We start from the raw sequence: 57671 nt of genomic DNA, 5'->3' as shown, positions 1-57671 counted from the left end.
ATCGCGGCCTGCAGGTAATCTTGGCCATAGTTAAACTCATGGTTGCCTAAAATACCGCAATCATAGTCAATTTGATTGTAAATGGACATCAACGGCCGGGGATCGCGGTCGGGTTTGACCCGGGCCACGTAATAGGCCAGTGGCGAGCCCTCCAAAAAATCACCGTTTTCAATGGTCACGACCGGCCCCTGAGTCTTGGCAGCGGCCTGTTCTTGAGCGATGACGGTGGCTGCTCGGGCCAATCCGAAGCCCAGGTGACTGCCCTTCTTCACGTAATTCGTGGGGAAGACGTACCCGTGGGTATCGCTTGTGGATAAAATTGTCAGCTTCATTAGATCTCACCCTCCAATAACGTCTAACAGATTATTAGCGAACAGCCGCCAAATCTATAACGTGTTAAAGAAATTATAAGCTAGTTTGTACCGAGTGTAAATTTACGATGGCAAATTATCTGCAATTATGAGGAGTTTTCTCACAATTTAGGGGGTAAAAGGTTGGGGTAACCGTTTTCTTTTTGGGAAGTGGTGGTTAAGGCTTTGGTTGGTTTGGGACGTTGGATTTGTTCCCGCCAATCCTCTCCGGAGATTTGCGGCCTCCGAAACGTGCTCGCCCCGGCAGGTCCCTGCGCTTAGAAAGCTAAGTGACTCCTGCCCGGTGTAGCCGAACAGAAGCCCCTTAGCTCCCTAATGCTCAGGACCTAAGCGCCGGGGGTCGCACTCTTACACAAAAAAACAGCAACCGAACCACATTGTCCGCGTTGCTGCTGAAAAACGTTTATTACGTTTGGAGTTGGCCGGTACCATAGCGGGCCGACCGTAATTTTTACTTTGGAGGAGTAAAATTATCAACTTATTCGTTCGTAAATTCGTAAGTTATGTGGCTAACTATAACAGGTAATTGTGAAGAAAATATGACGGTGGCGGAAAAATTAGTCGGCTCCAGCGATTTCTTGGGTGTATAACATCTGGTCGGTCAAGACCTGTTGATAGAGCTCATCGGCCAGTGCCGCGGGGATTGTGCCGGCCGTCTTCTGTTGGCGAATATAAGTATATTCGTACTGGAAGGCCTGAATAAATAATTCGTTTTGATGATCATTGGTCATCGATTTTTCGAAACGCCGGTGCCGAGCATTATAGTAGTTTCGCACGGAATTGACCTCCGCTTGGTTGTCGACCGTGGAGATGCGCGTTAGAAAATCAATGACGTTGGTGTAAATGTCCTGTTCAATCTTCAAGAAGTTTTGCCGACGACGGTCGTTGGCCCGGGGATCTCGGCGCGGAGATCGCTGTATCCGTTGGGTCTCCTGCTGAATCCGTTGCGCCTGTAGCCGTTCCTGTTCCGGCGTATGCGGGCTGGCTTGCAGCCGCTGTTGTTGCCGGGCAATCCGTTGTTTACGGCGCCACTTGCGGCTGAGCATGAACTTCGCGCGGTGCCAAATGAAGCGGAACCACAGGGACAGGTTGACGAAGGGATTGTGGCTACTCATTTGCGACTTCAAGACCAGTAGTCGGACGTAGCGGTTGGCGTAGCTGTTAGGGATGACCCCGGCATCCGCCAAATGTTGGACGGTCTGGACCTCGATGTGCGTGGCCTGATTGAGCAGGTCGCGCGTCTTCTTCTTGTCCGGTCGCGCCCCGGTCGCCTGGCTGTTGAGAACCTCAATCACCGATTGCGTGGCCGCGGGATTGTCCGGATTTTCCTGAACCAATCGCTCGGAGGCATACGCCACAAGGGCTTTGCGTTCCTGCGCGATGGTTGCGGGGTCCACGGCGACCTGTTTCTTCGGTAAAATGAAGGGCAGAATCAGCGTCGGCACTAGGAGACTCAGGATAATCACGATAGCAGCGATAAAAATCATGGTATTACGGAAGGGAAAGGCCGCGCCGCGAAGGGTGAGGGGCAGTGAGAACGCCATGGCGAGGGTGATGGTTCCGTGAACGCCAGAGAGTGCGCCAATCAAGGCATTGTGCGGCCGCTCTGACTTTTCGGAACGAATCAGGGCCCAGTCGAGGCGAATCCAGAGGTACCGAAGGGCCAACATGACCAGATATAAGATAACGGCCAGAAGAATATAACGCGTTAATGATTTATCATGATCCTGTTGAATATTTACCCACACGGTGGGGAGCGAGACCCCCAGCAAGACGAAGACGAATCCGTTTAAAATATTGGTGAAAATCCCCCAAGTAGATCGCGATACCAACTGTAATTGCGTGCTGGAGAGCCGCAGCTGGTTGGTCGAGGCGCTGTAGATGAGGCCCGCGGCAACGACCGCCAGGATTCCCGATAGTTCAAGGTGTTCGGCGGCCAGGTAGATGAGAAAAGGCACCATGATGTCGAAGGGGACGATGACACTCGTGGAGTCTTTGCCACTCTGGACCAGGTAAACGCGGACCATGACGGCGGCAATCCCTAGAACCAGACCGATGAGGAGTCCCCCCAAGAAGACCACAAAGAAGTGCTTGATCCCATCGCCCACCGAGAACTGACCGGTGGTAAACGCGGCGAGGGCGAGATTGAAGGCGACCAAGCCGGAGGCATCGTTGAAGAGGGATTCGCGCTCCAACATGCCCATGACTCGCTCGGGAACGGCCATGTTGCTGGTGATTGAGGAGACGGCCACGGCATCCGTCGGGGTGACGATGGCGGCGAGCGCGAAGGCCAGAGCCAGCGGGATCCCAGCGAGTAGGGCGTGGCTGAGATAGCCCATGCCAATGACGGTCAGTACCGCCAGAACGACGGCCATGGAAACGATGGACCCCACGTTTCTGCGGAGCTCATGGGCGTTGGCGTTTTGCCCGTCGTAGAACATTAACGGGGCAATGATGATGAGCATGAACATCTCGGGCTCTAGGATAAAGTGGTGGTACATCGGGACCAACGAGAGCAAGGCGCCCATGAAGATTTGGTAAAAGGCTTTCGGAATCACCGGAAAATAAGGGTAGATGGTGTTGGCGACGATGGTTGCTAAAATCAGTAAGATGACGGCGTAAAAGGCTATCACGACAAACTCCTCCCACAAAATAACGTTAGTGTTGCCCTTATTCTACGCTCCTCGGTCCGAAAAGCACGGGAAAATTAAACGGAAAAAGATAAAATTAGCCATTTTGGTTGGTTTGGGTAAGCGCTTTTATAAACCGAGTCAAAATCCATAATGAATAATAAAACACAATAAATGAATATTAATACATTAGAGCCGAAAAGAGACGCCTGGCACGTTCTTTTTGGGCTGATTGGGTGATAATTGGAGATAGTTACGTCACTTAGATAACTTTGTGGAGACCTTAGCGGCGGTATTGACGGCCCTAATTGCCATTTATCACAAACTTATTTTACTCATGGAAAATAGTTGGCAAACCCAACCAACCCGCTAAGAAATGTCGGGTGCTATTTAGAAAGTTTCCAAAAAGGGTTGATTATTCATTCAATTGTGGTAACATATAAGTTGGTTCTACTAGATAGTTCAGTGAAATATTCGGGGGGAACCAGAACAAGTCAGTTGTTTTTTCTATTGTTACTCAATCCAACGATAAGGAAGTGCTTAGATATGATCAATTTATATATTGCGCCAAGTAGCGCATCTAGTCGGAAGGCACGGGCATGGCTGAAGGCACATGACATTGCGTTTAACGAACGGAATATCAAGTCCAAGCCATTGAACGCCGCCGAAGTTAAGCAGATTCTCCGCTTGACTGAAAATGGTAGCGAAGACATCATTTCTACCCGGTCAAACGTCTTTAAGGAATTACACGTTGACCTTGATAGTCTTTCCGTTAGCCAACTTGTCGACTTAGTTGTTAAGTATCCTGACCTCATCAAGCGGCCAATCATCTTTGATGATAAGCGCTTGGAAGTCGGCTACAACGAAGAGAAAATTCGCCGGTTCTTACCACGTGAAGTTCGGACAGCCGAATTACACCATTTGGAATCACAATTAAGCTCGTAGGCCGAATCGATCAGTTCTCGGGGGAGTGCTGGTCGGTTTTTTGTGGGCAGAGCAAGCTAAACCTATAAATAAGCAAAGCGATTATCAACAGCCGAAGTGACTGTGGGTAATCGCTTTTTTCGTGAGTGAAGAACTGAAAGGCGTGGGACAAGCGACTACCGTTTGGCGCACGCTGTGATTATTTAAATTAGACGCACAAGAGCCCGGGCGGTTTCGTCCCAGGCTCTTGAATGAATTTTATCAGAAAGTAACTATGCGTGTTGTTGCTTACGATAGCTCCGGGCCATATTGGTGTAGCCGAGCTGCTCCAAGGTGTCTACCACGGTCGCTTCGATGGTCCCGGTAGCAACGACGTCGAAACCCGCCAATTGGGCGACAATGAGGCTTTCGACTCGGTGCACGACCGTGGGATCGTTGGTCAATGCCGTGAGCGCCGCATGAATTTGCCGGGGATTAAACGGAACGTGCTCCCCAGCTAAATTTTCCACGGTGAGGCCACCCGGATACATGGTAGTCTGTGATCTTCTTAAAACGTCCATCGTCTCTAGCCCTCCTAGGTTTGCCGAACCCGTTAAGCGCATGTGCTAACGTACGGTCAAAATTAACTATAGGTCTATGGTACGATGAATTTCAGGAAAATACAACTAGATATAGTACAAAAGTGTGAGACTTTTCTACATATGGTAGTGAAACCACAGAGCGTGGTGTACCAATTTCTGCGTTACTTGATACCCTTCAGGCTTTCTTGACTGTGAATTAACTGGGCGAGCAAGGCATTGGTCGGCGCGGGCACATTGAGTTTAGCACCGAGCCGGGCCACGTAGCCGTTGAGAAAGTCGATTTCGGTTGGCCGCTTCTTGGCCATATCCTGATGCATAGAAGGGTAGTGCCCGCCGTTCTTGCTGGGGTCGAATTGTGCGGCGATTAACGCCGTGACGTCGGCCGCGCTGAACTGAATCTTTGCCGCGGTGGCCACGGCCTCAAATTCGTTGAGCACGGCATCGTTGAGGGTCCGCCAGTTGGGTAATCCGCCAAATTCGGCGATGTTGCAGTCAAACAACGTGCAGTAGGTATTGAGAACGCTGTTCAGACCGGCCTTTTTCCAGATGGCGGCCAGAACATTTTCGGCGGGGCTGGCGTTTAAGCCGGCGCCATTGAGCGTGGCAATCAAGCCGGGCAGGTCGGGAAACTTTTCCGGGACGATGGCCTGTAGCGAGATACTCCCGGTCCCGGTTACCGTGATGTGGCCCGGCCCGGTCAGACTGGATGACCAGACGGTGGTTCCGGCAACCACGTGGTCCTTAGAGACGTGTCGTTCAATAGTTTCGATATTGCCAATGCCGTTGGCTAAGGTTAACACGGCTGGTTGATTGTCTAAGACCCCGCTGAGTTGTTGGAGCATCTGGTCCATCTGCATGGCTTTCGTGAAGAGAATGACCAGATCAAAGTGTTCGGTAACGTCCTGCGGCGCCTTGGCCGTCATGTGGTAGACGTGGTTGGTTCCGTCATCGGTGGTCACGGTCAGGCCTTGTTGGTTGATGGTGGCGACGTGGTCGGCCCAGTTGTCGATCAACGTGACCTGGTTACCAGCTGATTGAAGTTTTACGCCAAAACGACTACCCATGGCACCCGCGCCGGCAATTGCAATTTTCATTTTAAGCTCACTCCTTCTGAATTAGTTACTTCCAGTGTAGCAGGTTTCCTCGCGTCGTGGGTTGGCAATCCTCGGGATGATGAATTGACATCCGGTCGGTGCTGGCTTAATATTGGACACAACTGTTTGATGAGAAAACAATGAGAAAAATTATAAAAGCAAGGAGCGCTAGATATGACACAAGGTGTACAGGCACAAGATTTGTTTGACTTAAAGTCGGTGTCGCAAGCGTTAGCGGCTGATGACCAGGTCTATTTCGTCGAGAATAGCATCGATGCCGCCAGCAACAGCTACCAGTCCCGACTCAAGCGGGCGAATCCGGCGGGAAACGTTCAGGACGTGGCGACTAATGGTCGGCTGAACGTTCAACCCGCGGTGGCCGGGAAACAACTCTACTACGCAGCAACGGTGGGCGACGCTAAGCCTCAACTCTTCACGGTGGAAACTAACGGGGGTGAGTCGACCCAGTTGACTACTAATACGCCCGATGAAGCAGTGACGGCGGTAATGGCGACGGCAGATGGTACGAGTATTTACTTCACCACGACCGAAACGACCGAGTTACCGAAGCTCCCCAATCAGGAAAAATTTCCTCAAACGCGTCACGTGACGCGGCTAATCAATAAGGCCGATGGGTATGGCTGGCTTCCACAACGCGTGACGTATCGTTTACGACGCTACGTTCCTGCGACCGGTGTCGTGGAGGAGGTGGCCCAGCACGGTTTTGCCTTCGACTTAACCTCGGTCAGCGCCGATGGTCGGTACGTCACGCTCCTTCACGATGCGCAACCCGCCAACGACCGTGACTTTACCCACCACGCCTATCGCTTGGATACGCAAACCGGTGTGGAAGTTGACCTGACGGCAAGCTTTAGCCACGGCCATTTCGAAGACGCCACGCTCTCACCGGATGGCCGGCGAGTTGCCTTGGTCGGCGATAACGGCGCGGCTGGGCGGCACACGGTGGCCAACGTTTACGTGGTGCCGGCAACCGGCGGCGAGTTGGTCAGCTTGACCGATGAGTTAGACGCGGACCCGGCTCCGGAATTTGCCGGCGACTTCGTCCAGCAACCCGGAACAAAATTGGTTCGCTGGTTGGATGCGCAGCGGGTGGTCTTCGTCACGGCCTTTCACGGCCACAGTCAACTTTACGTGGGCAACGAGGCGGGAATTCAGTTGGTCGATGATACGGCCCGTCAGATTGTTGACTTTGACGTGATTGATGGGGAAACGCTGGCGCTCAGCGTGTCCTATCAGGACTGCCCTAGTCAATTGGTCACCTTCCCACTGGCCGGGGGCGAGGAGACCGTGCGTTACGATCCCAACGCCGCCTACGAGGATACCCATGAGTTCGCGCACCCACAGCGCTTCGATTACACTGCTGCGGACGGACAAGCGTTGGAGGGGTGGTATTTACCCGCTCTGACGACGGCGGGTAAGACGCCCGTGCTCCTGTACGTTCACGGCGGCCCGCACGCCAACTACGGCGAGGCCTTCTTCTATGAATTTCAGGTCCATGCCAGCCGGGGCTACGGTGTGGTCTTCTTCAATCCACGAGGGTCGACCAGCTACGGCCAAGCCTTCGAGAGCCACGTCAATGGGCATTACGGTGAAGATGATTATACCGATGTCATGACGGGGCTGGACGTGGCCTTGAAGACCTTCCCCGAATTGGATGCGGACCGGCAGTACATTGCTGGGGGCTCATACGGGGGCTTTATGACCACGTGGGCGGTGGGGCACACCCAGCGCTTTGCGGCGGCCGTGGCCCAACGTTCGGTGACGAATTGGATTAGTTTGTTTGGCATCAGCGACATTGGTTTTTACTTTAATCCGGAGGAACTGGGCGTCGATCTCTTTGCGGATGGTGGGTTTACGGCCTACTGGCAACAGTCGCCGTTGGCTTACGCCCAGCATGTGACGACGCCGATTCGCCTGCTTCACGGGGAATGGGATATGCGTTGTCCTATCAGTCAGTCCGAGGAATTTTTCACCGCGGTCAAACGTAACGGGGTCGATGCGGACTTCATTCGCTATCCCCAGAGTTTCCACGGGGTCTCCCGCAACGGCTTGCCTAGCCTGCGGATTCAACGGATTGATGACATGACGAGTTGGTTTACGGCCCATCCGGCGGTTAAACGGGACTAACACCCGTGGTTGCCAAAACTAGTGTTATTCTGCAATTCATGGCGTTAATCTTAGTCGTTTACAGTTTCGCAGTGGAAAGTGGTCGCCTTATCGTTCGCCAAATAGGGGGTGGATCGCGTTGGGCGGACGGGCCTGATAAGCGGTCTTGCTTTGCTCCAATCCGTATTTGATGAACTCTTGGTTATAAGGGCGATGGTCAATTACCCCAGAGAACCCCTAATTGTTGACAATTTCCGGCGTGGGGCGACTTGGGAGACTTGCGGGTTTGGCAAGGCTTCCAAGCGAACCGGAAGCCCGCCTCTCAGGCTGAAGGTGTCCCCCATAGCAGACGGAACCTCTGGCAGGCGCAGGCTCCTGGTTTTACTAGTTTTAGTGCCAATGCCTTAAGTCTGTTTTCAACCGTTTCAGATAATTTAAAACGAGAACGAAGAGGTCAGGACCCAGCGCCCTGGCCTCTTCGTTTGTCTAAATTATCTCTAAATTCCCCGGTGTCGGTGCATTGGTCATGTACAGCGGCGGCTGAGAGGCGTATCCTTGCGAGTGGTGCTTTGACGCTAGACAGAATTGGTGTGTGCAAATCTAATGGATAAAAAAATTATTTCAGGTTCATTTTGGCTCTCGTTCGGGAGTATTTTTTCGCGGATTTTAGGGGTGGTTTACCTCATTCCGTGGTTAGCGATGATTGGGTCTCCCCAACATCAAACCGTGGCCCAGGCGCTGTTCAATACGGCCTATACGCCGTACGCCTTGTTTATTGCCTTGGGGACGGCCGGTTTTCCATCCGCGATTGCGCGGCGGGTGGCCTTTTTTAATGGGGAAGATAGCTTTATTAATTCTAAACACATTGCGGTCGCCGGTTTTGGTTTCATGGTGGTGTCGGGCCTCATCTGCGGGGCACTCCTCTACGGGCTGGCGCCGGTGTTGGCCGCTAATAGTCCGGTGAGTTCGGTGGCCAATGCGACCATTGCCATTCGCTGCTTGGTGCCGGCCATCGTGATTTTACCGTCGATGAGCATCCTGCGCGGCTGGTTCCAGGGAAATGGGGACTTGAAGCCGTTTGGGATTTCCCAGCTGTGGGAACAGTTTATTCGGATTATTGTGATTCTGCTGGGGACTTACTGGCTGATCGAGGTGAGCCATCAGGGATATGTCGCGGCGGTATTTGTCAGCGTGGCGGCGGCCTTTGTGGGGGCCGTGGCGAGTTACCTGTACTTGCTGGGTCATCTGTGGCGTCAGCGCGGCACTTATCGGCGATTAACGGCGACTAGCCAGACTGATAAGCAGCACGCGGCGCGAAAATTATTGAAGATGATTGGCTACGAGTCGATTCCGTTCGTGATTGTCGGCTCCGGGATTACCCTTAGTCAATTGGTGGATCAGTTGTTCTTTAAGCAAATTATGCAGGGCCTGCTGCATCAGTCGGTGGCCATGACGCAGTATGTCTTCACCATCTTCTCGGCCAATCCCAACAAGATTACCACGGTGATTGTGTCGTTGGCCATGGCGGTAGCGGAAACGTCCTTGCCACTACTGGCGGGGAAGCTGGCCGACATTAAGAAGAATCGCCAGCAGATTGGCGCCTTACTCACGAATAATTTTCAGCTGTTGACGTTCGTCCTGTTGCCACTAGTGATTCTGGTCAGCGTCTTTGCCTTCCCAACGTACGGTATCTTCTTTAATTTCGATGGCGCTGGGGCAACATACCTGATTGCCAACGTCTGGCAGAGCCTGATTCTCGGCTTGGCGTTGGACCTCTTGACGGTGCTCCAGGCCTTGCGGATGAGCAAGAAAGCCACGACCTACTTGCTGACAGGGCTGGGAGTCAAAATTGTCTTACAATTACCGCTGGTCTACTGTTTCCAAGGTTATGGGGCGCTTTTGACCACGGGGATTGCCTTCGGCTGGATTACCGTGGTCAGCTGGCGGTTAATTCGGCGGAGCTATGCCGTGGAACTCACGGCGATTCGGCCGATTGTCCGGTTAAATCTGGTCTTTGCCGTTCTGGCAACCGTGTTGGTCGATGGCTGTCAGTGGTTAATCGGGAGTACCTTCTTTACCGGCAAATTACTGACGATGGGCTACGTGGCCGTACTGGGGTTGATCACGGTGGGGCTCTACGTTTGGTTGGCCAACCGCTTGGGCGTGGCGGAACTCATCTTCAAACGGCCCTTAAAATTAGAATTACGACGTTAGTTAATGAAAGTCCGGACCGCGTGTCTGGGCTTTTTGATTAGAGGTAGAATGCGATGAAATCAACGTTCGCAACCCATTGTGCAACGGACACGGGCGCAACCAGCCCGGGCAAAGTGCAGGATGTTCGGTGTTGCTCGCTGGTTTGCCCGCGGTGTTTTGGGTATGATTAGGCCAAGTTAAGGGGGATGAGAACGATGGAAAATGTCTTTAAACAACAGCTGGTTAAATTACGGCGTCAAAAGCAGCTGTCACAGGAACAGTTGGCCCACGAACTTTTCGTGTCCCGGCAGTCCATTTCCAAATGGGAGCGGGGTGAAACCACGCCGGATTTGGATACGGTGGTCAAGTTGGCCAACCTCTTGCAGGTGGATCTTAACGAGCTAATCGCCGGCCAAACGAGTGATCAGCAACCGACGGACCGTGCCGCCAGAAGTGTCTTGCCGGAAGGCCAACGTCCCATGAACGGCTGGGAGTTTTTCTCTAAGAACTGGTGGATGATTTTTCCGCTATTGGCCGCCGTGGCGTGGGTGGTGGCGATGTTTCGATAGACGTGGAGGCGTCGTTAGCTAGAAAATGGCTGGCGATGTCTTTTTTTGCCGGCTCAGTCGATCAAAAAAAACCCCATCGCGACGCACGATGGGGGAACAGTTTGGTTCATTTATGAAGTTTTTCGTGAAGCTAAAATTTATTTAACGGTTGCGACCCGGGCGTAACCAACAGCGTGCCACCAAGGGGCGTGAACGGCTTCGGTAACGACACCACGGTTTTGGGAATCAATCATCTTACCGTGACCCACGTACATCCCCACGTGAGAGATGGAACGCTTGGACCCACCGAAGAAGACCAGGTCACCCTTCTTGATGTTCTTGTAGCTGACGTGCTTGTACTTGTTGTATTGCGCTTGAGCGGTCCGAGGGATCTTCTTGGAAGCCCCCTTCTTGTAGACGTAGCTGGTAAAGCCAGAGCAGTCAAAACGGGAAGGGCCAGTAGCACCCCAGCCGTAAGGTTTGCCGAGTTGGGCTTTGGCAACCTTATGTAACTTGCTGTAAGAAACGGTCTTAGCGGAAGCATTAACAGGTTGGTTAACGGCGATGCCGGCAACCGTAAAGGCCACCATAGCGATTAAGGATAATACAATTTTAGTTAGCGTCTTCTTCATAAATGTAAACAAACTCCTTTAATTTCAATTGATTTTTAGTATTAAATGTTCTTTCGTTCGATTCAACATGCTTAATACTATCAGGGAGTTGTTACAGAAATGTCTCAAACGAATATCAATCGGATTAAAGGTAAACTTAAGGTTTGCAACAATTGCGGCTATTCTGCAGGATAGGCGTGCGGGTAATGCCGGTGGACCGCCATTTCAGGCGTTAATGTCATTTGTTGCAAGCGGCCAGATTTTCGTGAAATAAACGTGTAAGTAGCCGTGGAAATATCGATGATCGCCCGGTAATGGGTGTAATTGTGGTTGGGTTGGTCCCGGCGGTCGGGGTCGTAAGGCAGACTAACTTCGGCTAACCAGTGGAAAATCTGATGTAAACTGGCGGCGGTCGTCGTCATCGGTGGGGTACCCCACCGGCGTAAGGCCGTGTGGATGAACCGCTTGGTCGGCACGGACCCCGTTGGCAGGGGCGCGCCGCTCGCCAGATAAGCTTTGGCGGCCGTGACCGTTTGGCCGGTAAACTCGTTACCCGGGACTTTCAGAAAGGCATTGAGGTTTTGCAAATGCGTGGCGAGGATGGGCGTGTTGGTGAGTACGCCCGCCGGATTGAGCTGGGCTTTCAAGGGGCCGCCGGTGGGCTCGATGACCAACGTTTGGCCACTGCGGTCGCTTAGAATCCAGTGGAAGGGGTAGACGTAGGCGTCCGTACCCCAGCGCCGTGCTACCAGGGTGACGCGCGGTAAATCGGCCACCACGGCGGCCAAGCTGGAATGTTCGCCCAAGACCCAGTTGATGAAGTCTTGGGGCGTCAGATTGATGCGGCCGGCTTGCGGCTCGGCGGCGTATTCGGCGGCACCGGGTAAATAAAGTTCGGCACAAGTGATACCGCTTTCATTTATGCCATCGGCCATAAGATACGTTGAGAAGTCAGCAGCGGCTCGACCGCCACCCAGGAAAGCATACTGGGTCGTCCGGGACTCGTGAAGTGCCGTTTGCCAGTGATAGCGACGGGGGATAAAGACCGGTCGCCAAGGCGTGGTGGTCGGGAAGTCCATGGTGCGGGCGAAAAAGTGGTGGTCGGCAGCTGAAGTATAGGTTAAACTCGTACACACGGGGCAGTCCTCCTTAGTAGGGTGTAAGTAATTTAAGTATAGCCCACGCTGTGTTAGAGTTAAAGGTCATGAGGCCAGTCATCGGTGAGGATTTACACCGTAATCGATGAACTAGCGCTTGTATTCGTGGCGTTAATCTCGTAAGCTAATAGAGAACAGAAATACCCGTAAGAGGTTTGTTTCTTGGAAGGGAATTGGGAACTATGAAATCAGCATGGAACTTAGTGGGGATGGGCTTGTGGCTAATCGTCCTCGTGACACTCGTTTGGATGGTTCACGACATGCGGGTCCGGCGTATCCGATTAATCGTGAAGGAACACCGTAGCTTTTCTTGGCAGAACTTAACCATTTCGACCATTGAACTGGTCGTTTGGCTACTATTCTTCGGCGGAATGAGCTACACGACTTTCTTCCAAAACGTAAACCAACTGGGCGACCGGGTGAGTCAGACGACGCGCTACGAGCCCCTGGTGATTAATACGGGGTCCGCGTCCGGTTCGGCCTACTACGTTGAGGTCGATAATAGCAACGGCAAGAAGCCCGTGCAGCGGTACACGTATTTAACCGAGGGTGAGAAATATCAGGTCAGCAGTAATGATGCGACCGTTTCGGACGGCAAGAAGCCGATCAACCTGCCCGCTTCCGCTTACAAGTGGGATGAGAAAAAGGTGGCCAAGTATGACCAACGACACCAGAAGGCTTGGGTCGGGGTCATCGAAACCACCTATAAGAAGTCGTTCGTCAATGGGATTGGCTTGCATGCCGGTCGGCTGGCGAACCGCTTCACGTTGATTCGGATTCCAGATCATTCCTTTATGTTGAAGGATTCGGGATATACCAAGTAAATAGAGACCTTAAAAATTGGGATCGGCTCGCGATGAGCTGATCCCAATTTCTTTAGGCGTGTTCGGCGATTTGATAGTCATTCGGGTCGGCCGTTGCGGGGGGGTAGGCGTCCATCTGGGTGTCGCGATAGTCCCACCACTCGTTCTCGTAACCGAAGAAACCAGCATCGCGCATGGCTTGGTCGAGTATCTGATAGTGTTTTTCCTGAAGCGGGGTCCGGTTGAAGTCCCGGTGGGCCGCTACGGTGAAATCGTCGAATTCGGTTTGCATGGCCAGTTCGTTGCCGGCTTCGTCGCAGAGCGTGACGTCAAAGGTTACGCCCTTTTGATGGGAAAAATTCGGGTTGGGTTTGGCCACGAATGAGGGATCGGGATAGACCTCGTAGAGTCGTTCCTGAGCGGAAACGGGACGGTAGGCATCCCAGATCTTCAGGCGATAGCCCTGTTCTCTGAGTAAGGCGCTGGCCCGGGCTAATTTCTTAGCGGACCCCGTGCGCGCGATGGCGGTAGCGAAATCATAAATGACTTGATGAGTAAAATTATCCGTGGTGGCGTAGCGCAGGTCGACAATAATGCTGGGGTCCAGCGCTTGGACGTTGGTGAAACCAGTTTCAAGTTGTGACATGTGGGGCACCTCCCAATAATATTAAGCCTAGTATACCGGGTCTGCGGCAGAAAAGCTTGTGAAATGGCTTGGAGGATGCGGAAATGGTGTGGAGAAAACGGGGCGGGCGTTAATGCTGGGGTTAGCACTCGCATTCTCTCTGGACGAAATGCGTTCCAGCAAGCAGCCAGTTGCGCTTAACCCCAAATCGGTCAAAAGCCAAGTCCGGGCTTTCAACCTATTTGACGTTAATGCTCAGCGTGGCCCTCTAATTTTCTCTGGCCGAAACGTGTTCCGCCAGGCAGCCTCCTGCGCTTAACCCCACTAGGTAAACAATCCAAGCCCAGGATTCTTCACCTAGTGATGTTAATGCTCAGCATGGCCCCCGAACTCTCTCTAGTCGAAACGTGTTCCAGCAAGCAGCCAGTTGTGCTTAACCCCAAATAGGTCAAAAGCCAAGTTCGGGCTTTCAACCTATTTGACGTTAATGCTCGCTGGCTAGGCGCTTGCTTCCACACTCTTTTTACAAAAAACAACCAGCACCTCAGGAGGGGATGCTGGTTGCAGTCAAGAAACACGAAAGTCACTCTAGCTTTCGTGCCCCTAGTTTACGCTTGAATGCTCATTAACCTGCAGAAAATCAGGATAGTTGGTTGAGTCACCGGCCTTAACGGGCGTGTTCCAAATGGTCTTGGGCATAAATGCCAATGTCGGCCACGTGGATGGTGCCGCTGTGTTGCTTGCCTGTAATGGTCAACAGACCAATCTTGTTGTAGGCCATCGTGGTGGTGCTGTCGGCAACGACCGCGACGCCCATGACCTCGCCGGTGTCGGCGTTAATGCCGGAAGGGACGTCGATCGACACCGTCTTGGCGTCCGCCGCGTTAATGGCGTTGATGGCATCGGCGAATTTACCCGTGATGTTGCGGGACAGGCCCACGCCGAAGATGGCGTCGACAATCAGCGTGGCGTTGACCACGTGGTTGAGGTCGTTGGTGAATGGAATGTGATAGTAGTTGGCAATTTTAAGTTGTTGGGCCGTTTGTGGCGTTGCCTTGCCGGGGTCACCCAAGAGGTAGACCTCCACGTCGATTCCCCGAATGTGCAGTAGGCGGGCAACCGCAATACCGTCGCCACCATTGTTACCGGTGGCCGCAACCACCACGACCCGAGTTAAGTCGAAGTCATCATTTAACAGATTATTAAAACTTGCCAGGGCGGCACGCTCCATGAGGACCAATGCAGGAATACCAATTTCATTGATCGTGTGGGCGTCATAGCTCTGGGCTTCAGCAATAGTAATGGCCTTACTCATCATGAATCCCCTCCTCGAATAGGAAAAGTAAAAATTCTACGAATGTGCGTGTTCTGTTTGTTGGTCTTTGAGGACCCGGCTGGATAAGAGTTGTAATTGCGTGGTAATGCCAGCGTAATCAAAGTTGCTATCGGTAGGGGTTACCTGTTCCCACCAATCGTGAAGGACTTCAATAGCTTGTTTTACCAAACGTTTACCGTCAGGGGTGAGTTTTAAACGGCGGTTGCGTCGATCGTGCGGGTCAGTTTCCTTCTGGAGTAGGGAAAGCTTAACCAGGTGTTGGACCATTCTGGCCATCAAGCCCTCATCGACCGCCATGGTCCAAGCCGCTTTCCGTTGATTCAGATGACTGGTTTCAGAGACCAGCACCAACAGATAAAATTCGGTAATGTTGACCGGCATCTCATCGGCCTCTAGAATCTGATTCATCGCACGCTGAAATTGCCGATGGAGAATGGCCAGGTTCGTAGTAAAGTCTAATATCGAGTCTTCCATGAGCCACCTCCTAGGTAGTTACCAGTTGTCTTAACGATTGCTTACTCCTAGTTTACACCAGATTTGAATAGAGGATAACATTCGCACTCGTTTCTTTGCCAGGAAGTGCTAGAATAGCAGTAAAACTAATTATGGGAGGCAATCCAGTGTTTATTCAGATACCAACCGATATGGACGAGGTGCAGTTGCGTCAGCTCCAACTCAAACAGCACGGTGAAGACCGTACGGAAGATGACATTATTAACCAGGCCGTCCTCGATATTTTTCAGGGCTTCTTAGACCGGGTCGAAGATGGCCATTACGATACGGCCAGTTGGCAGGGAGAAACGTTGGTGGTGACGGATATCGATGGTGAGCAGACTGCCACGGTGAAGCCCAAGGGGACCACGTTTAATGCCGACTTTCGTGAGAACGCGGACCAACTAGAGCTATATTTGGAACAAGAAGCGGTTCGGGCTTCGGGTGCGCGTTAAATTATTTGGCGTTAAAACTAATTTTGGATTACACTAGGGGTGTTAGGCGTCCTTAGTGTAACGGATAGCACGAGAGATTTCGGTCCTTTCGATCGGGGTTCGATTCCCCGGGGACGCAATAGATAGAGCCACTAGGCGGGGGTATTCTCGGTCTGGTGGCTTTTTTTGAAAGATAGTAAGTTGCGCGACGTGAGTTACCTTCAGGAGATGCTATACTGATTTTAGGAACTATCTTTATGGAAGAAGTGACTTTAATTGCCAACGAATAAAGAAGTTTGCCAGGCACTGAAAGCAACGAAAGTGGGATTATCATTACCGGATGAAAATGGCGAACAACAACCGTTGTATTTGTCGGACTGTGGTTCAATCTTGACGTTCATTAAATTACCAGATAATGCGGACATTAAGGCTAAGCTTAAAGAAAAGTCGGCTAAGATAACGCCAAATAATATTGATAGACTTATGGAAATTAATTTAAGTGTTGATGCATCGGTGTTTACTGATCCGAAAAAGCAAAATCTACCGTTTAAATCAGATTATATTTTTTTAGCGTTAAATGTTGCTGAACGGAAGGCGGACCAGAGAGTGACTAGTGAGTGGGGACAGTTTCACGATACGTCGATCAAGACGCCAATGTATAAATTGGCGTTCATGACGAATCATGAACGTTTTCGTGGTAGTTATATCACCGATATTCTGAAAAATACTGTGAATAGCCGATCAGCAAACATTGAAGCTGACTATTTTGTGGAAAAGGACAGTCGGTTTCCTGGTCTATTTCTTGATGAGAGTGAGACCAACGTACGAAGCTTGGCGAAACAGGCCTATCCTAGTTATGTGAATCGATATAAGAAGGGCTCGATAACACACAGCACTGATAAATTTGTAGAGAACGCTCATGAGTATGAACAAGTTGTTCGACGTAATCAGGAAAAGTACCGACAAAGTGCCAAGTTATTTATAAAAGAGTGCCAGATTATTCAACCTAAGCAGTTGATTGTTTTGGGACGTAAAGCACAAAAAGTCGTTCGTAATATGCGTGCGGATGGCTTATTCGATGAAAGACCAGGAGTCATTGGGTTAGTCGATAACTTAATTGAAGCGCAACATTACAGCAATCAAGGTAGGGGAACCTCTACAGAAGACTTCATGAATTATCTTCAAGAGTTACTGAAGAAAACAGAGTAGGTTTTAAGTAAAAAATCTCATTTATTTTTAATTTACCCATTGATTTTTAATAATAGACGGCCTATAATACATCACAATACTTATAAAACGTTGAAGAAAGTAGTAGCGGATCCGTTGGTGCCTAGGGAGTCACGTGAAGTGGAAAGTGACCACCGCGCGTTCGTGAAGGTTAATTCTGAGTTCGGCAGTTGCTAAGGCTGTCGTGGTTGCCACCATTATTTGGCTAGCGGATGATTGTCCGCGATGAGTGCGGTAGGTGACTGCCGCAAAAAGGTGGTACCGTTCTACTTGTAGAGCCCTTTTCCCGGATGGGAAAGGGCTCTTTTTCACGTTTACGGGTAAAATATTAAGTTTAGGAGGAATTGAAGATGGATGAATTACAAGCAGCACCAGATAAACGTTGGGGTCAGTTATTAGTCGTCAGTTCCTTGATCTTTGGTATGTTCTTTGGTTCCGGCAACTTAATTTTTCCCGTTCACTTGGGTCAAATGGCCGGTTCTCACTGGTTCTTGGCCGCGTTGGGCTTTGCCATTTCGGGATCGCTCTTTCCCTTACTGGCGATTCTGGCCGTGGTGGTCACCAAAAGCGATGGCCTGTTGGATTTTGCCCGGCCGATGGGGCCTCACTTTGCGGCCTTGTTCCTGATCCTGGTGCATTTAACGATTGGCCCGTTTTTCGCGACGCCGCGGACCGCAGCGACGGCCTATCAGATGGCGGTGGCACCGTTCATGCCGAAGCAATTCTCAACGGTGGGGATGTTCCTGTTTACCGGCCTCTTCTTTGCGGTGACCTACCTGGCGGCGACCCATCAGAATAGCCTACTCAAGATTGTGGGCAAGTACCTAAACGTGGGCTTCCTTGCCTTACTGGCCGTGGTGTTTCTGGTGGCCTTTATCAAACCGATGGGCAATCTCAACCAGACGCCGACCGCAACGTATCAGACGAATGCGACGATTGGGGGTCTACTGGAAGGCTACAACACGTTGGATGCCGTGGCACTGTTAGCGCTGAGCGTCACGTTGATCCATGCAATTCGCGGGCTGGGCTACCGGGGGAAAGCGTTGACCCGGTTAACCGCCAAGGCCGGATTGATCAGCATCTCCCTGGAAGTTTTGATCTACTTCGGGTTGGTTCTCCTTGGTGCGTTGAGCATGAATCAATTTAAATTATCGGCCAATGGCGGGATTGCACTGTCGCAGATTGTGGGCCATTATTTCAGCAGTGTGGGCACGCTATTATTAGGCGCACTGGTGACGTTGGGTGTGTTAACCACGGCGATTGGTCTGGTCTGCTCCTTCGCTCAGGATTTCCATAAATTATTTCCCAAGGTTAGTTATCGTGCTTGGTTACGCACGACCACGCTATTATCCTTTCTGGTGGCGAACGCCGGGCTGAATACCATTATTTCTTGGTCCTTACCGGTCTTAATGCTGATGTATCCGCTGGCCCTGGCATTAATTGGGTTGTCACTGACGGTTTCACAGCGGCCCTATGCCGGAACGGTATACAAAGTCACGATTGCCTTCACAGCACTGCCGGCGATTCTCGACATGTTGGCCAATACACCAGCCATCATTTCGAGATTGGCCCCCATTCAGCGCCTATTAGGCCTGTACCACACCGTGATTCCGTTTGCCAATCTGGGCTTGGGCTGGCTTCTACCAGCGCTAATTGGGTTTACCATTGGGATCATTTGGGGGCGGCTACGCTGGGTCGGTCAACAGGGGACGTTACCCGAGCGCAATCGCTAAGTCTGAAGGCATGAGGCGTCAGTTACCGTCTAATTCACCTTTTGACCATTTAAAGTTGGGACATCAAAGTTTGGGCATTTGGGCCCAAACTTTTTTATTGGGCAATCGCTTTGAGAAAGTCGGATTCATCGATAATGGTGATGACCGGGAAGACGCGGTTGATCTCCTCGGCCTTGCGAATTTTCGGAGACTTGCCATCGGCGCCCACGACTTGCGGATTGGTGTGGCCCACCACGAGAAAATTAGTGGTCTCCGTGAGAGTATCCTGGGGTGTGCCGCCCACTTCGATGATTTTCTTGAAGGCCGTGGCTCGGGTCATGAGTTGTAAATTACCGGTTAGGACCACGTTTCGCCGGTAGAACAGGGCGGCTGGCGTGAATTTTTTAAAGTCGGCCGTCTTAACCGCGGGAGCGATGTCGATCAAATCTAGCGCGCTGGTTCGTTGAAATTTCTTCTGTTCCAATTGCGAGGAGACGCCTAGTTGGTGAAAGCCGGCCTTGTTCAGAAGACTGTTGAGGGAGGGAGCTTGGCGGTGGGCGACGAGCGCCGCGACAATCCGGCCACACGTCTGCGCATCGTGGAGTGCGTGGTGTTCGTGTGGGTTAAGGATTCCAAAGTAGGCGGCCATGTCGGCTAGCCGGTGATGGGGATAGTCGACGAGCTGTTGGCAGATGACGTAACTGTCGAAGTATTTGAAGGTAAACTGGGGCCGGTTGTATTTAGCCAAGGCCTGCCGTAATGCCGAGATGTCGAAGTTGGTGTGCGAGACGATGAGTTGATGATCCAACCAGCGGTGTAGGAGCGGCAGAAGTTCGGTAAACGTGGGAGCCTGGGCCACACTGGCGGCGCTAATCCCATGGCTAGCCGTGTTGCGCTCGGCAAAGGGTTCGTGCGGGTTGACGAGGCTGTAGAGGCTGTTGGTCAGCTCGCCGTTTTTGAATTGGGCGAGGCCAATGGCACAGATTGCGGCGCGCGAGGAGTTGGCGGTTTTGATGTCGAGGGCAACGTAGTCTTCCATGAGGTATGAGGCTCCTTTGTAAGTGGGTTTAGTTTTGTATCCAGCTATTTGCAGATTAAGCTTATTGGATTCTTTTATCATACGGGATATGATTTCAAAATACTAGAAAAATAAGTGTATCCTGATGGGATAATATGGTTACCCGGTAAGTCGGTCATGGGCGACAGTTAATACAAAAGTAAGGGCCATGGGTCATCAGTTATAGGGCTGATGAAATGCGTCTAATCAAATACCGAAGGATTTCTGAATTATTTTGAATGATGCTTAAAATAGGCTGCAACAATTTTGAAGAGTTTTACATTTAGTAGTAAGTAGCGCCACTTTTGGGAATTGACAGAGATTGCTATACTGATATAACAAGTAAAATTATGATGGATTTCCCTCGTGAGGCTAATAATTCCTTGAAAATCTCGCACTGGTGGTCATTATCTTATATACTTGAAAGCATAGTGAGGACAAGCATTTCGATGATAGAAAGCTGGAATAAGTAATGGCTCGATATAGCGCTTCAATGATCACACACTCGTTTTGGTTTAATGAATTTTCTCAGTATCTAGAGCTTCGTGAACGGGGAATCAGTGATCGTGATATTTATTCGATGGGTGTCGAAGAGAACTACTTTCAACAACGATCGACAGCCAGAGCACAGGACGTGGTCAGAACCATCAAACGACGAGTGAACGCCTTAGATGAAGATTACTTTGACCTGTTTCCATCATTGGACCTTGCGAATCAAAAGTTAATCAATCTTATTTCCGTTCTGAAGATTAATGCGTTGTTCGATGATTTTATGTACGAGATTTATCGAAGTGAGTTGTTGCTGGGGGATGCAAAATTACATAGTTATGAAGTTGAAGCCTTCTTTAATCAGAAACAGGTCGCTAACGCACAAGTTGCGGCGTGGACGGGACAAACTATTCGACGCCTCGCGGGAACATTTAAAACTTTCCTGAGAGAGGCAGACTTGCTAGAGGATCAAGGGGACTTTGATCTTGTGAAGCGACCGTTATTAGATCCACGGTTAGAAATCTTATTGAAGTCAAAAGGGGCGACGCGACAACTAGCGGCCCTGTTAGGGAGATAGCATGGCAAATACAATTGAAAAGTTAAGGCACTTGCGTGAAAAGATTGCAGACCCCGGTTTTCAGCAAAATCGGGGATTGTCGAATGAAGTCTCATACTACATTTTAGCGTTTGACCCCCAGGACCAGCCGTTAGTTACCGAAGAGATTAAGAGCATGGAACAGCAATTGAATCGAGAAACCGTTGGCATGGATATTGTGGAGTTTAATTTGTATGACATCATGTGGACGTTACTTGATGACATGGGAATTCGGGAGGATGTCCTGGCCATGGAAGAAACGGACGGCATGGACTACCTAATTGAACAGCTGAATAACGCTTTAGAGATGACGAGTTCAGAGAATCTATTTGTACAGTACATGCAGCGCCACTTACTTAAGGAGCCTGTCACAGTATTTGTTACGGGAATTGGGGAAATCTTTCCGCTGATTCGTGCGCACAAGGTTTTGAATACGATGCACCAGGTTATTGATGATATTCCAGTGGTTTTCTTTTATCCGGGAACGTATGACAGTCTAAGCCTCAGTATGTTTGGCGAATCCAAAGAGGATAACTACTACCGAGCATTTCAAATTAATTAGGGGGACCGGGCAATGAAAATTAAAGATATTTTTGCCAAGTCAATCGATCGTAACATTAAAGGGGTTATTACGATTGGTGATGAGCAAGATGCAAACGTTAAACAGGAATTGGAAGAATATGTTGTTACAAAGGAACTAGACAACCATTTTAAAGACTTTTTTGCGGCCTACGCCGAAGGAATTCGACATGATACGACCAATATGGGGGTCTGGATTTCGGGATTCTTTGGCTCCGGGAAATCACACTTCTTGAAGATTTTAGCGTATTTGTTGGAGAACCGCGAAGTTGCCGGTAAGCACGCGCTGGACTACTTCACGGACGATCAAAAGATTCATGATCCGGAAACATTGGCGAACATGAAGTTGGCAACAACGGTGCCTAATGAAGTCATGCTGTTTAATATCGATTCTAAGGCTAAAAATGGAAATAAATCACAAAAAGATGCCATTTTGAATGTCTTCCTACAGGTCTTTAACGAGCAATTAGGGTTGTTTGGGGCGGATTTCTGGATTGCGGACCTCGAACGTGACTTGATAGCTCAGGGGAAGTACGCTGACTTTCAAGCAAAGTTCCAAGAACTCGACCGACAACATCGGGAATGGAAGGATGCTCGCAATGCCTATGCCTTCCTCAAGGGAACGATTAAAGAGACGTTGGTAGCGATTGGATTCATGTCGGTAGACGATGCTAATGGATTTATTGATCAGTTAAAGAAAGAATATCCAGTTAGCGTTGAAAGTTTTGCAAAATTGGTTAATCAATATATCGCAACCCAAGGTCCTAACTATCACATGGTCTTTCTGGTCGATGAAGTGGGTCAGTACATCGGGTCTAGTCAGCAACGGATGCTTAATCTGCAGAGTATTGTGGAAGACTTGGGGACCTATACGCATGGTAAGGCCTGGGTCATTGTTACGAGTCAACAGGCGATTGATAAGGTGACGACGAACATTAACGGTCAGGATTTTTCTAAAATCCAGGGTCGTTTTAAAACACGGATCGCTATGTCCTCAGCTAACGTAGATGAGGTTATTCAGAAACGGCTGTTGGCGAAAACGGATAGTAGTGAACATCTGCTAGAAGCCAGCTTTGAAGATAACCAACACGTTATTAATAATCTGATCAGTTTTGACGGTAAAGAGGAACGTAAACGGTATGATAATGCCAAGATGTTTGCGGATCTGTATCCCTTTGTCCCGTACCAAATCTTCTTACTGCAAGATACCTTAACGGCTATTCGCGAAAACGGCTCGGATGGGAAGCATTTGGCTAATGGTGAACGCTCTATGCTGGCGGTGTTCCAAGAGTCTGCTCGGCGGCTAGAGGATCAGGATACGACGTCATTGGTACCGTTTAGTATCTTCTTCCAGGGCTTAAGTCATTTCCTCGATCATACGCATATGATTGTTATTCAACGGGCACAAAATAACGAGTTGATTAATCCGACTGGTGAGGACAATCCCTTCGCAGTTCAGGTCTTGGAAACATTATTTATGGTGAAGTACGTTCCCGATTTCGATGCAACGCTGAATAATTTGGTCACACTGATGATTGATTCGATTGATACGGATCGAATCGAATTAGAAGCCAAGGTTAAGCGAGCGTTACAGGTCCTTCAAGAACAAAACGTGGTTGAGAAGACGAGTAAGGGCTATGAATTCTTGACGGATGCTGAACAAGATATTAGTAAGCAGATTCAGCGCCAGAATGTGGATTCGGGTGATGTCTCTCAAGCGATTGGGGAGTATCTTTTCAGTAATCAGGCAATTTCAAGACGCTACACGTATCCCCAATTGAAACAGCAGTATACGTTTGTCTTTAACCAGTGGATAGATGACCGTCCGGTGGGACAAGTAAATCAGGACATTAATCTGAAGATTGTGACCATTGAAAGTGAACTTAATCATGAAGACATGGAGTTGCGGCGACAATCCAGTTCACCGGACCAGCCGCAGATCATCATTGACCTCCCGCACGAACTACAGTATGCGGATGATCAGCGACAGATTTTGCGAATTAAGAAGTTTATTTTAAATCCACGAGAACAGTCACAGGATGCCCGTTCGCAGCGAATTATTGACTTAAAGAAAACAGAGCTAAATTCGCTGGGAGAGCAGTTAACTGAAGAATTAAAAGATGTTTTGCAACGTGCCAATATTTACGTACAGGGTGAGCGGATTGATGCGGATAAGAAGGACTTCTTTACGCGGCTGGCGCAAGCACAGGAGCAATTAATCGATGAAATTTATCGTAATCTAAGCTATATTGATGTGCCTAAACAAGAAAACGATGTTGTTGGCTTATTCAAAGAAACGAATGAGTTAGTCGAAACGGATGAGAACGGGCGCGCACTTCAAGCTGTTTTGGAACGGGTTAATCATGAGTATACGGGCCACAATAAGATCTCCTATAAGTCCGTCTTAGAACGCTTTGCTAAGATTCCTTATGGGTATCGGGAAATGGACATTAAATGGCTAGTCGCTAAACTTTTCGCTGATTCTAAGCTAAAAGTTTATGTTAATGGCGAGCCGGTTAGTTTACATGGAAAACTGGCGGCCGATGAATTAGCCAAGTACTTCTTAAAGCGTCAGTTTACCGACTCTGTTCAGGTGGAACCACGGCAGGCCATTAGCGAGTCAAAGAAGAAGGACTTACGGACGGTTGCGCTTGAAGTCTTCGGTAAGCAGTCATTTAGTGATAGTGAAGATGACACGTTAATGGACGAACTCAAGAATACGATGTCTAATGAACGGCAAACCTTGGCCATCTATTCAAGTAAAGATGATTATTTCCCAGGCCACGATATTTTGCAAAAGGGCTGTGAGCTAATCGACCAATTGCTACGTCAGGATGATACGGATAAGTTCTACGATTTGGTTAGTCAAAAACGTGATGATCTGTTGGACTGGCGCGATGATATGGAAGATTACGGGATCAGTGAATTCTACAAGAGTCAAACACAACAGGAAATTTGGCGAGCTGGGCATCAGCAACAGCGTGTGTTTGAACATTCCAAGGAGTTCGTGACTAGCCCGCAAGTTAAAGAGTTGATTACGGAAATAGAAAAGATTATGCGTAATCGACCGCAAGGCAAATTGAAGCAATTGAGCGATCTGGTGGAATCCTTTAAGCAGGCCTTTAGTGCTGAATTTGACGCCGGTTTAGGAGAAACGCAGCAAAAGATTGAGGATGAGCAGTCAGCCACTGAGAGTTATGCCGAGGAACGTCAGTTAACGCGCGAATTTGATGAACAGATTAAGCGCTCGTTCACCCACCTATTGGAAAACGCCCGAGATGCACGGACACTGAACGAATTGTTCGTCGTTCCCAGTCAGGCACAACAGTATCGTTTGTCTTTGACCAAGGCCATGGATAAGATGCTTCAGGACCAAGCGGAAAAAGAACGACGAGAGAATAAAAAGAAAAATGATCGGGACAAGGGACGGTCAGGCGATGGGGAACCATCGACTGGTTCCGGTTCCCCCGATGATTCGGCAAATAACACCATTCCAGCAAAGAAACTTGAGCCTAAAGTCGTTAATGCCCGGACGTTACCAATGAACCAAACTTGGCATTTGAACAATTCGCAGGATGTAGATCTCCAGATTGAACAACTTAGAAAATTATTGAAACAGCAACTAAGAGAAAACGGTCAGATTAACTTTGAACTGTAAATTCTATTAGAGTGAAGGAAGAATATATGGATAAAACAGCAATTAAAAAGTTTGCGGTTGAGGCACGTCGTTCGCTCATTGAAGGTATTCGTCTTAAAGCTGCAACTTTGGGCATTACCAAGGATGGTATTCAAGATAAATTGCCAATTTCGACAAGTGATGTTGAGTATTACGTCGATGAGCAGGGCGAGATTACGGGTCATGACATTGTAAAGCGTCAGAAGCTGGTTGCTGAATTAAAACAACGGACCCGTAAGAATGACTTCACAACGGCCTTTAATGATTTGGTAGAAGAAGTGGCTTATACCTGGTTTAATCGAATCATTGCGATCCGATTTATGGAAGTTAATGACTACTTACCAAGCCGGATTCGGGTTCTATCAAGTACCGAGAATCGAAATGTGCCTGACATTTTGGTAAACGCAATGGATGCCGAAAATGCTCTCGGTGGGTTCACGTCGACCGAAAAGGCAATTATTGCACGGGCCGAGGATACGGAAGCGCCAAGTGATATGGATGCGGAGTATCAGATGCTCTTTATCAAGCAGGCCAATGCGTTGAACAAGAATCTGCCTTATTTATTCGAAACAACGAATGATTATGCAGAATTATTGTTCACTCCAAGCTATCATGACGGCGTGATTCAGCACTTGATTACGGATGTTAGTGAAGATGATTTCAACGTGGCCGTGGGTGGTCAGGTGGAGATTATTGGGTGGTTGTATCAGTACTATAATACGGAACCGAAAGATACTGTCATCGGTATGCCCAAATCGCATAAATTTAGAGATACCGAAATTGCATCCGCCACTCAAATATTTACACCTGATTGGATTGTTAAGTATATGGTGCAAAATTCACTAGGAAAATATTGGATTAAACATTTATTGGCTCTCGGAAGCACTCAAACTGAACAGAATATTGCCGCCACTTTCAATTGGCAGTATTACATGTCAGATGCTCACCAGCCTTCTAATGTTCAAGACAAGATGGAATTGATGGACAGTTCTCTAAAAAGCCTAGACATTAAGCAGCTAAAATTGCTTGATCCTTCAATGGGGTCAGGGCATATTTTAGTTTATGCTTTTGACGTCCTCATGCAGATCTATGAATCGGAAGGTTACTCGCGCAGAGAAGCCTCTGAGAGCATCATTGAATACAATTTAAATGGCCTAGATATTGATACGCGAGCATTCCAACTAGCGTATTTTGCAGTCATGATGAAGGCAAGACAGTACAATCGACGAGCCTTAACCAAAATTACCCACATGAATATTTACGATATTCCTGGAACAGATGATCTTAAGCTGGAAGACTTTGAGATCTTGCTAAATCAACTATCCGATAATAGTCACGAAATTCTAAAACAGTATCTACAGGACTTTACATTTGGAAATGAACTGGGATCGCTTATTTCTGAGGATGCCTCTCCTCTGCAGTCATTACGTAAAGAATTAGATACTTTAAACCATAATCAACTATCCTTTGAGTTAATTCCCTTGTTAGATAAGGTGACAGATATTCTAAATTCTGTTGAATTGTTTGGGCAAAAATATCAGGTAATTGTAACTAATCCACCTTACATGGGATCCTCCCGAATGGGATCTAATCTTTTGAAATTTGCCAAAAAGAACTATCCAAATTCTAAATCTGATCTTTTTGCAATGTTTATGGAACGTTGGAATAAGGCATTGGTACCAGGAGGTTACAATGCTATGGTTACGATGCAATCTTGGATGTTTCTTTCAAGTTTTGAAAAAATGCGGGTTAACTTATTAAAGAACTATACCATTTCTAACTTAATGCACATGGAAAATAACGTGATGGGCATTGCTTTTGGCACAGCCGTTACGATTGTAAGAAACTATCAACTGCCTAATTTTGTTGGTACGTATCATCAAATAAAGACAGTTGATGCATCTAGAAAGATTCCGCAGCACTTACCCATTGCTGGCAACCGATTTAATCGAACTAATCAAGCGAATTTTGCGAAGATTCCGGGGATGCCGATTGCTTATTGGGCTAGTGAAAATTTGATTCATGATTTTGAAGTCGGGACACGGATGGAGCAATTAGTTGACGCACGACAGGGAATAGCAACAACGGACAACAAAAGGTTCTTACGTTTATGGTTTGAAGTTCAAAAATCAACAATAAACTTTAACGCATCATCAACGAGAAGTGCACAGAATTCAGGAATGAAATGGTTTCCTTGCAATAAAGGCGGGGCTTACAGAAAATGGTATGGAAACTATGATTACATCATCAATTACCAAAATGATGGAAAGGAAATTAAAGAGAATGTTCTAAGAAAATATCTATACCTAAAGACTCCTGATTTTGTAGTTAAGAATACGGGTTATTACTTTCGTGAAGCGATAACTTGGCCGAAGATTACTTCTGGTCAGTTTAGTGCGCTGTACCGGCAGGTTGGATCTATACCAGAGACGGCGGGCAATGAAGCCTTTGCCTCTGACAGAGAACAGTTACTGTATATACTAGCGCTACTAGGCACTAATGTAACAAACAAGATTATGGGTACACTAAACCCAACAATTAACTCTCAGGTTGGTGATTTCAATAATATTCCTGTTATTTTAAGCAACAATGAACTTCCTCAAATTATTGTTCAATTACTTATTAAAATATCGCGGTCAGATTGGAACAGTTTTGAGACCTCCTGGGACTTTACCCGTCATCCACTCCTCACTCACATCGCTGACGATAAGCAAAATGAAGTTGGTGGCAAGCTAAAGAATGCGTTTGGTTTATGGCAGGAAGAGGCTCAAAATCGGTTTGACCAGCTTAAAGCAAATGAAGAGAAGCTGAATAAGATTTTCATTGATTTATATGGTCTTAACGATGAATTGACACCGGAAGTGGCAGATAAGGATGTTTCTGTACGATTAGCGGATGAAGAGCGCGACATTAAGTCATTCTTGTCATACTTCGTTGGCGTTGTGTTCGGACGTTATTCATTAGATACAGAAGGGCTAGCTTTTGCCGGTGGTGATTGGGATCAGAGTAAGTATCGGTCGTTTGTGCCAAACGCGGACAACCTGCTAATGCTAAATGATGCAGATTATTTTGGTGATTCACGCGATATCATTAATCGCTTAAAGGCCTTTTTAACAGCCACATTTGGCTCAGAGACGGTTGATGAAAATATTGCATACATTGCTTCGGTGGTTGGTAAAAAGGCTGATACAAACGAGATGGCTATTCGGCGATACTTCGTTGAGGACTTCTTCAAAGATCATAAGAAGATTTATCAAAAGCGACCTATTTACTGGGAATTTAACAGCGGCCGCCATAACGGGTTTAAAGCATTAATGTATCTCCATCGTTATGACAGCAACGAATTGGCTATGTTGCGGACAAACTATTTGCATCCACTGCAGAGTAAATATGAGCAAAAAATTAATCAATTATCACAGCTGGAGACTGGCGAAACGGTAGCTAGTCAGAAGAAGCGTTATGAAAAAGAACTGAAGCACTTAAATCAGCAATTAGTTGAAATTAAGAAGTATGACCCATTAATTCAACACATTGCAAACCAACAAATTGAACTTGATTTAGATGATGGGGTGGTCGTAAATTACGATAAACTCCAGGACGGAAATACCATTTTAACTAAACTTAAATAACCCAAAGGGGACCTCTCAAGTCAATGAGAAGCCCCCTTTGTGCCAAGTTATGTGCCAATTATTTTGAGATATTATTCAGAATAGAAATAATCTTATCTTGGTCTTGAGATTCTAGTTCTTTGATGATGTGTAAATAGGTGGACTGTGTCGTTGTGATATTGCTATGGCCTAATCTTCGAGATACTGAAAGTACACTAACGCCTTTGTAGAGTAGGATTGAGGCGTGGGTGTGTCGCAGACCATGAAAGGTGATACGTGGGATGTTTAATGATTCTAGCTTCTCGGTGAGAACTTTATTAATCTCGGCGCTGACCAAGATATGACCTGCAGAATCCATAAAGATTGGTCGACTAGGACTAGTAGAATGAATTGTGAGAAATTCTTGGAGTAGGCGAGTGGTTTGTTCATCAATCGCAATGTCTCTAATAGATGAGCGGGTTTTGGTTTTCATGAAGCCAGTCTTATATTTATAATCCCACGCCTTATTAACGCTGATTAGGTGGCTTTGTAGATCAATGTCATTAGCTGTAAGACCGACGATTTCGCCGTACCGCATGCCGGTAACAGCGGCAAGGTAAATACTCATCTCACCAATTTTAGAAGTGTCTAGGTGGCGAAGCAACTTTGACCAATCATCGTAATTTAAAGCCTTTGCTATTTTGGGTCGTTCGCGACCGGTAACAACGGCTTTTCTGGTTGGATCAGTCGTAATGATTTTCTCGTCTAAAGCTTCAAGAATGCAAGCACGTAACTGTTTGTGAAAGCATGAAACGGTTCTACGAGCGTGAGTTTCAGCAAATTTATTTAGTCGTTCTTGATACAGCAATTTGGTCAGATCCCTTAGTTTGAGATCGCCGAACAATTCCGCTGCATGTTTGGCAGTATTTTGATATTTATTGTAGGTAATTGGCGTCACGGCGCCTTGCTTGTAGACCTGAATCCAGCGCTTGTAGTAGGATACTAAGGATTCGCTACCAGACTGGACGGTCGATAGGTTAGGATGTTCAGTTTGGACCTTGCTAGCTGCTAGGATAGCCTCAGATTTCAGTAAAAAGCCGGATTTTCGAAGCTTCTTATACTTACCATTCTGGTCTTTATAGGAGATTTCATATTGCCAAGCATTGCCGCGCTTACGATAACTTACCATAAATTTCCCTCCAAAATTCTTCAATTGGCACAATTTTGTCACAGATTGTCGGGTTAGCCAACGGGGGAACGACAATGTGATAGGTTATCGTCAGCGATGTGTAATAAAAAAGGCTGGCGGACGAAGTTCCAAGAAGTTTCAAATGCATTCCAGTCTATACAAGATATGGTTATATTCTGCTGCGCTAAACTTAAATCAATATTCTTTGTCGTCAAGACTGGAAAATCGATAAAGTTACCTGTTTTTAAATGAATTGTTGGATTCAACACTTTAAAAATGTAATTTGCAATTTTGGAATTGAGCAACAATAATAAATAATACAAACTTTCTTGCTTATAGAATGCTGACATACCAGCGGTTTCAGGTATGAAACCTTGCTCAATGAACCTAACTGCAAATTCACCGCTGGTAATATCGGACCAAGTTATCGCTTCACGAAAGTAATAATTTGCATTTTGCGGCCTTGATCTAACTTTTCCGTTAGATCCTGTAAAGTTTCGAATTTCTTTGCCATCATTTTGCCAGTTAACGACGTAATCATAATTTCCTGACCACTTACGATAGGCGCCGCCTTTATTGCATGGAAACCACTTTTTTTGAGAAGTAATCGAATCTGCTATTGAAGACGAATTAAAGCTGATACTTGAATGGTTAACTTCATACCACAGGCGTAGAAATTTATTATTGTCGCCTGTTTGCAGTCCAACTTTGGCGTCCACCAGATCATCCATATATGTCCCGACTTCAAAATCATGAATCAAATTTTCACTTGCCCAATAAGCAATCGGCATCCCGGGAATCTTCGCAAAGTTCGCTTGATTAGTTCGATAAAGATAGTCAATATTTGGATCATCAATCGCTTCAAGAACCTTATCCTTTTGGACTGCCATGCCGCCTTTAAAGGCTGAAAGCTTCAGGTACGTTCCAATTGCTTCATTTGTCACATTTTTTAAAACGAAGGTATTTATTGGCACCGTTGCTTCCTCAAACGCAGAGTACTCCATTTGAATGAGACTATCTATTTTCTTGTCCTCAATCAAGAATTTTCGCAATTTCTCATAGGTTTTAATAAACATCCAGACAAAGGGGGTCATGAAGGCAGAATAACCACCCTGCTTGGACAAATTGCTATTGATGAAGATAAAGATTGAAAATAGGTCACCGGAGTAGTCAGCATAATTTTTCTTCACATACTTTTTTAAAGTAGCATCCATTTTATTCATATATGGCGGATTGGTAACTACCACGTCATAGCGACTGGTTAAAATTTCAGCAATAGTTAAAGTACGCAGAACCTTGCGCTTCATTTCTTGTAGGCCAAACACATCTAATTCATCGGTGGCTACACCGTCAACTGCCTGTCGCAACTCATCAAAATCATAATGAATTTGACTATCAAAGTGAATAATTGAACCCAGTTCCCGAGCATTTCTGAACCGCTCTAATATATCCTGTAATGCTTGCTTGTCATTTTCAGGAATGTCAGTCATAAACTCTTCAGAAATATCGTCTGTATCCTCAAAAGCAAACACATTAGGTTCAAAATTACCCGGGCGTAACGCACGCCGATTAAACTGTCTTGCCTTCATCATCAGCGCAAAGTAAGCGAGTTGATACGCTCGTTTGTCAATCTCTAAACCGAAGAGATTATTTTTAATGATGGACGTTGCCGCATCTCGGGAACTATACCCTTGCTCCAAATAAATCGTCATCAAGACATCAAATGCATAAATCAGGATATGACCTGATCCCATAGCATTGTCAATGATCTTTAGCTCTTCCACAGACTTAGCATCATTAATGATTTCAAGATCACTAGGCAACAAAAAAGCGAGCTTATCTTTTAGATCGCTTTGGGGATGACGCTCTAACCAGTACTTTCCAAGTGAATTATCAACCATGTACTTTACGACCCAGTCAGTCGTGAAGAGTTGGGTCGCAGCTGGAATATCACTCTTCTTAACGGGCCCGCCCGTAATGTTAACAACTTGGTTATGCGGCTCCGTATTATAGTACTGATACAACCACCCAATAATCTCCACCTGACCACCCACGGCCACGTTGAAATCATCTTTACTAACATCCGTAATCAAGTGCTGAATCACGCCGTCATGATAGCTTGGAGTGAACAATAAATTTCACAAATTATACTGCAGGGTGCAGTGGTTTAAGTTATGATTAAACTAGCTATTAAAACGGATGAAAAGGAGCAACCAGCATGGCAGACGTGGACGTTAAACAGATTATTACCACCTTAAAGAAAAGGTTCGCTGAGCAAAACCAATTTGTATTCTGGTATGACGATAATGGTGACTTTGCAGATAGTCTCACGGAGATCCGTGCAGGCCTATCTGGCGTTGCAGAGGTTGTTGTTATGCAGCCGGGGCATCAAGTGGCGACTAAGCAGTATTTATTAACCTTACAACGGCAACAAAAGGCTTTAATCTATTCACCGGCGTCCGAACCAGCATTGGATGAAGATCACCTTCGGAGTATAGTTTGGTATTCTGGGACCTTTAGTGCTGATTCAAAAGAAATTTTGCGTAAAGAACTGGGGCTACCAGCAGAATTGAAGTCGTTTATTCAAAAAAACACAGCATTTTTCGCTAGTAAGGAACGTCGCGGGAGTTTTGCACGTTACGATGTGACGAGTTACCAGAAAAAACCAGAATTGGCTATTATGGCGGTACTGGCCCACTTAAATCAGCCAATCGTTGACTTCTTCGATTTACTACAGGTGTTGTTGACTAAGGGTATTCGGGACAACACGGTGTTAGAGGACTTTGAGAAGTTTGACGTTTTAGATGCTTTTTGGGCAGAAGTCTCTGAGCGTTTCGGCTACAATGCTTTACGGCCACGGTTAGACGAGTTAATGACGGGGATGTATCTAACGGTGACCTATCAGCAAATGGATAAGGATTTACCTAAAAGCATGGCCGAATATGATCTCAGTGCGCATGCTGCTAACGTTCAAACGCTGATCCAGCAATTTAGTAATCGCGGCGGACTGGATAAGCAAGAGCTTGCAAACTTCGATAGTATTGCGGATATTGTTTGGCAGAACGTTGATGGCGATCATCTCTTTAAGGAAACTAAGATTGATGATTTAGCAAAATCAGATGTTTTCCCACGATTCGATCAACGAATTTTGCTTTGGATTCAAGATAGACTGCAACTTGAAGACCTGGATAGCCAACTGAACGGTCAGTCCGTTATTGCGGTGACCCATCAACGATTAGAGACGCACTATGGCAGTAAGCCGCGGTTTGCAAGACTCTATCGGATGATGCGGCGTGCTTGGTATTTAGTTCAGAATGCCCATCGTCAGCCCAAGGACAGTCTTCAAGGCATGATCGATGATTACACCACTATTGGGTATAAAACGGATACGGACTATCGAAAATTCACGTACTATTACCAGCAAGCGGGAATGCCCGAACAGTTTGCCAAGACGAAGCAGCTCATCGAATCAATTTATGTCAATAATTATCTGGATAATGCCACGTATGCATGGAATCAGGTTCTGGATTATGCTGAAGTTAAGCCTAAGCAGTTGCAGCGGAATTTCTATCGGTTCCATGTCGCTCCCGAAAAGAATCGGATTGTTGTGATTATTTCCGATGCGTTTCGCTTTGAAGCCGCTAAAGAACTAGAAAAGCGGTTGAGTCATGAGGACCAAGTCACGGGGCTTAAAATGAATTATCTCGTGACAGGACTACCTTCCGTAACGTATCTGGGGATGCCAATGTTGCTACCACATCGTCAGTTAGCCTTGGATAGTAAGAGTAAGAAGCTGAGTGTTGACGGGCAATTGGCGGATAGTCTGGAACGTCGGCAAGCGATTTTACAGCATTATAATCCGAAGAGTGCGGCCTATGCCTTGGATGACTTGAAGGACGATGCTTCTAAGGAAATTAGAGCTAAGTTTACCGGGCAAGAAGTGGTTTATATTTATCACAATCAGGTCGATGCGATTGGCGATAATAAGAAAACCGAGGACGACGTGTTTAAGGCGACCGAAGAAGCAATTGACGAAATCCAACAATTGATCTCACGATTGCGAACACAAGGGATTGTACAGATTTACGTGACGGCCGATCATGGTTATATTTACCGTAATGATCAACTCAAAGAAACGGATAAGATTGAAGTTCCCAAGGAAGATGAAGAACAGAAGTCACAGCGGTATCTGCTTTCATCGCGACAGTTTGATTTGCCGGGGGTTAGCCACCAAGTAGTGGGTGACATCTTGGCTAATGACGATCAGGGTTATGTCTATTATCCGAATACGGCCAATGTTTTTAAGGCGGTTGGCTCGTTTAATTACGTTCATGGTGGTGCCTCTTTACAGGAAATGCTCGTTCCATTATTGGAAGTTAAGACCACCTCAAGTCGTTCCGCCGCCCATGACGTTGAGTTAGAGCTCTTTAGTATGAGTCGCCAGATTACGTCACTAACGGTACCTTTGACGGTTCGGCAGTCGGCGGCGATTAGTTCAACAGTAATTCCTGCCGAGTTTAAGCTCTACTTCATCAATGAACAGGACCAGCAAATTTCGGGTCAGACCATGGTGAATGCTAATAGTCGCTCGGCTTCTGTGACGGATCGGATGCAAAATGTTCAGGTTGTTTTAGCCGATCACGCATACGATAAGCAGCAGACGTATTATCTGGTGATGGAGAATATGAATAATGGTGAGAAGACGGAGACGCCATTTACCATGGATATTGCCGACCTGAACGATTTTGATTTCTAGTGGAATTTAGCGGTATCATTAGACCTAAAAGGTGGTGATTCTCGTGGAACAGGAATCGTTGTTTGCCAATCAACAGAATACGCCGTTGGCTAGCCGAGTGCGGCCGCGGTCGCTAACCGATTTTGTCGGTCAAACGCATCTGCTGGGCCCCGGGAAGATTCTCCGCGAGCTGATCGAAAATGATGAGGTGTCCTCGATGATCTTTTGGGGACCGCCGGGTGTCGGCAAGACCACGTTGGCAGAGATTATTGCCCGCCAGACGCAGGCCAAGTTTCTGCGCTTCAGTGCCGTCGACAGTAGCATTAGTCAGATTAAAAAGATTATGAAGCAGGCCAGTAACGACCTCGCCGTGGGTGAAAAGACGATTGTGTTCGTGGACGAAATTCACCGCTTTAACAAGGCCCAACAGGATGCCTTCCTGCCCTACGTGGAGCGGGGGAGTATCGTGCTGATTGGCGCGACCACTGAGAATCCGTCGTTCGAGATTAATTCCGCCCTGTTGTCGCGTTGTAAAGTCTTTGTCCTCAAGGCCTTATCGACCGCCGACATTGAGCAGTTGTTGACCAATGCGTTGGCCAGTCCGGACGGTTTCAAGGGTCAGGTGACGATTGGTGCCGATGAACAGCGGGCCATCGCCGAGTTTGCCAATGGAGACGCGCGAAGTGCCCTGAACACCCTGGAAATGGCGGTGCTCAACGGCAATAAGCAGGGTGATCGGGTGACCGTGAACATGGATGATCTGAAGCAACTGATTTCCCAGAAGTTTGTGCTTTATGATAAAACCGGTGAAGAACACTATAATATTATTTCTGCGCTGCACAAGTCCATGCGTAATAGCGACCCGGACGCGGCCATTTATTGGCTGTCGCGGATGCTTGAGGGCGGCGAGGATCCCCTGTACATCGCGCGCCGGCTGGTTCGATTTGCCAGCGAAGACATTGGGTTGGCCGACACCAACGCCCTAAACGTGGCGGTAAATGTTTTTCAAGCTTGCCAGTTTCTGGGGATGCCAGAGTGTGACGTTCATTTGACCGAAGCCGTGACCTACCTGGCGTTAGCGCCCAAGTCCAATGCTATCTACAAGGCCCGGTTGGCGGCCAAACGCGACGTTAAGGAGACCCGCGATGAGCCGGTGCCTTTGCAGATTCGAAACGCGCCAACGAAGTTGATGAAAGACTTGGATTATGGAAAGGACTACCAATACGCCCACGATACCCAGGACAAGCTGACCACCATGCAGACGATGCCGGATTCGTTGGTCGGGCACGAGTACTATCACCCCACCGATCAGGGCCGCGAGAACCTCTTTAAAAAACGACTGGATTACGTCAAACAGTGGCAGCGGGAACATCGTCAGCAGTCCAAGCAGGATAAGTAATTTTTCCGGTAAAACCATTTCAATCAAATTAAAAAATAATTAAAATTACCATTGCATTTTCATTTTGCGACGCCTATAATACAAACAACATTTAAAAACGTTGAGGAAAAAAGTAGCCGATGTTGCGGTGCGCAGTGAGTCACGTTGAGTGGAAAGTGACCATCAATCATCGGGGAAGATCATTTCCGAGTTCGATGCTGATATGTAGGCAATCGTGGTGGCCACCATTATTTGGCTAGCGGATGTTGGTCCGTGATGAGCGAGGCGGGTGACCGTCTCAAAAAGGTGGTACCGTTCTACTTGTAGAGCCCTTTTCCCATAGTGGGAGAAGGGCTCTTTTGACGTTTAAAATCAAAATGAAGTTGTGGAGGAATCGACATGGAGCAGACGAATACAGGCAAACCGCGTAGAAAAGTTGGACAGTTATTAGTGGTAAGTTCACTTATTTTTGGAATGTTCTTTGGGTCGGGCAACTTAATTTTCCCGGTGCATTTAGGACAGATGGCGGGCGGTCACTGGTTTACGGCGGCCTTGGGCTTTGCCATCTCCGGGTCGTTGTTTCCGTTGCTGGCCATTTTAGCAGTCGTGGTCACCAAGAGTGACGGACTGTACGATCTGGCGAAGCCGGTGGGTCGGCACTACGCCGCGTTATTTTTAATCCTCGTTCATCTGACCATCGGCCCCTTCTTCGGTACGCCACGGACGGCGGCTACAGCCTATGAGATGGCGCTGCAACCCTTTCTCCCGAAGCGTTTTGATACGGTGGGAATGCTGATTTTTACCGCACTATTCTTCGGAGCGGCGTACCGTTTGGCCACACATCAGAACAATCTGGTCAAGGTGGTGGGGAAATACCTCAACGCCGGATTCCTAGCGATGCTGGCAATTATCTTCGTGGTGGCCTTCATCAATCCGATGGGTGGCTTGGACCACGCCGCAACCACGGCTTACCAGAACAATGCGACCATCAGCGGCTTCTTGGAAGGCTATAACACTGTGGATGCTGTGGCCCTGCTGGCGTTGAGTGTGACCTTCGTACATGCCGTTCGGGGGCTAGGGTATCACGATCGGGAGCTGACGAAATTAACCGCAAAGGCCGGTACCCTGAGTATTGTTTTGGAAATCCTCATCTACTTTGGGTTGGTATTGCTGGGCGCCTTTAGCCTCAGTCGCCTCACGCTGTCTGCCAACGGTGCCGTGGCTCTGTCACAGATCGTCGGCCACTACTTCACGCGCTTTGGCACGGCCTTTCTGGGGGTTCTCGTCACGTTAGGCGTGTTCACCACGGCGCTGGGGCTGGTAACGTCTTTTGCCCAGGATTTTCACAAACTGTTCCCTAAGGTAAGCTACCGCAATTGGCTACGGGTGACGACGTTTGTTTCCTTCTTGGTGGCCAACGCCGGTTTGAATACGATCATCGCGTGGTCTCTACCCGTCCTGATGTTGCTGTACCCGTTGTCTTTGGCATTAATCTTGGTATCTTTGACGGTAGCGAAACGGCCATACGCTGGCTTGGTCTACAAGCTGACGATTGCGTTCACGGCGATCCCGGCCGTACTGGATATGTTGGCTAGCTCACCCAAGGTAGTGACGAGCCTGAGCCCCGTGGCGAGCGCGTTGGACGTGTACCATCAGGTTGTGCCGTTTGCCAGCCTGGGATTGGGCTGGTTGGTGCCAACATTCGTGGGCTTTGTCGTGGGAATCGTGTGGGGCCACCTGCGCTGGGCAAACGAACGTACGGCGATGATGGAGAATAATCGGTAGGAGATGTGATAAACATGGTATACTTTGAAGAAACAGATTTCACAAGGAGGGTACCATGCCACAACTTTATTTTCTCTGTACCGGTAACTCTTGTCGTAGCCAGATGGCAGAGGGCTTTGCCCGTCACTTAGCCCCCAAAGGTTGGCAGATCGCGAGTGCCGGTATCGAACGCCATGGTCTCAATCCCCTGGCGGTGCAGGTCATGGCGGAGCGAGGCATCGATATCAGTCATCAGCAATCTAAATGCATCGATCAGGAGTATCTGCGGCATTGTGATCTGGTCGTGACATTGTGTGGTGATGCCCGAGACAAATGCCCCATGACGCCACCAAGTGTGGCTAAGCAGCATTGGCCACTACGAGACCCCGCACAGGCGATAGGGAGTGATGCCGAAGTCTTGGCTGTTTTCCGCGAGGTGCGCGATGAAGTCGAGAAACGTGTGGAGCAGCTGGTTGAGACGTGGGGTTAAGGATATCGTTAAAATGAGATACGGACGACACTACTGGTTAGTAGGTCGTCTTTTTTTAGTAGGATGTCATTTGTTTTTCCATAGAATAAGTTTCATTTTGTGGTATTTTATCAGCATTCTCCTTAATTACACGACGGCGTTAGCATGCTAATATAATTACTGAAAGCGCTTTCCATAATGAATATAGCACCATATAGTTAGGGGTGAATGCAGTGTGAATAGTTTTGGACAGAGTACCTTTCTGTTTGGCGGCGACTACAATCCTGAGCAGTGGCCAGAAGATACTTGGCAGGAAGATATTGATAAATTAAAGCAGGCGAACATTAATGTCGCCACGATTAATGTTTTTTCATGGGCACTGCTGGAGCCACGTGAGAATAATTTTAATTTTGAGCAACTAGATCGAATTATAGCTTTGTTAGTTCGTAACCGAATCAAGATTGTTTTGGCAACGTCAACCGCGGCAATGCCAGCATGGTTAGTTCAAAATTATCCTAGTGCGGCTCACGTGGACGTCCATGGCATTCAACAAAAGCAGGGAAAACGTCATAACGCGTGTCCCAACAATCCAGACTTCAAGCGGTTGGCTAAGCAATTAGTTACAAAGCTGGTTCAACGCTACAAAGATTGTCCGGAGTTAACGTATTGGCATGTTTCTAATGAATATGAGGGCTATTGCTATTGTGAAAATTGTGCGGCTGCATTTCGCGAATGGTTAAAAGTCAAATATGAGAATTTGCCAAAGCTTAATCGTGCTTGGGATAGTAATGTTTGGAGCCACACCTATCATGCCTGGTCCGAGATTGAGCCACCAATGTTGACGACTGATTTATTTGATAATGGCAAGCCAGTCCTTAATGGGGCAGCCTTGGATTATCAACGTTTTCAGTCCGATAGTCTACTAGCCAATTACCGAATGGAACGGGACGTCATTAAGCGGTTTGACCAGGTTCATCCCGTCACAACGAATCTGACCGGTTCGCAAAAAGCCTTGGATTATTTCAAATGGGCGCCGGAACTGGACGTCATCTCGTGGGATAGTTACCCGATGCCAGAGGACACGGCTAGTGAGAATGCATTGGAGCACGATTTAATGCGAGGGTTAAAAGATCAACCCTTTCTCTTAATGGAGCAAACGCCTAACCAACAAAATTGGTATCCGTATAATGCACTCAAGAAACCTGGTGAAATGCGGATGCTGAGCTATCAAGCGATTGCGCATGGGGCTAATAGTATTGAATTCTTTCAACTGAAGCAGTCGCGAAGTGGACCTGAGAAATTCCATGGGTCGGTACTTAGCCATAGTAATTCCGTGAATACACGGACGTTTAAGGAAGTTCAGCGATTGGGACAGGAAATCAAAAAGCTACCAATCTCCTTACAGGCCGCAAATGTTCAAGCTAAGGTTGCGTTGATCTTTGACTGGGAGAGCTATTGGGGAAGCGAGAATGCGATTGGCCCCTTAGCAGATTTTAGTTACGTGAAAGAGGTCCAGCGTTTTTATCAAATGCTTTATGGGCACAATCTGACCGTAGATATTGTTCCCAAGACGGCTGACTTTTCAAAATACCAGTTAGTAGTTGCACCAGTTCTATATCTCTTGAATGACCAATTCGTCGCTAATATTCAGAAATACGTCAAAGAGGGTGGTAACTTTTTAACAACTTATCTTTCTGGAATGACAGATCAAACGGATAATGTCTATTTAGGCGGTTATCCGGGACCACTGCGTCATTTGCTAGGATTGCACGTTGACGAACGCGATGCCCGCAGTCCTCGACAATCTGTACGAATCCTAACGCCAGATCAAACTCAAATTGGTACCGCAACGGGTATCTGTGACTTAGTAATTCCAGATACGGCGGCTACATTGGCCCATTACTCTAGTGACGTTTTTTATGAAGATTTTGCGACCCTCACTCGCAATCATTTCGGCCAAGGGTATGCCTATTACTGTGGTGCTGGTCTGGACCAAGCTGGATTAAGTTATTTGCTACAGCAGATCAATACGACTGCTGGGCTCCCGCTTGGTGCTATGCCGGCCGTTGAAATAACTACACGAGCAACGGAGCATGAACGTTTTACCTTTATTATCAATACGAGTGATCAGCCGCAATTCATTACAAATCCGGTGCCAACGGCGACACCGCTAGTGGCTAATGGTCCGGTCACAACTAAGTTGGATTTAAAGCCTTATGATGTGGTGATTTTACATCAAATGATTTAAGAATAAGGAGTGAAAATCATGGATGAAACAACTGAAGCACAGCCTAAAAGATATTCTGTGATGATGAAAACATCATTGCTATCCGTTTCGATTATTTTAACCTCTGGCTCGGCAATTGCTGCGACAATTCCCAGCTGGCTAAAGGCCTTTCCAAACGTTGCCCGTTCCAATGTTGAATTATTACAAACGTTGCCTTCAATTTCAGTGGTATTTGCGACGTTACTGAGTACCTGGGTTGCCAAGTGGATTGGCGTTAAACGAACCGTCATTGTTGGTTTGCTGATCGCCGGATTGTCGGGGATCACGCCGGCATTAGTTACCAGTTACGGTGCATTCTTTGCCTCACGTCTGATGCTGGGGGTTGGATTTGGTCTTGTGAACTCCTATGCGGTAAGTATGATTGGGATGTTCTTCTCTGGACATGAGCGTTCTAATTTGATGGGGTATCGGAGTTCTTGTGAAAAATTAGGGAGTTCGCTGACGACTTACGTTGCTGGGGTATTGTTAGTTTCATTTAACTGGCACGCCGCATTTTGGGTATACGGGTTAGCCTTCCTGTTGACGATTCTTTTTGCCATTTACGTCCCGGAACCTTCTGACGAAGCGAAAGCGAGAGAAGCCGCAGCTGAGGGCCCGAAGACGAAAGAAAAGCAACGCGTTAATGGCAAAGTTGTTTTCTGGACAATCTTCTGTATTTTATACTTGATTCCTATTATTGCTTCCTACACGCGAATCACAGAATATGTGACGACTAACCACTACTTAAGCTTAGCTACGATTGCGACTGCACTGAGCTTGGCCCAATTTGCCGGCATTTTAACGGGAATTATCTTTGGCCCTATGCTTCGTGTTCTGAAATTTACGTTTGAACCAATCACAATTGCTTTGACCGGAGTTGCACAACTCATGATCGCGCTATCTACAAATGCTTGGGTCATCGGGACTGGCGTTATTTTAACTAGTATGATTTCTGGTGTGGTTGTAGCGTATGTCTTCAACTTGGCCGCTGATGTTGCGCCCAAGAATTCGCTTAACTTGGCAACCTCGTTGATGATTGTTGGCTGTAATATTGGAACCTTCGTGACACCACTGGTATTGGGATGGATTGGCATGTTCCATTCAAGCAGTGATTTAGGCTTTACGTTCCTGTTCTTTGGTTGGATTCTCGTCATTGTTGGTATTTTGATGCTCTTTGTGATTAAGCCATTGTCAGCAAAGGTAACGGATTAATATGAATTTGGGAGGGAATTGTGATGACAGATTACGTTGAGGTTAAACAAGATCAATTATATTTTAGAGATCAGCCGCTAACTCTAAGGGGATTAGGTATTGGGACCTGGCTGAATATTGAACACTTTATGGTTGGTATGCCGGGTCCACAGAGTATGATTCTGAATAGTATCGATCGCGCATATGGTTCAGGTAAGGGGCGGGAATTCTTAGATACTTATATTGACAGTTTTGTTAATGAAGATGACTTTAAATATTTGAAGAAGTTAGGGATTAACTTTCTGCGAGTACCCATTAATTATCGGTTATTCATGGATGATAATACGTTAGAGTTTAAAGAATTCGGTTTTGATAAAGTCGAGCGCCTCTTAGACTACTGTGAAAAGTATCATATCTTCTGCATGCTGGATATGCACACGGCACCAGGTGGACAAAACCCCGATTGGCACAGTGATAATCGGACCGGCGTTCCACAGTTCTGGGAATTTAAAGCATTACGTAATCAATTGGTCACAGTTTGGAGTAAAATTGCCAAGCGGTTTGGTCAGAAGTATAGCTACCTTTTGGGGTATGATTTATTAAATGAACCGGCTATGGCGACGTGGGATACTTTGAATGAGTACTTTCAGGATGTGGTCGCTAAAATTCGTGAGAACGATACTAATCATGCGGTTATCTTGGAAAGTGATCATTTTGCCATGGACTTCTCCGGACTTAAAGACATCCAAGATGATAAGCTAATTGTGAGTTTCCACTATTATCCGACCGTGTGGAAGCAAAATCTGCTTGATCGCGACTTGAGCCGTGAAGAACGGAAACGAGAATTTGATAATGGCCTCGTGGATGTTCTATCAACCATGCATGATCTTCACCACCCACTAATCTGTGGGGAAGCTGGTTATGATATTGATGCTAATGACGTTGGATTTAGTATGGAACTTTTGGAAGATACCGTGGATCTATTTGAAAATCATCACGTTTCTTGGTGCTTATGGGCATATAAGGATGCTTGCTTTATGGGATTAACACATCCTAAGACCGATTCGCCGTGGATGAAGTTTGTCGACCAAGTTCATCAAAAGTGGACGCATTATGGCGAAATGGATCAAGCCAACAAGATTGTCTCAGGCATTGCGGATCAGTTCGATTACCATGATGACGACTTAAATTATGAAGCACAGTTCCGAGTACGGGGGATTCTATACCGTTACCAGCAAGAAAGCATTCTAGTTCCGCTATTGAAGACCATGAGTTTCGCCGAATTTAAGGCTAAGCTTTCAAGCTTTGAATTTAATCAGTGTGACGCTTACACTGAATATGCAGAGTTACTGAAGAAATATACGCAACGCAATCGGGTATTAGAGTAAGATGTACGAGCTCTGCAAAATACGGTAGCTGATGGAGTTGAAAGTATGCGCTATAGCTTTGGAGTCACGGACTATTCATTGCCGTTGTATATTGACAGTATTAGTAATCGCTGGCCACAGGAGACGATCAACCGCAAGAAGGGTTATCCTTACGTTCATTGGCTACAAACGATTTCTGGAGTTGGTGAAATTACAGTTGGTGATCAGTGTTTTGAGTTACGATCTGGACAGGGTGTTTTGATCGATAAGGATGTGCCGCATGCTTACCATGCTGTGAGTGGAGAATGGTTGACCGCTTACTTTACATTTGGCGGTGAGCTGATTACAGAGATGCTGGCAACGTTACGATTTAGCCAATATATCCAGATTAAAGAACCCGATCAGCAGTTGATAGAATTTGTTGATCGAAGTTATCAGCAGATTCAAGCTAAAAAAGTTGATACGTATCAGGCTTCGGTACTGGTCTATGAATTTCTATTGCTAATTAAGAAAAATCAGATTAAGAATGATGTTAATCCACACCTAATGGCGGTCATTGTGACGCCGATCTTGGATTACATTAAGACCAATTACATGCATGATCTTAAAAATGCTGATTTTGTTGAGCAGACGCATTATAGCTTACAGTATATTTTGGAAGTATTTCGGGCTTACTTTGATAGTTCGCCACATCATTTGCTTATGGATTATCGGGTTAGAAAAGCCAAGGAACTTTTGGCTAATTATCCCGACAGAAGCGTGGAAGAGATTGGAAAGCAGGTTGGTTTTCGGACCAATAGTTACTTCATTACCACGTTCAAACAGCGGGAAAAAGTGACACCAGGAAGCTTCCGAGCATTTTTTCAATAGAACTTCAAAAAAGAAACGATACTGCAATTTTGGTACCGTTTCTTTTAGCGTCAATGATTAACGACAGCCAATTCTGTTACGCCAGTAACCTAATCGTGGCGTGAATTGAAAAAAATATGAACAAATTTAGCGTAAACGGTTGAATTTTCACAAGGGGTGGGCGATACTATGGTTAGTTGGTTCACTGAACCATGATATCAGTTTCTGTTATCGCTTCCATTCGAATTATAAGCAAGTCGGTCGGGTACCCGGTTAGTTGGGCTATCCGCCGCACTAACGGTAAGGACTTGAGAAGTGGTGCAAGAACGACCGAGCGATAAGGAGGGATTGGATGGTTCGTCGTAGTATGAATCGTAATCAGTTGCATGACCAGAACTTGAAGTTCGTCTTGCAACAGATTTTTAATAACCATCCCACCTCGCGGATCGAGATTTCTCACCAGCTTCACCTAAATAAGTCAACGGTTTCATCGTTATACAACACCTTGATGGCCGATGGTTATTTGACAGAATTAGGTTTGGGGGAGGCCTCCACTGCGGGTGGGCGCAAGCCGACGTTAGTTGAAATTAATCGTAATTACGGCTACACGTTAACGTTTGATTTGGGCTATCGGCACTTGCATGCGTTGGCAACCCGTTTGGACGGGCACATTTGGCAGTATGACCGGATTGAAACGAAAGACCAGTCGATTCACGAGATGGTGGACCGCATTCGGCAGTACATTGCGGCTACGCAGAATGCGGATACCAGTAGTCATGGCCTTTTAGGAATTTGTTTCTCCATTCACGGCATTGTCATGAACAACCAAGTCGTGACCTCGCCATTTATTGATATGGATGGCGTTGACCTGGAGAAGGTATTCACGGATGATTATCACGTTCCCGTGGTTTTGGAAAACGAAGCCAATTTGTCTGCCGTTTACGAGCGAGACTTCAATGGTGCGCGGAACCTAAACAGTGCCGTGACCATCAGTATTCACCGTGGGATTGGTGCCGGGGTCGTCTTGCACCGCGACCTGTTCCGGGGTGAACATGGGGATGCCGGTGAAATTGGCCGGACAGTCGCCAGTCTTCAATTCGACGATGCGGGCAATGCTCGACCGATTCACGCCGAGGATATCTGTTCCGAAGACGCGATTATCCAGCAGGTTGAGGAGCGCAAGGGCCTGAGCAATCTGGATCGAGACGACATTGTCCGGCTCTATCAGGATAAAGATCCGGAAACAACGAAGATCCTGAAGACTTTCGTTACGGGAATCGCCGGGTTGATTTACAATACCATGCGGACGCTGGATCCCGATGCTTTCTTCATCAACTCACCGTTAGTAGAGGAGCTTCCCGATTTATTACCAAACATTCGGGCGGCATACCGCAAGCTATCGGAAAACGATGACCGCGGGATTGAATTAACCAACAACGCACGACTGGCTACGGTACTCGGTGGTTGTTCGCTGATTACCCATCGTGTCCTGAACTTGAATGGTTATGAATTGAATTTTGAACGGCCTAGCGCTGAGGCGACTGAGGCTTAGACAAGAAATGAAGTTTTGATACGTCATTGGCCTGATTCTAGAAATCGTTTTTATGATTTCTAGAATCTTTTTTTTAGATACGCTGGGTTTGTGTTAATTAAGGAAAAAACGCGTCGCTTACTCAAAATCATTGATTGAAGGATTAGATATAAAACGTTGCTACACCGCTCTCCGCAATCGCTAACATTTTTTTAAATCTTTTTCTCGAAAACGCTTGCATTAACGATAAAACCTTGTATAATTGAATTTGTAAGTTGGTTGTCGCAACGAACTAACTAGGAGGGTTTTTATAAATTATGGATACTAAAACAAGTTACTGGAAGGGTATCGACAAGATTCAATATGTCGGCCATCAAGATAAGAAGTCTGGCTTAGGTTTCCAATACTACAATCCGGAAGAAGTTATTGCCGGTAAAAAGATGAAAGACTGGTTACGGTTTGCCGTTGCTTATTGGCACACCTTTGATCAACGCTTAGTTGACCCATTCGGTGATGGAACTGCTCAACGTCCATACGACAAGTACACTGATCCTATGGACTTGGCTTTAGCCAAGGTTGATGCTGCATTCGAATTTTACGACAAATTAGGTGTAGATTACCTTTGCTTCCACGATCGTGACTTAGCTCCAGAAGGCGACACTTTACGTGAAACCAACAAGAACTTGGACAAAGTCGTTGACAAGATCGTTGAATACCAAAAGACGAGTGGCATGAAGGTTCTGTGGAACACGTCAAACATGTTCACCAACCCTCGCTTCGTTGAAGGTGCCGCAACTTCTCCATACGCCGATATCTTTGCTTACTGTGCCGCTCAATTGAAGCACAGCTTGGAAATTGGTAAGCGCGTTGGCTCTGAAAACTATGTCTTCTGGGGTGGCCGTGAAGGTTACGAATCACTCTGGAACACGAACATGAAGGAAGAACAAGAACACGCTGCTAAGTTCTTCCACATGGCTAAGGACTACGCTAACGAAATTGGCTTCGACGCACAAATGTTGCTCGAACCAAAGCCAAAGGAACCAACGACTCACCAATACGACTTCGATGCCGCAACCACGATCGCATTCATGAAGGAATACGACTTGGATAAAGACTTCAAGTTGAACTTGGAAGGTAACCACGCCAACTTGGCTGGCCACACTTACCAACACGAAATCCGTGTTGCACGTGAAGCAGGCCTGTTAGGTTCATTGGATGCCAACCAAGGTGACAAGTTGATCGGCTGGGATATTGATGAATACCCATCTAACTTGTACGAAACGACTGCTGCAATGTACGAAGTCGTTGAAAACGGGAGCATCGGCCCTCGCGGTGGTTTGAACTTCGATGCTAAGCCTCGTCGTTCATCATTCGCCCCAGAAGACCTCTTCTACGGCCACATCGTAGGTATGGATAGCTTTGCTGCCGGCTTACGGGTTGCTGCTGCTATGAAGAAGGACGGCTTCTTAGACAAGCTCAAGGCTGACCGTTACAGCTCATACGAATCCGGTATCGGTGCCGACATCGAAAGCGGCAAGGCTGACTTCAAGTCCCTTGAAAAGTACGCTATCGACAAGCCACAATCAGAATTGATTGCTGCTACGCACTCCGATCACTTGGAAGAAGTCAAGGATACGATTAACCACTACATCATTGACACGCTGAGCAAGTAATCGCGAACTTTGCGAAAATAAATATCAATAGAATGGCGGACGGACGGTGTGTTCGTCCGCCATTTTTATGACATCAAACACTTAACAGACGAACCGACAATTAGGAGGAATGACCGATGGGAAAGTACGTACTCGGTGTTGACCTAGGGACGAGTGCCGTTAAGGTTTCAGCACTAGATCACAGTGGGCAGATTGTCGCCCAAGAGAGTTTTGATTACGATTTAATTCAGAAGAAGCCTGGTTATAACGAGCAGAACCCAGAGGACTGGGTTTCCGGAACGACGGTAGCGATTGTTCGGTTGATTTTAAACGACCACCTCAGCGCCACCGACATCGAAGGCCTGAGCTTTTCTGGCCAGATGCACGGGTTAGTGCTCCTGGATAAGGACAAGAAGGTCTTGCGGCCATCTATTCTGTGGAACGATACCCGGAGTACGCCACAGCGTGAAGAGATTGAGGCCAAGATGGGTGACGAATTCGTTGACATCACCCGGAACCAGCCGCTGGAAGGCTTCACGCTGACCAAGTTGTTGTGGGTCAAGGAAAACGAACCCGACATCTGGGCCCAGGCAAAATACTTCGTGTTGCCTAAGGATTACGTCCGTTACCGCATGACCGGGAACCTGGCTATGGATTACTCCGATGCCACCGGGACGGTCTTACTCGATGTCGCCAAGGGTGAGTGGAGTAAGAAGATTTGCGACACCTTCGATATTCCGTTGAGCATGTGCCCACCATTGATTAAGTCCGTTGATTTTGCAGGGACGGTTACACCGGCCTACGCCGAGTTCTCTGGCTTGACGACGGCCACCAAGGTCTTTGGTGGGGCGGCCGACAACGCCGCTGGTGCCGTGGGTGCCGGGATCTTACATCCCAACATGGTGCTGTCGAGTATCGGAACTTCCGGGGTGGTCTTGAAGTATGAAGACACGCCAGACGTTAACTACCACGGCGTTGTGCAGTTCGAAGACCACGCTATTCCGGATAAATACTACTCCATGGGCGTTACGTTGGCCGCTGGGTACTCACTCAGTTGGTTCAAGAAGACCTTCGCTCCTGCCGAAGATTTCACGGAATTCGTAGCGAGTGCGGCGAAGTCGACGGTTGGTGCGAATGGTCTGCTCTACACGCCATACATCGTGGGTGAACGGGCACCGTACGCCGATGCCGATATCCGGGGAAGCTTCACCGGGGTCGATGGGACCCACACCCGGGCCGATTTCGTTCGGGCCGTCCTGGAAGGGATCGTCTTCTCCTTCAGAGACTTGTTTGATATTTATGAAGAAAATGGTGGCGACTTTGATACGGTCGTTTCCATCGGCGGTGGCGCCAAGAGTCCTCTGTGGCTCCAGATCCAAGCCGACATCTTCAACCGCAAAGTGGTCAGCCTGAAGAACGAACAGGGACCAGGCATGGGGGCCGCCATGATTGCGGCAACCGGCCTCGGCTGGTTCGACTCCCTACAGGACTGCGCCGAAACGTTTGTTCATTTCGGTAAGGCCTACGAACCAAACCCAGAAAATGCGGCGAAGTACGCCAAAATGCACAAGATTTACAAGCAGGTTTACCAACAAACCAAGAGTATTAGTGCCCAATTGTTGGATTACCGGCGTGAAGAACTTTAACGCAATGTCACTGAAGGTCCGGAATGATTTCCGGACCTTTTTTCGATCCCCTACTTAATACTAATGTAAAAAATAACAGAATTGTCTCACGTTTCGGCGAATTAGTTTTGGCGTGTGAGAATAATTTAATTTTTAAGTATAACGCGAGTAGTCGAAGAGCCTGAGCCGTTCCCGGTAGGATAAGGCTGGTGACTAGGACAACACCGGGAAACATTAAACTTAGCCGTTTCTAATTATTCGTGTAGAAAGCGCTTTCAATTAGGAGAAAAATGTGCTATCCTAGGAACATGGTTGGTTGGTAACCTCAACCAACCACTGGACAACCAACTTACACGTTCAGCTATACTTCTTTACATACATTGCCACTGCTGACACTACGGCAAATGCCGCAATTAAGGAGCGATATCTATGCGAAAAGTTTCGACCGGATTTGTTTACTTTTTCGGTGCATTAGGTGGATTGCTGTTTGGTTACGATACTGGGGTTATTTCCGGGGCCATTCTGTTCATTCAAAAGCAAATGCACTTAGGATCCTGGCAACAGGGTTGGGTTGTGAGTGCCGTTCTCTTGGGCGCCATTCTTGGGGCGGCTATTATTGGACCATCTTCTGACCGGTATGGTCGGCGGAAATTATTGTTATTATCTGCAATTATTTTCTTCGTTGGGGCGCTGGGTTCCGGGTTTGCACCGGAATTCTGGACATTGATTATCTCACGGATCATCTTAGGGATGGCCGTGGGGGCCGCCTCTGCTTTGATTCCAACGTATTTGGCCGAATTATCACCGGCCGATAAACGGGGAACCATGTCGAGTCTGTTTCAACTGATGGTGATGACCGGGATCTTATTTGCCTACATCACCAACTACGCCTGGGCCGGCATCTACACCGGTTGGCGGTGGATGTTAGGATTTGCGGCAATTCCCGCAGCTTTGCTCTTCTTAGGTGGGTTAATTCTTCCCGAAAGTCCTCGGTTCTTAGTGAAGATGGGACACTCCGACCAAGCGCGTGAAGTTTTGGATACCATGAACAAGCACGATACGGCCGCCGTTGATAAGGAATTGACCCAGATTGAAGAACAGGCCAAGATGAAAAACGGTGGCTGGAGTGAACTCTTCGGTAAGATGGTGCGGCCATCCTTAATCATCGGGTTAGGCTTAGCCATTTTCCAACAGGTCATGGGCTGTAATACGGTGCTGTACTACGCGCCAACCATCTTTACCGACGTTGGTTTCGGGGTCAACGCGGCCCTCTTAGCCCACATCGGGATTGGGATCTTTAACGTGATCGTGACGGCCATTGCCGTGATGATCATGGACAAGGTAGACCGGAAAAAGATGCTGATTTACGGGGCCATTGGGATGGCCGTCTCCCTGTTCGTGATGAGCTTTGGGATGAAGTTCTCCGGTGGCTCACAAGCCGCTGCGATCATCTCGGTTATTGCCTTGACCATCTACATTGCCTTCTTCTCCGCAACCTGGGGTCCAGTGATGTGGGTCATGATTGGGGAAGTCTTCCCATTGAACATTCGGGGATTGGGTAACTCCTTCTCCAGTGTGATTAACTGGTCGGCCAACATGGTGGTTTCGTTGACCTTCCCAACCCTGCTGAACTTCTTCGGGACTGGGAGTCTGTTCATCGGTTACGGTGTACTGTGCTTGTTGGCCATCTGGTTCGTTAAGGTTAAAGTCTTCGAAACGCGGAATCGTTCGCTGGAAGAAATCGAAGCAACGTTACGGGAAAAAGCCGGTGCCAACGCAACCGACTTAAGTTCTGCTAAATAAGTTATTCAGGGAAGGATCGTTCCGGTGAGGACGGTCCTTTTGTCATGCGCGTGGGGAGTCGTGCCGAGGCAAAACGGTGGGCGAATCCAGTGAAATGTTAAGAGAAATCCTCAAAAAATATGAAATTTATTCAAACGGACGGGCCATCAAACAGCTAAAATAATAAATGTAAGCGTTTTATAAAAGGTGAACCGTAACGCAAGTTAGAGAAGATTAAATCTAAGGAGGCAGTTTTTCATGAAGATCTATGTTGATGCTCAAGCGCTCCACGACGGTAATGGGACTAAGGAAGCGCCGTATAAGCAGATAAACACGGCCGCTCAAGTTGCCCAACCCGGCGATGACGTCTTGGTATTTCCAGGAACTTACCGAGAATATGTCAATCCTAAGCATGGTGGGACTGAAGACGAACGGATTACATATCGCAGTGTTGAACCCTTAAAGGCCGTGATTACCGGTGCGGAAACTGTAAAAAATTGGCAACAATATCAAGGCAATGTCTGGGTTAGCCGGATTAACAACGGCTTGTTCGGCAGCTACAATCCCTACACCGAATTTGTTATGGGGGATTGGTACTTTGGCCCGGTAAATAAGCACACGGGTGCCGTTTACATGAATGATCGCCAGTTCTATGAAACGACGTCGTTGGACGAATGCATTGCGGCCAAAGTTTATGTGCGGTCTTGGGAACGCAAAAACTCCGTTTACAAGTGGTATACCGAACAGGACACCGACCGGAATGAAACGGTCATCTACGCCAACTTTCAAGGAAAGAATCCTAACCAGGAAGATGTTGAGATTAACGTGCGGCGCGAGGTCTTCATGCCCCAAGAAACCGGTATTAATAACATTACAGTGAGTGGCTTCAATATCAATAAAGCGGCCACGACTTGGGCACCGCCTGCATCTTACCAAGATGGAATGATTGGGCCGCACTGGTCTAAGGGCTGGATTATTGAAGATTGTGACATTAGTCATAGTCGTTGTGCCGGCATTTCCCTAGGAAAGTACGAAGATCCGGTCAACAATCAATACTTCACCTACAAACACGTGAAGAGCCCAACTCAAATGGAACGGGACGCGGTTTGTCGTGGTCAATACCATGGCTGGTTAAAGGAAAACATCGGTCATCACATCATCCGGCGGAACAATATTCATCACTGCGAACAAGATGGGATTGTCGGTCGTCAAGGTGGCGTCTTCAGTATTATTGAAGACAACCATATTCACGATATCAACAACATGCAGGAATTGGCCGGTGCCGAAATCGCCGGTATCAAGATGCATGCGGCTATCGATGTTATCATTCGGCGCAACCACATTAACGATTGCACGATGGGGATTTGGACCGACTGGGAAGCCCAAGGGACGCGGATCACGCAGAACTTACTGGATCACAACTATGCGCCAACTGGGACGGCGGAACGGATTGTCGGGGCGATGCAAAGCCAAGACATCTTCGTTGAGGTTGGTCACGGCCCAACCTTGATTGATAACAACTTACTGTTGTCTAAGGCCTCATTGCGACTGGCAACGCAAGGTGTGGCTTGTGTCCACAACCTGATGTTAGGGTCCATTACCTCGATTGGTGCCAACACCGACTTCTTCGTTGATGGGAAGAACCAGCCACGGTTCACACCTTACCATATTCAACACCGAACAGAAGTTGCCGGCTTCATGACCATCCTGCACGGGGACGATCGTTTCTACAACAACATCTTCGTGCAGAACTGGCCAGTCGAAAAACCAGAAGAAGAAACGCTGGTTGACCGGGAGCATGAGGATACCGAACAGGTCGGAACGAATGGGTTTGATGAGTACCCAACCTATGACGAATGGTATGCGCAATTCAGTCAGGTTGATGGCACGTTTGCCAAAGAAACGGACATGAATGATTTGATGAGCGCCCACTATGGTCACTTGCCAGTCTGGGCTGCTGGTAACGTCTACTTTAACGGCGCCAAGGCTTGGAAGAAGGAAACGGACAACTTGGTCAATACAAGTGATCAGGTCACGGTTGACTTGGTTGAAGACGGTGGCAAAGTTTCCGTTAAGACGAACCTGTACGACCTAATGGGTGACTATTACGAAGGCATCATTACCACGGATACGTTGGGTGAAGCCTTTGAACCAGAACAACGTTATGAACAACCAAACGGCGACGATATCATCTTTAATGAAGACTACTTCGGTAATCATCGTGGCGTTTCGACGGTACCTGGTCCGTTTGTATCTGGTGAAGATGCTAGCCAGCCGCTGTGGCAAGAATAAACGCTTAACCACGGGGACCACGCTATGACGGCGGGTCCTTGGAGAAGAGAAGGTTGTCCCTAGTGGGCAATCTTTTTGTTTTTTTAGAATAACGTCATCAGATGTAGATTCGACGATAATTGTGTACAGATTAGGTAAAGATTACGGATGACAGCGCCGGGGGAATAGATTGGTAATACCAATTTCATTTTCATACGAAAAGGCGATCGTGAAAAAAGTTTTAACAATTTTACGGTAAACGCTTTCAAAAATAAAATGTAAGTGCTATCATAGATTCATAGTTGGTTGCCGCAATCAACCAACAAGTTGCTTGTCAACTTGCATATTGCATAATTCAGCGGTGATGAGCCGTAAAAGGAAGTAATATTAATGCGAAAAGTTTCGACCGGATTCGTTTACTTCTTCGGTGCCTTGGGAGGTCTCCTCTTTGGGTATGATACCGGGGTAATTTCAGGAGCGATTCTGTTTATCCAAAAGCAAATGCACCTGGGATCTTGGCAACAAGGCTGGGTCGTTAGTGCCGTTCTATTGGGTGCCGTTTTGGGTGCCGCAATTATTGGGCCATCGTCTGACCGGTTTGGTCGGCGGAAGCTCTTACTGTTATCTGCTATTATTTTCTTCGTTGGGGCTTTAGGTTCTGCATTCTCACCAGAGTTCTGGACGTTAATTATTTCGCGGATTATCTTAGGGATGGCCGTTGGGGCCGCCTCCGCGTTAATTCCAACGTATTTGGCTGAATTGTCACCTGCCGATAAGCGGGGGACCATGTCCAGTCTGTTCCAACTGATGGTCATGACCGGTATCTTGCTGGCCTACATCACCAACTACTCCTTCGCTGGGATGTACACTGGCTGGCGTTGGATGTTAGGCTTCGCTGCCATTCCAGCCGCCCTGTTGTTCTTAGGTGGGTTGGTCTTGCCAGAAAGTCCACGGTTCTTGGTTAAAACGGGTCACATTGATAACGCCCGCGAAGTCTTGGATACCATGAACAAGCATGATACCAAGGCGGTTAACAAGGAATTGGTTCAGATTCAAGAACAAGCTAAGATTGTGAGTGGTGGCTGGAGCGAACTCTTCAGTAAGATGGTTCGTCCATCCTTAATCATTGGTTTAGGTTTGGCCATCTTTCAACAAGTCATGGGCTGCAACACCGTGCTGTACTACGCCCCAACCATCTTTACCGACGTTGGTTTTGGAGTTAACGCCGCACTGTTAGCCCACATCGGGATTGGGATCTTTAACGTGATTGTAACGGCGGTTGCCGTGATGATCATGGATAAGGTCGACCGGAAAAAGATGCTGATTTACGGGGCCATCGGGATGGCCGTTTCCCTGTTCGTGATGAGCTTTGGAATGAAATTCTCCGGGGGATCACACGTTGCTGCGATCATCTCCGTTATCGCCTTGACTATCTACATTGCCTTCTTCTCCGCAACTTGGGGTCCAGTCATGTGGGTTATGATTGGTGAAGTCTTCCCACTGAACATTCGGGGCTTAGGGAACTCCTTCTCCAGTGTGATCAACTGGGGGGCCAACATGATCGTTTCCTTAACGTTCCCATCCTTACTGGACTTCTTCGGTACCGGGAGCCTGTTCATCGGTTACGGTGTGCTGTGCTTGTTGGCCATCTGGTTTGTCCACGCCAAGGTCTTCGAAACGCGGAACCGTTCTCTGGAAGAGATCGAAGCAACGTTGCGGGCCAAGGCTGGTGAAACTGAACCGGCTAGTGCCACGAAATAACGACAACTGATTTTGGGTAAAATTGAGGTGACTCCTGAGAGGGTGACCTCTTTTTTCTGCGCTCAAGTTGGCCGGTCTTCGGCGAAAACATGCTATACTAAACGAAGATTCATCAAAACGATGTGGGGTGAGCAGATGATTACCGAATTTGAAGACTATTTACGTAAGATTGACGATCCCAGCCAACAGGCGCGGGTCCGGGAGGTCTTGACCTGGGTTCAGACCGAGTTTCCCCAGTTAAAACAGCGTTACGCGTGGAACCAGCCGATGTTTACCGATCACGGGACGTTTATCATCGGCTTTAGCGTGGCCAAGCCACACCTGGCCTTTGCGCCGGAGGGCCCGGCGATGGTTAAGTTTGCCGATCAAATCGCGGCCAATCAGTACAATCCGGGCAAAAAATTCGGGCGGATCAAGTGGACCCAACCGGTTGATTACGACTTGCTCCATCAAATCATTGCGTTTAACATCGCCGATAAGCTGGCCTGCACGACCTTCTGGCGTAAGTAAATAATCACGACTGGCGGCCTAAAAAGGGGTCGCCTTTTTGGTGTGTCCGGTCTAATTATTAAAGGGATTATGCAAGCGAAGTTTACATTCCGATAGGGCCCCAATCGTTAAGGGGAAATGGTACAATAGGAGCAGTTTCACGTGCTGCGAAACCGCAGTAGATTCGGCTAGAAGGCTGGTGAGACCGTCAGTGTTCGGGGATGTTGACGACCGTGCCGGCCACGGAGTAGTTTGGGTTATCGGGGAGATTTTGGGAAAATGCGACGAGAAAGACAGCGGTTCAACCACTGGCGGCTACCCGTTTTGGCGGGAATACTAGCGCTAGCGATGTTAACCTTTTTATTCGCCATTCGGGGCGTTACCCCTTTTGGCGATCACAACCTTTTAATTGGGGACCTAGGCACACAGTATGTGCCATTTTTTACAGATTTTACGCGACTGGTTCGCGGTCACGCCTGGAATCTATACAATTTCCATCAGGCGTTTGGCGGGAGTTGGGTGCCGGTAATCGCGTATTACCTACTCAGCCCCTTTAACCTTCTGTTGATTTTCTTCAAGGCCAGTCAGATTCCGATCGCGCTGGCCGTGATTATTCTATTAAAGATTGCGACCATGGCCGGGACCATGACGTTTTATTTGCAGGAACACTGGCGCACGCAACGACCGTTTGTCATGGCCTTTGGTCTAGCCTTCGCGTTCAGTGGCTTCGTGGCCCTGAACTTCTTTAACCTGATGTGGCTAGATGCCCTGGTCTTTCTGCCTTTGATTACGTGGGGCATCGACCGGCTGGTGATTTCGGGACGCACCGGCGGCTATTTTGGCTGGCTTTTAGTGAGTGTTCTGACCGATTACTATCTGGGATACATGACCTGTCTCTTTATGGTTGGCTACTTTAGCTACATGGTGACGGCGGAATGGCCGGTGGGGCAGGGATTTCGGGCGTGGTTGCGGGCAAAACGTCCCGTGCTGATACGGTTTGTGGCGGCCTCGCTACTGGGTGTCGGCAGTACGTTATTGGTGCTGTTACCCACGGTGCTGAGCATGCTGGAGACGCCTAAAACGCAGGCCCAGTCCGGCAACTTCCATCTGGTTCCCACGTTTGGCCTCGAGTTCTTTAGCCAACTGGGGGTGGGGTCCGCCAATTACCTCCAGCGGCTCAACCATGGTCCAGCCATCTTTGTCTCCTCACTGGTGGTCCTACTGGCGGTAGCCTACTTCGGCCTCCCTCAGGTTAAGGCGCGGGCCAAGGGACGTGCCGCGGGCCTGCTCCTCTTTCTTTTTCTGGGGATGTGGCTCCGAGGATTCAATACGGTCTGGCACCTGATGACGCCGCCCGCCGGGTATCCATTTCGCAATAGTTTCTTCTTCAGCTTCGTGCTGATTCTTATTGCCAGTAGCGCTTGGCAGGCGGGGGTGACCCACCTCTCGCGGCGGTGGCGCTGGGGCATTCCGGTCGGATTCGGCAGTCTCATATTGCTGGGGAATAGCCTCATTTCCCAGATGCAGACGCTGACCCAGTCCAGCTACTACGCCAGCCTGCAACCGGTCAACTGGCCGGCCGTGATGACCGGTCTGGTGATTCTGGCCGTGACCGCGGCCGTGCTCTGGGGTCGACCGGGACATGCCGGCTGTTTGGGGGCGCTGGTGGTGATCGAACTGGTCACGAACTTTAGTTTTGCCCTCATGGGTGTGGACTACGGGAATCAACGGCGTTACGCTCAAGCCTACGATCAATCCGTCAAACGACTCCACGCCATCACCTCGACGCGGACCCTTTATCGGATTCGCAACGACACACCGACTGTGGCGCCGGGATTTCAGGGCCACTACAATCCCTACAATGACGGCCTGTGGCTCGGGTATAACGGCACCACCGCCTATAGCTCCACCATTTCGGCGAATACCATCACGATGGCGAAGAATCTGGGGTTGTATACGCGTAACGAGCGGCGGCTGAGTCATCAAGGCTTTACCCCGGTGACCGAGATGCTCTTCGGAATTCGGCAGAAATTAACCCGGTCCGGGAACGTCACGGTGGGCAGTTATAGCGGGATGGGCTTTGCGGTGAGTCCGCGCTTCACCACCCTTACGCTCACGCCTAATGCGCTGGCCAATCAGGAGAAAATCCTGCAGGCGTTGCGGCCCAGTTACCGTGCCTACTTTGTACCGATTGCTGGCGGCCACGACCAAGTCAAGGCCATTTGGCGGGTGAATAACCATCCCACCAACTTCGTGTACAATCACGTGTGGCATGTGACGCCACGGGCAACCGGTCGGCTGTATCTCTTTGACCCCAGCAGTTCGAGTAAGTATTCGACGATGAGCGTCAATGGTCAGCGGGTGGCGCCTGAAATGCAGACGGATGGCAATACCAGTGTCATTAACCTGGGCGAATACCGGCAGGGCCAGCCGTTGATCATCAAGTACGCCAGCAATCGCCCCACACCGAAATCACTGGAGGTGGTAACGCTACCGGCCAGTCG

At 47.9% G+C, this 57671-nt stretch carries 40 protein-coding genes and 1 tRNA gene (2 of these 41 only partly in view); 29 read left to right on the top strand and 12 right to left on the bottom strand.

Annotated features, from left to right (window positions below):
• Positions 1 to 332: the beginning of a bifunctional metallophosphatase/5'-nucleotidase gene (locus V8I28_RS09070; RefSeq protein ID WP_341779802.1), read on the bottom strand. 1243 nt of this gene lie to the left of the window's left edge; 332 of the gene's 1575 nt are visible here — the first part of the coding sequence; its start codon is at positions 330 to 332; the stop codon falls past the left edge of the window.
• A 596-nt stretch (positions 333 to 928) separates the two neighbouring features.
• Positions 929 to 3004, bottom strand: coding sequence for a cation:proton antiporter (locus tag V8I28_RS09065; protein ID WP_341779801.1), 2076 nt, complete (start codon positions 3002 to 3004; stop codon positions 929 to 931).
• 543 nt (positions 3005 to 3547) lie between these two features.
• On the opposite strand from V8I28_RS09065, the gene spx reads away from it, so the two are divergent.
• Complete coding sequence (gene spx / locus V8I28_RS09060; protein ID WP_341779800.1) at positions 3548 to 3946, top strand: transcriptional regulator Spx; 399 nt, start codon at positions 3548 to 3550, stop codon at positions 3944 to 3946.
• Between the two features lie 251 nt (positions 3947 to 4197).
• Here spx and V8I28_RS09055 read toward each other — a convergent pair whose 3' ends face one another.
• Positions 4198 to 4485 (bottom strand): hypothetical protein, encoded by a 288-nt coding sequence (locus V8I28_RS09055; RefSeq protein ID WP_341779799.1) that lies wholly within the window; start codon positions 4483 to 4485, stop codon positions 4198 to 4200.
• 182 nt (positions 4486 to 4667) lie between these two features.
• The gene (locus V8I28_RS09050) at positions 4668 to 5600 is read right to left on the bottom strand and encodes a ketopantoate reductase family protein (RefSeq protein WP_341779798.1); all 933 of its coding nucleotides are present in this window, start codon (positions 5598 to 5600) and stop codon (positions 4668 to 4670) included.
• A 174-nt stretch (positions 5601 to 5774) separates the two neighbouring features.
• On the opposite strand from V8I28_RS09050, the gene V8I28_RS09045 reads away from it, so the two are divergent.
• The 3 genes from V8I28_RS09045 to V8I28_RS09035 all read left to right on the top strand — a co-directional run bounded on the left by V8I28_RS09045 (position 5775) and on the right by V8I28_RS09035 (position 10489).
• Complete coding sequence (locus V8I28_RS09045) at positions 5775 to 7748, top strand: S9 family peptidase (RefSeq protein WP_341779797.1); 1974 nt, start codon at positions 5775 to 5777, stop codon at positions 7746 to 7748.
• Between the two features lie 582 nt (positions 7749 to 8330).
• On the top strand, positions 8331 to 9941 hold the full coding sequence (locus tag V8I28_RS09040) for an oligosaccharide flippase family protein (protein WP_341779796.1): 1611 nt from the start codon (positions 8331 to 8333) through the stop codon (positions 9939 to 9941).
• 194 nt (positions 9942 to 10135) lie between these two features.
• The gene (locus V8I28_RS09035; protein ID WP_341779795.1) at positions 10136 to 10489 is read left to right on the top strand and encodes a helix-turn-helix domain-containing protein; all 354 of its coding nucleotides are present in this window, start codon (positions 10136 to 10138) and stop codon (positions 10487 to 10489) included.
• Between the two features lie 137 nt (positions 10490 to 10626).
• Here V8I28_RS09035 and V8I28_RS09030 read toward each other — a convergent pair whose 3' ends face one another.
• Positions 10627 to 11100: a C40 family peptidase gene (locus V8I28_RS09030; protein WP_233668814.1), complete on the bottom strand. Its 474-nt coding sequence runs from the start codon at positions 11098 to 11100 to the stop codon at positions 10627 to 10629.
• Positions 11101 to 11258: 158 nt separating this feature from the next.
• Positions 11259 to 12215 (bottom strand): linear amide C-N hydrolase, encoded by a 957-nt coding sequence (locus tag V8I28_RS09025; RefSeq protein ID WP_341779794.1) that lies wholly within the window; start codon positions 12213 to 12215, stop codon positions 11259 to 11261.
• A 203-nt stretch (positions 12216 to 12418) separates the two neighbouring features.
• Between V8I28_RS09025 and V8I28_RS09020 the strand changes: the two genes are divergently transcribed.
• The gene (locus tag V8I28_RS09020) at positions 12419 to 13060 is read left to right on the top strand and encodes an LVIS_2131 family protein (protein ID WP_341779793.1); all 642 of its coding nucleotides are present in this window, start codon (positions 12419 to 12421) and stop codon (positions 13058 to 13060) included.
• A gap of 52 nt (positions 13061 to 13112) precedes the next feature.
• On the opposite strand, the gene V8I28_RS09015 is transcribed toward V8I28_RS09020, so the two are convergent.
• From V8I28_RS09015 to V8I28_RS09005, 3 genes are all read right to left on the bottom strand, one after another.
• On the bottom strand, positions 13113 to 13685 hold the full coding sequence (locus V8I28_RS09015) for a M15 family metallopeptidase (RefSeq protein WP_341779792.1): 573 nt from the start codon (positions 13683 to 13685) through the stop codon (positions 13113 to 13115).
• Between the two features lie 646 nt (positions 13686 to 14331).
• Positions 14332 to 14982, bottom strand: coding sequence for an NAD(P)H-hydrate epimerase (locus V8I28_RS09010; RefSeq protein WP_341779791.1), 651 nt, complete (start codon positions 14980 to 14982; stop codon positions 14332 to 14334).
• A 33-nt stretch (positions 14983 to 15015) separates the two neighbouring features.
• The gene (locus tag V8I28_RS09005; RefSeq protein WP_341779790.1) at positions 15016 to 15474 is read right to left on the bottom strand and encodes a MarR family winged helix-turn-helix transcriptional regulator; all 459 of its coding nucleotides are present in this window, start codon (positions 15472 to 15474) and stop codon (positions 15016 to 15018) included.
• 146 nt (positions 15475 to 15620) lie between these two features.
• On the opposite strand from V8I28_RS09005, the gene V8I28_RS09000 reads away from it, so the two are divergent.
• The 4 genes from V8I28_RS09000 (at position 15621) to brnQ (V8I28_RS08985) (ending at position 18886) form a co-directional block, all read left to right on the top strand.
• On the top strand, positions 15621 to 15947 hold the full coding sequence (locus V8I28_RS09000) for a hypothetical protein (RefSeq protein WP_341779789.1): 327 nt from the start codon (positions 15621 to 15623) through the stop codon (positions 15945 to 15947).
• A 46-nt stretch (positions 15948 to 15993) separates the two neighbouring features.
• Positions 15994 to 16065 (top strand) — tRNA-Arg (locus V8I28_RS08995).
• A 137-nt stretch (positions 16066 to 16202) separates the two neighbouring features.
• On the top strand, positions 16203 to 17135 hold the full coding sequence (locus tag V8I28_RS08990) for a hypothetical protein (protein WP_341779788.1): 933 nt from the start codon (positions 16203 to 16205) through the stop codon (positions 17133 to 17135).
• A 368-nt stretch (positions 17136 to 17503) separates the two neighbouring features.
• A complete protein-coding gene (gene brnQ / locus V8I28_RS08985) occupies positions 17504 to 18886 on the top strand; it encodes a branched-chain amino acid transport system II carrier protein (protein ID WP_341779787.1) in 1383 nt (460 codons plus the stop codon).
• Positions 18887 to 18980: 94 nt separating this feature from the next.
• On the opposite strand, the gene V8I28_RS08980 is transcribed toward brnQ (V8I28_RS08985), so the two are convergent.
• Positions 18981 to 19904, bottom strand: a complete 924-nt coding sequence (locus V8I28_RS08980; RefSeq protein WP_341779786.1) for an exonuclease domain-containing protein — start codon at positions 19902 to 19904, stop codon at positions 18981 to 18983.
• A 490-nt stretch (positions 19905 to 20394) separates the two neighbouring features.
• Between V8I28_RS08980 and V8I28_RS08975 the strand changes: the two genes are divergently transcribed.
• The 4 genes from V8I28_RS08975 to pglX (V8I28_RS08960) are packed head-to-tail and all read left to right on the top strand — an operon-like array spanning position 20395 to position 28890.
• Positions 20395 to 20988: a DUF1819 family protein gene (locus V8I28_RS08975; protein WP_341779785.1), complete on the top strand. Its 594-nt coding sequence runs from the start codon at positions 20395 to 20397 to the stop codon at positions 20986 to 20988.
• A 1-nt stretch (position 20989) separates the two neighbouring features.
• A complete protein-coding gene (locus V8I28_RS08970) occupies positions 20990 to 21568 on the top strand; it encodes a DUF1788 domain-containing protein (RefSeq protein WP_341779784.1) in 579 nt (192 codons plus the stop codon).
• A gap of 12 nt (positions 21569 to 21580) precedes the next feature.
• Entirely contained in the window at positions 21581 to 25243 is a 3663-nt protein-coding gene (gene brxC, locus V8I28_RS08965) for a BREX system P-loop protein BrxC (protein ID WP_341779783.1), read from the top strand.
• A gap of 26 nt (positions 25244 to 25269) precedes the next feature.
• On the top strand, positions 25270 to 28890 hold the full coding sequence (pglX, locus tag V8I28_RS08960; protein ID WP_341779782.1) for a BREX-1 system adenine-specific DNA-methyltransferase PglX: 3621 nt from the start codon (positions 25270 to 25272) through the stop codon (positions 28888 to 28890).
• 58 nt (positions 28891 to 28948) lie between these two features.
• Here pglX (V8I28_RS08960) and V8I28_RS08955 read toward each other — a convergent pair whose 3' ends face one another.
• Both V8I28_RS08955 and pglX (V8I28_RS08950) read right to left on the bottom strand, forming a co-directional pair.
• Positions 28949 to 30037, bottom strand: coding sequence for a tyrosine-type recombinase/integrase (locus tag V8I28_RS08955; RefSeq protein ID WP_341779781.1), 1089 nt, complete (start codon positions 30035 to 30037; stop codon positions 28949 to 28951).
• Between the two features lie 53 nt (positions 30038 to 30090).
• On the bottom strand, positions 30091 to 32142 hold the full coding sequence (pglX, locus tag V8I28_RS08950; protein WP_341779780.1) for a BREX-1 system adenine-specific DNA-methyltransferase PglX: 2052 nt from the start codon (positions 32140 to 32142) through the stop codon (positions 30091 to 30093).
• A 113-nt stretch (positions 32143 to 32255) separates the two neighbouring features.
• On the opposite strand from pglX (V8I28_RS08950), the gene pglZ reads away from it, so the two are divergent.
• The 16 genes from pglZ to V8I28_RS08870 all read left to right on the top strand — a co-directional run.
• Positions 32256 to 34793 (top strand): BREX-1 system phosphatase PglZ type A, encoded by a 2538-nt coding sequence (gene pglZ / locus V8I28_RS08945; RefSeq protein ID WP_341779779.1) that lies wholly within the window; start codon positions 32256 to 32258, stop codon positions 34791 to 34793.
• A gap of 43 nt (positions 34794 to 34836) precedes the next feature.
• Entirely contained in the window at positions 34837 to 36171 is a 1335-nt protein-coding gene (locus V8I28_RS08940) for a replication-associated recombination protein A (RefSeq protein ID WP_341779778.1), read from the top strand.
• A 378-nt stretch (positions 36172 to 36549) separates the two neighbouring features.
• Positions 36550 to 37935, top strand: a complete 1386-nt coding sequence (gene brnQ, locus V8I28_RS08935; RefSeq protein ID WP_341779777.1) for a branched-chain amino acid transport system II carrier protein — start codon at positions 36550 to 36552, stop codon at positions 37933 to 37935.
• 55 nt (positions 37936 to 37990) lie between these two features.
• On the top strand, positions 37991 to 38404 hold the full coding sequence (gene arsC, locus V8I28_RS08930; RefSeq protein WP_341779776.1) for an arsenate reductase (thioredoxin): 414 nt from the start codon (positions 37991 to 37993) through the stop codon (positions 38402 to 38404).
• 214 nt (positions 38405 to 38618) lie between these two features.
• Entirely contained in the window at positions 38619 to 40631 is a 2013-nt protein-coding gene (locus V8I28_RS08925; RefSeq protein WP_341779775.1) for a beta-galactosidase, read from the top strand.
• Positions 40632 to 40649: 18 nt separating this feature from the next.
• Positions 40650 to 41861 (top strand): MFS transporter, encoded by a 1212-nt coding sequence (locus tag V8I28_RS08920; protein ID WP_341779910.1) that lies wholly within the window; start codon positions 40650 to 40652, stop codon positions 41859 to 41861.
• 23 nt (positions 41862 to 41884) lie between these two features.
• Positions 41885 to 43228, top strand: coding sequence for a glycoside hydrolase family 5 protein (locus tag V8I28_RS08915; protein ID WP_341779774.1), 1344 nt, complete (start codon positions 41885 to 41887; stop codon positions 43226 to 43228).
• A gap of 45 nt (positions 43229 to 43273) precedes the next feature.
• A complete protein-coding gene (locus V8I28_RS08910; RefSeq protein WP_341779772.1) occupies positions 43274 to 44077 on the top strand; it encodes an AraC family transcriptional regulator in 804 nt (267 codons plus the stop codon).
• A gap of 331 nt (positions 44078 to 44408) precedes the next feature.
• On the top strand, positions 44409 to 45608 hold the full coding sequence (locus tag V8I28_RS08905; protein ID WP_341779771.1) for an ROK family protein: 1200 nt from the start codon (positions 44409 to 44411) through the stop codon (positions 45606 to 45608).
• Between the two features lie 296 nt (positions 45609 to 45904).
• Positions 45905 to 47260 carry a xylose isomerase gene (xylA, locus tag V8I28_RS08900; RefSeq protein WP_341779770.1) on the top strand — a complete coding sequence of 452 codons (1356 nt, stop codon included), beginning with the start codon at positions 45905 to 45907 and terminating at the stop codon, positions 47258 to 47260.
• Between the two features lie 116 nt (positions 47261 to 47376).
• The gene (gene xylB, locus V8I28_RS08895) at positions 47377 to 48885 is read left to right on the top strand and encodes a xylulokinase (RefSeq protein ID WP_341779769.1); all 1509 of its coding nucleotides are present in this window, start codon (positions 47377 to 47379) and stop codon (positions 48883 to 48885) included.
• 408 nt (positions 48886 to 49293) lie between these two features.
• Positions 49294 to 50667: a sugar porter family MFS transporter gene (locus V8I28_RS08890; RefSeq protein WP_341779767.1), complete on the top strand. Its 1374-nt coding sequence runs from the start codon at positions 49294 to 49296 to the stop codon at positions 50665 to 50667.
• 237 nt (positions 50668 to 50904) lie between these two features.
• Entirely contained in the window at positions 50905 to 52938 is a 2034-nt protein-coding gene (locus tag V8I28_RS08885; RefSeq protein ID WP_341779766.1) for a right-handed parallel beta-helix repeat-containing protein, read from the top strand.
• Between the two features lie 369 nt (positions 52939 to 53307).
• Complete coding sequence (locus tag V8I28_RS08880) at positions 53308 to 54678, top strand: sugar porter family MFS transporter (protein ID WP_341779765.1); 1371 nt, start codon at positions 53308 to 53310, stop codon at positions 54676 to 54678.
• A gap of 135 nt (positions 54679 to 54813) precedes the next feature.
• Complete coding sequence (locus V8I28_RS08875; RefSeq protein WP_341779764.1) at positions 54814 to 55188, top strand: iron chaperone; 375 nt, start codon at positions 54814 to 54816, stop codon at positions 55186 to 55188.
• 258 nt (positions 55189 to 55446) lie between these two features.
• Positions 55447 to 57671, top strand: partial view of a YfhO family protein gene (locus V8I28_RS08870; RefSeq protein ID WP_341779763.1) — the 5' portion only. Its footprint extends 337 nt past the window's final position; the window shows 2225 of its 2562 coding nt (coding positions 1-2225); the start codon lies at positions 55447 to 55449; the stop codon falls past the right edge of the window.

It is taken from the genome of Levilactobacillus sp. HBUAS70063 (genome assembly GCF_038374745.1).
Taxonomy (GTDB): Bacteria; Bacillota; Bacilli; order Lactobacillales; family Lactobacillaceae; genus Levilactobacillus.
Note: the sequence above shows the minus strand (reverse complement) of the source record. Positions and strands in the feature narration are given on the sequence as shown.

Coding starts and splice junctions, on each gene's coding strand:
- spx (WP_341779800.1), top strand. CDS start 3,548: ATGATCAATTTATATATTGCGCCAAGTAGCGCATCTAGTCGGAAGGCA.
- V8I28_RS09055 (WP_341779799.1), bottom strand. CDS start 4,485: ATGGACGTTTTAAGAAGATCACAGACTACCATGTATCCGGGTGGCCTC.
- V8I28_RS09050 (WP_341779798.1), bottom strand. CDS start 5,600: ATGAAAATTGCAATTGCCGGCGCGGGTGCCATGGGTAGTCGTTTTGGC.
- V8I28_RS09045 (WP_341779797.1), top strand. CDS start 5,775: ATGACACAAGGTGTACAGGCACAAGATTTGTTTGACTTAAAGTCGGTG.
- V8I28_RS09040 (WP_341779796.1), top strand. CDS start 8,331: ATGGATAAAAAAATTATTTCAGGTTCATTTTGGCTCTCGTTCGGGAGT.
- V8I28_RS09035 (WP_341779795.1), top strand. CDS start 10,136: ATGGAAAATGTCTTTAAACAACAGCTGGTTAAATTACGGCGTCAAAAG.
- V8I28_RS09030 (WP_233668814.1), bottom strand. CDS start 11,100: ATGAAGAAGACGCTAACTAAAATTGTATTATCCTTAATCGCTATGGTG.
- V8I28_RS09020 (WP_341779793.1), top strand. CDS start 12,419: ATGAAATCAGCATGGAACTTAGTGGGGATGGGCTTGTGGCTAATCGTC.
- V8I28_RS09015 (WP_341779792.1), bottom strand. CDS start 13,685: ATGTCACAACTTGAAACTGGTTTCACCAACGTCCAAGCGCTGGACCCC.
- V8I28_RS09010 (WP_341779791.1), bottom strand. CDS start 14,982: ATGATGAGTAAGGCCATTACTATTGCTGAAGCCCAGAGCTATGACGCC.
- V8I28_RS09005 (WP_341779790.1), bottom strand. CDS start 15,474: ATGGAAGACTCGATATTAGACTTTACTACGAACCTGGCCATTCTCCAT.
- brnQ (WP_341779787.1), top strand. CDS start 17,504: ATGGATGAATTACAAGCAGCACCAGATAAACGTTGGGGTCAGTTATTA.
- V8I28_RS08980 (WP_341779786.1), bottom strand. CDS start 19,904: ATGGAAGACTACGTTGCCCTCGACATCAAAACCGCCAACTCCTCGCGC.
- V8I28_RS08975 (WP_341779785.1), top strand. CDS start 20,395: ATGGCTCGATATAGCGCTTCAATGATCACACACTCGTTTTGGTTTAAT.
- V8I28_RS08970 (WP_341779784.1), top strand. CDS start 20,990: ATGGCAAATACAATTGAAAAGTTAAGGCACTTGCGTGAAAAGATTGCA.
- brxC (WP_341779783.1), top strand. CDS start 21,581: ATGAAAATTAAAGATATTTTTGCCAAGTCAATCGATCGTAACATTAAA.
- pglX (WP_341779782.1), top strand. CDS start 25,270: ATGGATAAAACAGCAATTAAAAAGTTTGCGGTTGAGGCACGTCGTTCG.
- V8I28_RS08955 (WP_341779781.1), bottom strand. CDS start 30,037: ATGGTAAGTTATCGTAAGCGCGGCAATGCTTGGCAATATGAAATCTCC.
- pglZ (WP_341779779.1), top strand. CDS start 32,256: ATGGCAGACGTGGACGTTAAACAGATTATTACCACCTTAAAGAAAAGG.
- brnQ (WP_341779777.1), top strand. CDS start 36,550: ATGGAGCAGACGAATACAGGCAAACCGCGTAGAAAAGTTGGACAGTTA.
- arsC (WP_341779776.1), top strand. CDS start 37,991: ATGCCACAACTTTATTTTCTCTGTACCGGTAACTCTTGTCGTAGCCAG.
- V8I28_RS08920 (WP_341779910.1), top strand. CDS start 40,650: ATGGATGAAACAACTGAAGCACAGCCTAAAAGATATTCTGTGATGATG.
- V8I28_RS08915 (WP_341779774.1), top strand. CDS start 41,885: ATGACAGATTACGTTGAGGTTAAACAAGATCAATTATATTTTAGAGAT.
- V8I28_RS08910 (WP_341779772.1), top strand. CDS start 43,274: ATGCGCTATAGCTTTGGAGTCACGGACTATTCATTGCCGTTGTATATT.
- V8I28_RS08905 (WP_341779771.1), top strand. CDS start 44,409: ATGGTTCGTCGTAGTATGAATCGTAATCAGTTGCATGACCAGAACTTG.
- xylA (WP_341779770.1), top strand. CDS start 45,905: ATGGATACTAAAACAAGTTACTGGAAGGGTATCGACAAGATTCAATAT.
- xylB (WP_341779769.1), top strand. CDS start 47,377: ATGGGAAAGTACGTACTCGGTGTTGACCTAGGGACGAGTGCCGTTAAG.
- V8I28_RS08890 (WP_341779767.1), top strand. CDS start 49,294: ATGCGAAAAGTTTCGACCGGATTTGTTTACTTTTTCGGTGCATTAGGT.
- V8I28_RS08885 (WP_341779766.1), top strand. CDS start 50,905: ATGAAGATCTATGTTGATGCTCAAGCGCTCCACGACGGTAATGGGACT.
- V8I28_RS08880 (WP_341779765.1), top strand. CDS start 53,308: ATGCGAAAAGTTTCGACCGGATTCGTTTACTTCTTCGGTGCCTTGGGA.
- V8I28_RS08875 (WP_341779764.1), top strand. CDS start 54,814: ATGATTACCGAATTTGAAGACTATTTACGTAAGATTGACGATCCCAGC.